A 57,671-nucleotide genomic window follows, 5' to 3' on the forward strand; every position below is an offset into this window, starting at 1 on the left:
TTTTTTACAAGTTTTCTATCTCTTTCATTAATTCTTCAATAAGATCTTCTTCTTTAACTTTTTTAATTATTTCACCTTTTTTGAAGATTAATCCCTCACCTTTTCCACCTGCAATACCAATATCCGCTTCTCTTGCTTCTCCAGGACCATTTACAACACATCCCATTACTGCAACCTTAATATTTTTATTACAGTTTTCAAGTTTCTTTTCAACCTCTTCAGCAATCTTTATAAGGTTAATTTGAGTTCTTCCACAAGTCGGACAAGATACAAAAGTCATTCCTTGATTTTTTAAACCTAGAGCAATTAACATTTCTTTTGCTACTTTAATCTCTTCTATTGGATCACTAGTTAAGGATACTCTTATAGTATCTCCTATCCCTTCTGCTAATAAAGTCCCTATTCCAAGTGTTGATTTTATAGTTCCTCTAAATACAGTACCTGATTCAGTAACACCTAAATGAAGAGGATAATTACATTTACTACTCATTAATCTGTAAGCCTCAATCATCATAGGAACATCAGAAGACTTAATTGAAATAACTATATCATAAAAATCTAGTTCTTCTAATATCTTAACATGTCTTAATGCTGATTCAACAAGACCTTTAGCTGTTGGTTTACCATCTCTCTCTAATATATCTTTTTCTAAGGAACCAGAATTAACACCTATTCTTATTGGAATATTTTTAGCCTTACAAGCTTCTGTAACAGCTTTTACTCTCTCTACATCTCCAATATTACCTGGATTAATTCTAATTGCACTAATTCCATTTTCAACACATTTTAATGCTAATCTGTAATCGAAATGTATATCTGCAACTACAGGCATTGGAGAACCTGCACAAATATCCTTTATTGCTTCAGCTGCTTCCATATCAGGAACAGCACATCTTATTATTTCACAACCTGCTACATGAAGAGCTCTTATTTGATCTAATGTAGCCTCTACATCTCTTGTATCTGTATTAGTCATAGATTGAATCGAAACTGGTGAATCTCCACCAATATAAACTGATCCAACCTTAACTTTTCTAGTAAATTTTCTTTCCATTTTTCCACTCCTATAAACTAATAGGGAATAATATATCCTTTAATGTTACTACTATCATAAATCCTATTAACACCATAAACCCTACATAATTTAATGCTCCAACTATTTTATCAGGAACTTTTCTTCTAGTTATAAGTTCAATTAATAAAATAACTGTCCATCCTCCATCTAAGGCAGGGAATGGTAATAAATTAAACACTGCTAAATTAATACTAAGGAATCCAAGGAAATATGTTAATGATATTAAACCACTTTTAGCAACTTCTGTTGACATTTTTATTATTGTAACTGGTCCACCAACATCTGTCTTAAAGTTTACCTTACCTGTAACCATCATTGCTAAACTCTTATAAGTTTGAGTTACTAATGAAATAGTCTCATTAAATGACTCTTTAATTGACTGAATTATTGTTGGCTTTTCAACAAGTGTATAATAAAGTCCTACTTGATATATTTGACTCCCATCCTCCTCAACTAATCTTGGTGTTACAGTAATATTTTCTTTATTTCCATTTCTATCTACTACTAAATCTACTGAACCACCTTTTGCCATTTGAATCCCCATTGAAACATCAGTAGTAGTAAATACCTTTGACCCATCTATACTTAATATTCTATCTCCAACCTCTAAGCCAGACTCTATAGCTGCAGAGTTTTCAACTAATTTACTTATTACTGGTTCTGAATATCCCCTATTACTTATTATAATTGCAAATGCAATAATTGCAAATATAACGTTCATTGTAACACCAGCTATTATAACACTAATTCTTCTTAATGGTGATTTGCTAGAAAAGCTTCTTTCATCATCACTAGCCTCTTCTTCACCAAGCATCTTTACATATCCTCCAATAGGGAATAACCTTAATGAATATTGAGTTTCTTTTCCCTTTTTAGAAAGAATCTCTGGTCCCATACCAATTGAAAACTCTTCTACTTTTATTCCATTAGCCTTAGCCATAATAAAGTGTCCTAATTCATGAACAATTATTAATAAACTAAAACCCAATATTGCCATTATAATATACACTTACTTCACTCCTAACTCCCATTTAGTTCTTATATACTCTCTAACCTTTTTATCTAACTCTATAATATTATCTAAAGTTAATTCATCATAATAATTTTCTTTAAATACACCCATACATTCTTCTATTATTTCTGCGATTTGTAAGAACTTTATTTTTTCTTTTAATAATAAGGCTACAGCTTCTTCATTTGCACCATTTAATATAGTAGGAGCCAACCCTCCAATTTTCCCTGCTTCATATGCAAATCTTAAACATTTAAATGTTTCTAAATCTGGTTTTTCAAATGTTAATGCACCTAACTCATAAAAGTTAACTGGCTTTGCTATCATATCTTTTCTTTCAGGATAGTTTAATGCATATTGAATAGGTAATCTCATATCTGGAGATCCTAACTGCGCAATAACACTAGCATCCTTATATTCAACCATAGAATGAATTATACTTTGTGGATGAACAATAACTTCTATATTATCATAGTCACAATCAAATAAGAAATGAGCTTCTATAACTTCTAGACCTTTATTCATTAATGTAGCCGAATCTATAGATATTTTTTGCCCCATATTCCATTTTGGATGTTTAAGTGCTTCTTTAACTGTTACATCTTTTAACTCTTCAATAGTCTTTCCTCTAAATGGTCCTCCAGATGCAGTTAATAATATCTTATTTATATCTTTATTTTTATATCCACTTAAACTTTGGAATATAGCACTATGTTCTGAATCTACAGGCAATATTTTTACGTTATTTTCCTTGGCCTTATTCATAACAAGCTCTCCAGCAACAACTAATGTTTCCTTATTAGCTAAAGCTATATCCTTTTTTGCCTCTATTGCTGCTATTGTAGGTTTTAAACCTATCATTCCCACAACAGATGTAACTACAGTATCAATTTCTTCTAAAGTTGCAATTTTAACTAATCCATCTATACCACTAAAAACTTGTATATTAGGATATTCCTTATTACAAAACTCTTCAATAATCTTTGAAGAATTTTCATCCATCATTGCTACATATTTAGGCTCAAACTCTCCTATTATTTCTTTAATCTTATCAACTGAAGAATTTGCTGTAATTCCTATAAGATTAATTTTTCCATCTGAATTTCTTATTACATCTAGAGTCTGCGTTCCTATAGAACCCGTTGCCCCTAAAATCGAAATATTTTTCATTAATACCTCCTACAATGTTCCTTCATATATTATATCTTTTGCAATTAAACAGTATATAGGGCCTATTAATAATCCTATTATTCCAAATACTTCTGCACCTATATACATTGAAAGCATTACCACTAGTGGATGAATATCTAACTTAGAGCTAAGAAACTTAAGTTCTAATATCTCTCTTATTACTTGCAGTAACAAATATAATGCTATTAATCCAACTACTAGTAAGTATTCTTTCATTATTATATTGTATATTATAATTGGAATAAATACAATTATAGTTCCTACATATGGTAATATATCTAGTATGCCACAAATAACACCTAAAAATATTGCACTAGGAACTCTTAAAATTTTGAATCCTATAATAGTAATAATCATACACATAATTACTAATTTTAATTCAATTTTTACTACTTCTCTCAAATTATTCTTTTTCACCCTTATAGTATCTACAATATCATAAGGTAATAAACAATTTAATAACCTTAAAAACAATCTTTTATCAACTAAAACAAAATATACACACATATTTGCAATTACATAGGATAAAATACTTTGTCCTGTTACCGCTAATCCACTTCTGAAAGTTAAAGAAGTTAAACTATGTGAATTATTTGATATAACCTTTTCTATATCAATATTAAATACCTCACTAATATTTTCTATGAATTCTTTTATCCTATCTATATGCTCCACATAAAAACTTTGTACTAAATCTATTATAGAGTTTCCAAAATAAAATATAAAACAAAATAATAATATATTTATTATCAAAATAGTTAGTGCTCCAGCAATTTCTTTTTTATTAATTATTTTTTTTACAATATCGTATACTGGTGTTGATATAACTATCAAAACTAAAATAGTCATAAATGGCTTAAAATAGTTTTTTATTATAAAAGTTACAATTACAAATATTAATAATAAAAATAACAAATCAACTAATGTTTTATATTGATAATGTTTTTTATATCCATTATATAACCTCATTTTCTCCTCCTATCTTAAATTAATATTTCAATATATTACATTATTAATTTATTAATACCACTTATAATTTAGACTATATTTCAATTATAAAACAAAAAAGGATACAATAGTTAAACTATCGTATCCTGCTTATTAAATTCCTACTACAAATGTTAAATAATAAAAAACAACTACTGCATTAAATAAAATTGAATCAAATCTATCTAATATACCACCATGTCCCGGAATAAGATTACTATAATCTTTTAGTCCAACAAATCTTTTAATAGATGATGCAACTAAGTCTCCAAATTGCCCCATTATTCCACATAACGCTCCTATTAAGAAGAAATGAATAATATTTACCTGTGGAACATATGCACTAACTGCTACACCAAACAATCCACATCCAAGAGTAGCACCTAAAAATCCACCAATTGACCCCTCAATTGTTTTTTTAGGACTCACCTTTGGACAAAGCTTATGTTTACCAAAGAATCTACCAAAATAGTATGCTACTGTATCAGAAAGCCATGATCCAATAAATATTAACCACACTAAAAATTGTCCACCAACTTTTTCATTAACTAATGGAATAAAACTGAATAATATTACAACATAAATAAATCCTAAAAAAGTTATAGCTACATCTACAAAAGAATATTTTAAATCAATTATAGGTATTATTAATGCTATTACCATAGCTATAACTAAAATATACATCATCTTTTCAAAATCATTATTAAATGCATAATAGACAATCAATAATATATAACTAATTATAGGAATACTTTTTATTTCCTTTGTCTTTAACGCATTATAAAACTCATATAATCCACATATAGATAATGCTATAGTAAATAACTTTAGTGGTAATCCACCTAAAAGTACAAAAATCAATAACGGAGCAAGTACAACGGCTCCTAAATATCTACTATTTAATTTCAAACTTCCAACCTCCTTTAACTATACTCCACCATATCTTCTATCTCTATTTTGATAATCATATATTGCCTGTTGTAAATCTCTTTCACTAAAATCAGGCCAATTTACATTTGAATACCAAAATTCTGAATATGCACATTGCCATAATAAGAAATTACTTATTCTTTGTTCACCTGAAGGTCTTATTATTAAATCTGGATCTGGGCAATTTTTTGTATATAAATATTCTGAAAATCTTTCTTTTGTAATATCATCCTTATTTATATTCCCGTTTTCAATATCTATAACTATATTTTTCACAGCTCTTACTATTTCATCTCTTCCCCCATAATTAAAGGCAACATTTAAGACTAATCCAGTATTATTTTTTGTTAACTCTATAGAATCTTCAATTTCTTTTCTACATTCCTCTTGAAGTTGAGTTATATCACCTAAAACTCTTAATACAACGCCATTTTTATGTAGCTCTCCAACTTCACTCTTTAAATACTGAACTAATAATTTCATTAAAGCATTAACTTCATCCTTTGGTCTTTTCCAATTTTCAGTTGAAAATGCATATAAGGTAATAAACTTTATACCTAATCTATCAGCTTCCTTTACTATTCTTCTAATAGTTTCAACTCCAGCTTTATGTCCCATACTTCTAGGCATATTTCTTTTTTTTGCCCATCTTCCATTTCCATCCATGATTATTGCCACATGCTGAGGAATATTTTTTTCATCTAATTCTATATTTAATTCTTCATTATTTTTAGTAGCTTTAAAAAAATTAAACATTATTTCCCTGCCTCCAATTTACTTTATATAAAACCCGTATCTTAATAATTTCACTTAATAAAAAAACCTGCTAAATAGCAGGTTTTAAATTGACATAATCTCTTTTTCCTTAGCTACAACAAGTGAATCTATTTCTTTAACAAATTGATCTGTTTTCTTTTGAACAGCATCTTCACCTTTTTTAACTTCATCTTCTGAAATATGTCCATCCTTCTTTAATGCCTTAATCTTTTCATTAGCATCTCTTCTTATAGATCTAATTGCTACTTTAGCATCTTCACCTAACTTTTTAACATTCTTAACAAGATTTCTTCTTGTTTCTTCTGTTAATTCAGGAACTAATAATCTAATTATAGATCCATCATTAGATGGGTTAATTCCTAAGTCAGATTTTAAAATTGCTTTTTCAATTTCTTTTAATAATGACTTATCCCAAGGAGTTATAACTAACATTCTTGGCTCTGGAGCAGAAATATTACCAACTTGCTCAATTGGGCATAATCCACCATATGCTTCTACTTGGATTCTATCAAGCATCTTTGGATTAGCTCTACCAGCTTTTAATGTTGTTAAATCTGAAGTTAAAACAGAAATAGTCTTTTGCATTTTTGACTCTGCTGTATTTAATAATTCTTTTATCATATAATCCTCCTTATTATTTAGATACTATTGTACCTATTTTTTCTCCTTCCATTACTTTTTTGATATTACCTTCTTCACTAATACCAAAAACTAATATTGGAATATTATTATCCATACATAATGTAGTTGCTGTTGTATCCATTACCTGTAAGCCTTTTTCGATTACTTCCATATATGTTAGTTTATCATATTTTTTAGCATCTGCAAACTTATTTGGATCTTTATCATATACACCATCAACATTTTTAGCAAGTAAGATTACATCTGCTTCTATTTCAGCAGCTCTTAATGCTGCAGCTGTATCAGTTGAGAAATATGGATTTCCTGAACCAGCCCCGAAAATTACAACTCTTCCCTTTTCTAAATGTCTAACAGCTCTTCTTCTTATAAAAGGTTCAGCTATTTCTTTCATTTCTATAGCAGTTTGTACTCTTGTCTTAACTCCTATACCTTCTAAAGCATCTTGAAGTGCTAATGCATTTATACAAGTAGCTAACATTCCCATATGGTCTGCTGTAGTTCTGTCCATACCTTCACCAGATCTACCTCTCCATATGTTTCCACCACCTACAACTAAACCAACTTCAACATCCATATCTACTAAAGTTTTAACTTCTCTTGCAATTCTTCCTACTATATCAAAGTCAAATCCAAATCCATTTGCCCCTGATAAAGCTTCACCTGATATCTTTAACATTACTCTCTTATATTCAATATTTGCCATTGTAATCCCTCCTGCTATATATGTACTCTTTTCCTTAAAAAAAGAGAACACCAAAGTGTTCTCTTGATATTACATACCCATAGTCTTAGCAACTTCTGCAGCGAAGTCTTCTTCAACTTTTTCGATACCTTCTCCTCTTTCGAATCTAGCGTATCTTGTAACAGTTATTGGAGAACCAACTTCTTTAGATTTTTCTTCTAAGAATTTAGATATTGACTTATCTCCATCTTTAACCCATGCTTGATCTAAAAGACAAACTTCTTTGTAGTACTTTTGAATTCTTCCCATTACCATTTTTTCAACGATATTTTCTGGCTTTCCTTCATTTAATGCTTGAACTCTGTAGATTTCTTTTTCTTTTTCTAAAGCTTCGTTATCTACTTGTTCTCTGCTTAAGAATAGAGGATTTGCAGCAGCAACTTGCATACAAACTTCCTTAGCAACTTCTTCTAAAGCAGCAACGTCTGTAGATTCACTAGCAACTTCAACCATAACTCCGATTCTTCCGCCACCGTGGATGTAGCTAGCTATAGCTCCGTTTTCTATGTTGAATTTAACAAATCTTCTTACTGTCATGTTTTCGCCTAGCTTTGCGATTAAAGCTGTTAAAGCTTCAGTTACAGTAGATTCACCATCAAATTTTTCAGCAACTAATTCTTCAACAGTTGTAGCTGAAGTGTTAGCAGCCATTTCTGCAACTTTTGTTGCGAATGAAACGAATTCTTCGTTAGCAGCAACGAAGTCAGTTTCACAGTTAACTTCTACCATAGCAGCAGTTTTCTTGTCAGCTGAAACGAAAGTCTTAACGATACCTTCAGCAGCAACTCTACCAGCTTTTTTAGCAGCAGCAGCTAATCCCTTTTCTCTTAAAAATTCAACAGCTTTTTCTATATTTCCTTCAGTTTCAACTAAAGCCTTTTTGCAGTCCATCATTCCTGCACCAGTCATTTCTCTTAATTCTTTAACTGATTTAGCAGTTATCATTATTAAATTCCTCCTTAACATTAAATGTAAACCATATTTTAGGTTAAAAGGTAAATGAAGTTTCCCTCACCTACCTCTTAAAATTATTATTCAGCTAATTGTTCGCCTTGTCTTCCTTCGATAATTCCATCAGCTAATTTAGCAGTTATTAATTTAACAGCTCTGATAGCATCGTCGTTTCCTGGAATTACGTAATCAACTTCTTCTGGGTCACAGTTAGTATCAACGATAGCTACTACTGGGATTCCTAATATTTTAGCTTCTGATATAGCATTCTTTTCTTTTCTTGGGTCAACTACAAACATAGCTCCGATGTTGTTAACATCTAAGTTAGTAATACCACCAAGGTTAGTTTGTAATTTTTCCATTTCACCTTTTAATTTGATTACTTCTTTCTTAGGTAAAACATCAAATGTTCCATCTTGTTCCATTTGTTGTAATTCTTCTAATCTCTTAATTCTAGTTTTGATAGTTTTGAAGTTAGTTAACATACCACCTAACCATCTGTTGTTTACGAAGTGCATGTTTGATCTTACAGCTTCTTCTTGGATAGCTTCTTGAGCTTGTTTCTTAGTTCCAACGAAAAGAATGTCTTTTCCTTCAGTTGATACTTCTCTAATGAAGTTATAAGCTTCTTCTACCTTCTTAACTGTCTTTTGAAGATCTATTATATATATTCCGTTTCTTTCTGTGAATATATATGGAGCCATTTTAGGGTTCCATCTTCTTGTTTGGTGTCCAAAGTGAACGCCTGCTTCTAATAATTGTTTCATTGATATTACTGACATTTTGTTACCTCCTGGTTTTTCCTCCACAACCTTCATTCTTATAAAGCTTCCCAAAATTGGGCACCAACTTTATACATTGGGCTGTGTGCGTATTTATTTACCTAGGTTAGTATATCATAAGCTTTATATCCTAGCAACATATTTTTTGCATATTTTATATTTCACGTCATAAAACTATAAATTTATTATATATTACCCAAATAAAAAACTAATTAAATACTAACTTTTACATGTTTCAAAAGATTCATTATATATTATATCCTAATTTAAAAATATAACACTAATTTAATTTTTCTTTATTTTATTCTGTCACGCTTTTTATGTTGTAAACTTTTATTATATAAAAAAATAAGCTATACCTTTGTATAGCTTATTTTTATCTTATCTTCTTTAATTCTTCTACTAATTTTTCATTTAAAATCTTAATATGAGTTCCCTTCATTCCTAAAGATCTTGACTCAATTACACCAGCACTCTCAAATTTTCTTAAAGCATTTACAATAACACTTCTTGTTATTCCAACTTTGTCTGCAATTTTAGATGCAACTAATAGACCTTCATTGCCATCTAGCTCATTGAATATATGCTCTACAGCTTCTAATTCCGAATAAGATAAAGTTCCAATAGCTAATTGTACCACAGCTTTTTTTCTTGCTTCCTCTTCTAGCTCATCCTGTTTAGCTCTTAACATTTCCATTCCAACTATAGTTGCACTATGTTCTGCTAATACTAAATCTTCTTCTTCAAATTCTTCTCCAAATCTTGCTAAAAGTAATGTTCCCATTCTTTCACGATTACCTACAATAGGTACTATAGTAGATATTTTATTAGAAACTTCACAAGCACCTTCTCCCTTAAATACACAATTCCCATTGCTCTTAGAATTTGCCAAAGTTTCTGTAATCTTTAATAAACCTTCATTATATCCTAACGGAAATCTACCTTCTTCTAAAACATACTTTTTCATTATTGCGCACTCAAAATCTGTTGAAAAAGTATGTCCTAAAACTTTTCCTTTTCTACTAATTATATATACGTTACATGCTAAAACTTCACTTAAAAGTTTGCATATATCATCAAATACTACTGGGTCTGCACCACCCTTTTGTAATATTTTATTTAATCTTCTAGTTTTATTTAATAATGATGACAATTAAATACTCCCCCCATCATAACCTTATCACTAAATTGTTAATTTTCAAAATTGTCTAAATTTTAAGATATTACTTCTTAATCTTATACTATCATATAAGACTTTTTTTTACAACAATTTTTACATTCTTTCGACAAGGCTTATGAGAACTATTTATTTACTTATCATCTTTCTTTTCATTGTCATCTTCTAAAGGCATTGTATTTCCACATTCAGTATTTGAACATATCGCATATTTACCTTTAGTTTTTGAATACTTAATTGTCATATAGTTACCACATTTTGAACATGGCTCTTTTATAGGCTCATTCCAACTTACAAAGTCGCAATTTGGATAATTAGAGCATCCAAAAAATTTCTTTCCTTTTTTGCTTCTCTTAGCTAATATCTTTCCTCCGCACTTTGGACATGGAACATCTAATTCCTCAACAATTGGTTTAGCATTATGACATTCTGGATATCCTGGGCATGCTAAGAAAGTACCATATCTTCCACGTTTTATAACCATCATTCTTCCACATTTATCACATGGAACATCACTTACTTTATCTTCAATTACAACTTTTGAAATTTCCTTCTCAGCTTTATCAATGGCTACTTTAAGGGGTGCAAAGAATTCACCAACTACCTCTTTCCATTCTTCACTGCCTTCTTCAATATAATCCAGCTTTCTTTCCATATCTGCTGTAAAATCTACATCAACTATTTGTTTAAAATAATCTGACATTATATTATTAACTATAAATCCTAACTCTGTAGGTATTAAATTTTTCTTTTCTCTTGAAACATAATCTCTACTTAATAATGTAGATATTGTTGGAACGTAAGTACTTGGTCTTCCTATTCCCTTTTCTTCAAGTAATTTTACAAATGATGCTTCTGTATATCTTGCTGGTGGTTGAGTGAAATGTTGTTTACCTTCTACAGATGCAGGTTGTAATATTTCACCTTCTTCTAGCATCGGTAATGATACATCATTATCATCATCTTCAGTTGTATAATCATACACTTTCATGAAACCATCAAATTTAATAGTTGAACCAGATGCCTTAAATGAATACTCTCCATTTACTATATCTATACTATTTGTATTTAATGAACATGATGCCATTTGACTTGCAATAAATCTCTTCCATATTAAGCTATATAATTTATATTGCTCTGCTGATAAATTTGCTTTTGCTATTTCTGGAGTTATTTCTATATGAGAAGGTCTTATAGCTTCATGAGCATCTTGTATATTTTTCTTTCCTTTATATACTCTTGGCTTCTCTGGAACATACTCATTTCCATAGCTTTCTTTTATAAAGTCAATAGCCTTTCCTTGTGCTTCTTCAGAAATTCTTACAGAGTCAGTTCTCATGTAAGTTATTAAACCTACTGTACCATATCCTTTTACATCAATCCCTTCATAAAGAGCTTGAGCTATAGACATAGTTCTCTTAGTCATAAAATTAAGCTTTTTAGAAGCTTCTTGTTGCAAAGTACTTGTTGTAAATGGTGGCAATGGATTTTTTAATCTATTACCCTTTTTAACTTTATCAATTCTATAATTATTTTCTTCTAATTCTCTTATTATTTTATTAGCTTCTTCTTCTGTTGTTATTTCTATTTTTTTATTTTTATACTTCGTTAATTTTATTGGGAATTTTTTTCTTTCCTTCTTTAAAACACAATCTACTGTCCAGTATTCTTTTGGTTCAAAAGCTTTTATTTCTTCCTCTTTATCACAAATAAGCTTTAATGCAGCTGATTGAACTCTTCCAGCACTTAATCCCCATTTAACATTTTTCCAAAGTATCGGACTTATTTCATATCCAACAAGTCTATCTAATACTCTTCTTGCTTGTTGCGCATCAACTAAATTTAAGTTTATTTTTCTTGCTCCTTTTATAGATTCTTTTACAGCACTTTTAGTTATTTCATTAAATACTATTCTACATGTTTCATCTTCTGAAATTTTTAATATATTTGCTAAGTGCCAAGATATAGCCTCTCCCTCTCTATCGGGGTCGGTTGCAAGATAAATTTTATCTGCTTTTTTAGCAGCTTTTTTTAATTTAGTTATTAATTCACCTTTTCCTCTAATAGTTATATATTTTGGATTAAAATTATCTTCTATATCAACACCTAATTTACTTTTAGGTAAATCTCTAACATGACCCATTGAGGCTTCAACTGTATAATTTTTTCCTAAATATTTACTAATTGTCTTTGCTTTTGCAGGTGACTCTACAATAACAAGATTCTGACCCATACCATCAACTCCTATTTATCTCTTAGGAGCTTTTACCCCCCTAAAATTCTAACTAATCTTTACGTAATAATTGCCTGGTAGGCAAATAATTTCATTTTCATTTTGCATTTCAAATAATAACTCAAACAAAGCTATTCTGTCAATATTTAGACTTCCAATTATTTTATCTATATGTATAGGTTCTTTACCTATTACATCCAATAAACATTTTTTAACGCTATTTTTAATATTATTTTTATTATCTTTTTTAATTATATTAAGAAATTCATATAAATCATCTTTTCCTAAAAAAGGACGTGCTCCTTGATGAATTAATAAGTTACATCCTCTACTAGATTCGTTAAAAATTGGCCCTGGAACTACCATGACTTCTTTAGATTGATTTAATGCATAATCAACAGTTATTAGTGATCCACTTCTACTAGATGCCTCTATAACAATTACACCATTGCTTAAAGCACTTATGATTCTATTTCTTTGTGGAAAATTATACGATATTGGTTTTGTTCCTGGTAAAAATTCTGATATTAACAAGCCTTTTTCAGAAATTTTATCATACAAATATTTATTAAATCTTGGATATACAATATCTATTCCACACCCTAAAACTCCTATTGTCTTTCCACCTCTACTTAAAATTTCTCTATGTGCTATTGAGTCTATTCCAGCAGCTACACCACTTACAACACCATATGAAATATTATATAATTCAGATGTTATAAACTTAGTAACCTGCTCTCCATAATTAGTGTTTTTTCTTGATCCAACAATAGCAACCATATTATAATCTAATAATGCTATATCTCCTTTATAAAATATAACATATGGTGGATTTGCAATATTTTTTAATTTTTCTGGATACAAACTAGACGAATATGTTACATACTTTATGTTGTTTTTAAATAAATATTCCTCTAATTTTTCCTCTTCTATATTATTTTTAACTTTTAATCGCATTAAAAAATTTTTGTACAACAATTTTTCTTTAACTATATTATCAATATTATTATAAATATTTTCTTCATTATTATACTTTTCTATTAACTTTATCTTAGCTGAATCAGATATCTTTAGTAATATAAACCATATTTTATACTTATCCATACATTGAATCCTTTCTATATTATTTCGCCAAAAACATTTTTTCTAAATCCTATAGCTTCGATAATATGATAGTCCATAACTTCAACACTACAATCTAAATCTGCTATGGTTCTAGCTACTTTTATTATTTTGGTATATCCTCTAAGAGTTATATCATATCTACGATAATAATCTTCTAAAACTCTTTTTGCATTTTTATTGATATTGCATAAATTTAATACATCTTTCCCAACAATATCTGAATTATATTTATATTTTGTTCCTTTAAATCTTTCTTTCTGAATTTCTCTTGCCAATATTACATTATGTCGCATATTGTCAGAATTAATTTTATCCTTTTTTCCAACGATTTCATCTACTTTTATTCTGGGAACAAAATTTAATATATCAATTCTATCCAAAAGAGCTCTAGACATTCTATTTATATACCTTCTTCTCTCTAATTCAGTACATGTGCAAGTTGATCCTGAATCATAATCAAGCATCTTTCCACAAGGACATGGATTAAAAGTTCCAACTAATATAAAATTACTGGGCAATGTATAACTTTCTTTTAATCTTGAAATATTTATTTTCTTATCTTCTAGAGGTTGCCTTAAAAGTTCTAACACCTCTTTTTTAAATTCTAATATTTCATCTAAAAATAAAACACCATTATGAGCTAAAGTTATTTCTCCAGCTTTTACATCCTTTCCACCACCAATTAATGCTGTTTTAGTTATAGTATTATGGGGTGATCTAAAAGGCCTTGATATATCATACCCATCATCCCATAACCCTGATACACTATATATTTTTGCAACCTCCTGCTGCTCCTCTATAGTCATAGGTGGTAATATAGATGGTAGGGCTTTTGCCAACATTGTTTTACCTGAACCTGGTGATCCAAATAACATTATATTATGATTACCAGCTGCTACAATTTCCATAGCTTTTTTCGATGTATATTGCCCCATTATATCTTCAAATCTATTAACGAAAACCTCTTTATTTTTTCTCTTTTTTTCTCCTTTATATGGCAGTAAATCTTCATTTTGTATATATGATATTACTTGATTTAGTGTTTTAAAAGGAAAAAAGTTTCCTAAGACAAAACTTCTCATTTCTTTCAAATTTTCAAGGGGAAAAATGAAATTTTGCTTCTTATTATTATCACCTTCAAAAATAATAGGTACTGCTCCTTTAACCCCCTTTAATTCACCATTTAAAGAAAGTTCTCCAAACACTATATAGTCATCTAATGACTTTTCTTCAATTTGTCCTGATGCCATCAATATCCCAAGTGCTATAGGTAAATCTAAAAGACTACCTATTTTTTTTACATCTGCTGGGGCTAAATTTATAGTAATTCTACCTAATGGAAATTCATACCCACTATTTACTATTGCTAATCTGACCCTTTCCTTAGATTCTTTAATTGATGTATCTGGTAATCCAACAATATTAAAGCTTGGAATTCCTCTAGTTATATCAACTTCAACACTTATTAATACACCATCTAATCCTCTATGTGTAGCACTAGTTATTTTTAAAGCCATCTCTTATATCAATCCCTTCTTTTTTCCTTATTTACTTTTTCATTATTGACATGGATTTACTTCTTTAACCTAATCTGAATAAAAAAAATCATAAAGTCTATTATTATAACTAGAGGTGAAGATATGAAGAAGTATAATAAAGCAATTGGAAATTATGGTGAGACTCTCTCTCGTGATTTTCTTATTAATAATGGATATAATATATTAGATATGAATTATAGAAATAGATATGGCGAAATAGATATAATATGTAGAAAAAATAATCTTATAATTTTCTGCGAAGTAAAAAGTAGGTATACAAACTCCTTTGGAAATCCAATAGAATCCGTTACCTACTACAAACAAAAACAAATTATAAAATTATCTCAAATTTATTTATTATATAAAAGATATTATAATTACAATATTAGATATGATATTATTGAAGTTATTTTTAATAACAAAAATGCATCTTTTAAAATAAATCACATAAAAGATGCATTTAGATTATATTAATTAAAATTTGCTATTTATAAGCTTAAATTATCATAATTACTAGTTATTTGACAATATATTAGTTAGAAATGACATTCTATGTATTTCTGTAGGACCGTACTCTTTTATTCCTTCTATATGCTTTGTAGTTCCATAACCAACATTCTCCTCAAAACCATAATAAGGATATTTTTCAGCATATTCTTTCATTAAATTATCTCTATAAACTTTTGCTACTATAGATGCAGCTGCAATACAGGCAGACTTTGTATCTCCCTTAATTACAGATTTATTAGGAATTTGTATTCCCTTTACTGTATATCCATCAGATAATACTAAATCCGGCTTCACTTTTAAGCTATTACAAGCCTCTAAAAACACTTCATTATTACAAACACCTATTCCTCTTTCATCAATTTGCTTAGAATCACGAGAGGCTATATAATATGCTAATGCTTTTTCCTTTATTATAGATGCTAATTCTTCTCTTTTTCTTTCATTTAATTTTTTGGAATCATTAATCCATAAAATTAAATCTTCATCTATAACATTTAAATCTAATACTACTGCACATGATACGATAGGCCCTGCTAAAGGTCCTCTTCCAACTTCATCTACTCCTGCAATAATATTATAATTTTCAAATGATTTATCAAAGTTATACATATTTCTAACTCTTTTAATCTCATTTTCTATTTTTTCTTTAGCTTTTTGAAGCTTATCACCTAAATTATTAATATTTTTTCTTTTATCACTTTTTAATATATTTATAATTTCAATTAACTCTTTAGAATTATAAACTTCATTTATGTTTATTTCATCTACTTTTTCTTTAACAATTTTAAAGCTTAAACTGCTAATATCTGTAGTTAATATATCCATTATCTTTTTTCCTTTTTCTTTTCGTTTCTCTTTTCTTTTCTTATTCTTCTTTTTCTTTCTTTTTCAGTTTCTTCCTTAACTATAACTTCTTCTTCCTCAAAAACATCATCTGGACGTTCTAAAGAAATTTTACCAAGTTTTCCACCTCTAAATTCATCAATAAGCATAACAGCAATTCTATTGTAATTAATTTCATTACGTGCCATTATACACCCTCTTTTTCTAGCAATAGCATCAAGGTTATCTAATGGATTCTCTTGTATTTCTTCAATTCCAAATCTTTCTATTAATCTATCTGGATAATATTCCTGAAGTCTTTCAACTAGCTTATATGCTAATTCTTCTATATCCATTATTTCATCCTTAATAGCACCTGTAAATGCTAAATTTAAAGCTGTTCTTTCATCTTCGAATTTAGGCCATAATACTCCTGGAGTATCTAACATTTCCATATCAAAGGATGTTTTTATCCATTGCTTACTTTTTGTAACACCAGCTCTATCTCCAGTCTTAGCAATATTATTTCTTGCCATCTTATTTATAAATGTAGATTTACCACAGTTTGGAACACCAACTACCATTACTCTCATCATGAACTTAACTAAGCCCTTAGCTTTAGCTCTATCATGTTTTTCTTTTAACAACTCCAAAAGTGCTGGCTTTATTTGTTGTAATCCTTGACCCTTTAAACAATTAACTTCTAAAACTTTAACAGTTTCACTAGACAATGCATTTATCCACTCTTTAGTTACCTTAGGTTCTGTTAAATCACTTTTATTTAACAAAATTAATCGTGGCTTACCTGCACAAAGTTTATCTATATCTGGATTTGCAGAACTTCTAGGAATTCTAGCATCTCTAATTTCTATTACAGCATCAACAAGTTTTAAATTATCTTGTATTTCCCTTTTTGTTTTTTTCATATGCCCCGGGAACCAATTTATAGTAGCCATAATTCATCCTCCTTTTTAAATATGTATTATTTATTCTTAACAATTATTTTTATATGAAACAACTCTCCATAAATTCCAAGTTGTAAGTTCGATTGACTAAATTAAAATTTAGAATCTCACTTATATTATTGCAAACAAAAAGGGACTTAATACTAAGTCCCTTAATATCTTTATTAACTTTAAATTATCTAGTTAATAATTCCTTAACTTTAGCAGCCTTACCTACTCTATCTCTTAAGTAGAATAACTTAGCTCTTCTTACTTTACCTCTTCTTGTAACTTCCATCTTTTCGATGATTGGTGAGTTAACTGGGAAAGTTCTTTCAACTCCAACACCGTAAGCAACTCTTCTTACTGTGAAAGTTTCTCTTAAACCACCGTTTTGTCTCTTAATAACAGTACCTTCGAACATTTGGATTCTTTCTCTGTTACCTTCTTTAACTTTAACGTGTAATTTAACGTTATCCCCAACATTGAAGTTTGGTAAGTCATTTCTCATTTGTTCTGCTTCTATAGCTCTTAATATTTCGTTCATTGTGCATTCCCTCCTAAATTGATAATTGACGCTCTTAACAAATTCTTTGACAGCGGAACGCCCGTACTAGCACAAAAGTTATTGTAACATAAGTTTTTTTATATTTCAAGTTATTATTTTTTACTATTTAATAATTTTTTATCCTCTTTTGTAAGTATTATATCTTTATATAAATCCGGCCTTCTTTCCTTTGTTATCTCTAAAGATTGTAGCCTTCTCCATTTTCTTATATTTTCATGATGTCCAGATAATAATACTGCCGGTACACTTTCCCCTTCAAAAATTTCTGGTCTTGTATATTGAGGATATTCAAGTAACCCTTCTGAAAAAGATTCATCTTCATGGCTCTCAGATTTATTTAATACTCCTGGTACTAACCTTAAAATAGAATCAATTACAGGAATAGCCGCCATTTCCCCACCAGTCAATACAAAGTCTCCTAGAGAAATTTCCATATCAACTTCTTTAAAAGCTCTTTCATCTATACCTTCATAGTGTCCACAAAGAAAAATTAGATTTTCTTCTTTAGATAACTCTTCTGCCATTTTTTGATTAAAAGTTTTACCCTTTGGCCCTAAAAAAATTACTTTCCCATTATTCTTTTCTTTGCAAGCTCTTATAGAGTCTACAACCGGCTGTGCTGCCATTACCATACCAGCTCCACCGCCATAAGGATAATCATCAACCTTTTTATGCTTATTTAACGTATAATCTCTTATGTTTAAAGTATCAATTGATATTAATCCCTTTTCTTGTGCTTTCCCTATTATACTATGATTAAAAATATTAAACATCTCAGGAAATAGAGTTAGAATACTAATCTTCATCCATCCATTCTCCTACTGGTCTTATTGTAATTCTTCTTTCATCTATATTAATATCCACTACTATACTTTTTAATACAGGTATTAATAATTCTTTTGGCTTTCTTATCCAATATACATCATTATTTTTAGTTTGTATAACATCATAGATCTTCCCAAGTTCTTTTCCTTCAGTATCAAAAACTGTGCACTCTCTTAAATCTGCTAAGAAATAACAGTCTTCTTCAAGTTCAACTGCATTTTCTCTTTCTACTTCCATAAACTTTTCTTTAAGTCTTTCTGCATCTTCTATTTTATCTATACCTTTAAGCTTAACTATAACTCTATCTTTTTGATATTTACACTTTTCTATCTCAACTTCTTTACCTTCAATTAAAACATGCTCTAAATCATCAAATCTTCTCATATCATCTGTTAATGGAATAACCTTAACTTCACCTTTTAAACCATGAGTATTTACTATCTTACCTACTTTTAAATTTTTACTCACTAAATTCACCTCTTATGTTATGTTAGTTTAATTTTTTTCCTATATTATTTATATCAAACTTTTTATGTTTTAGCAAAATAATTATTACTTATCTCCAGATCAATTCCAATATATGTATTGACCCCAGAGGTACGCCGTTTTTTGTCGAAAAAAAAGAGTTAGGAAAATCCTAACTCTTTACATCGATAATTTCAACTACTACTTTTTGATTTTCGTTTAGTGCTGCGGCTTTTACTACGGTTCTAATAGCTTTCGCTACTCTACCTTGCTTACCGATTACCTTACCCATATCTTCAGGAGCAACCCTTAATTCAAGAACTAAGTCCTGCTCTCCTTGAATTTCATTTACATGAACTTCATTTGGATTATCCACTAGGGATTTAGCAATTATTTCAACTAAATCTTTCATAAGAGTCTGCAAATACTATGTACTAATTTGTATATGTATTTTGCAGAGTTCACCTCCCAAAAATTACTTGTTAAGTCCTACTGTGTTGAATAGTCTCTTAACTACGTCTGTAGGTTGTGCACCATTGTTTATCCATTTTGTAGCTTTTTCTTCATCGATTTTGATTTCAGCTGGTTCAGTTATTGGATTGTAGTACCCGATTTCTTCGATGAATCTTCCATCTCTTGGGCTTCTAGAATCAGCAACAACAACTCTGTAGAAAGGAGCTTTTTTAGCACCCATTCTTCTTAATCTGATTTTTACTGCCATTAATTTCACCTCCTTTAAAGGGTTATATATATAAACTCTTAAAAAGGTAATTTACCAAATAGACCTTTCTTGGACTTTTTAGTCAATGATTTCATTTGCTTCATTTGCTTTCTCATCATTTCATGTCCTTTTATGAGTTTGTTAACTTCTTGTAATGATGTACCAGAACCATTAGCTATTCTCTTCTTTCTTGAAGAAGATCCAACTATAAGTTTTGGATTTTTTCTCTCCTTAGGAGTCATTGAATGAATTATTGCCTTTACTCTTGCTAATTGTTTTTCACCAGCATCAAAGTCAATTTCCTTCATCTCCTTAGGTACTCCTGGTATCATGTCTATGATTTTACTTAAAGATCCTAACTTTTTCATTTGCTCCATAGCTGTTAAGTAGTCATCATAAGTAAAGTCATTTTCCATCATCTTTTGACCTAACTCTTTAGCTTCTTTTTCATCAATTGCTTCTTGAGCTTTTTCGATTAATGAAAGTACATCACCCATACCTAGAATTCTACTAGCCATTCTATCTGGATGGAATACTTCAAAATCATTCATCTTTTCCCCAACACCAATAAATTTAATTGGTTTTTGAGTCATATGTCTAATTGATAAAGCAGCTCCACCTCTTGTATCTCCATCAAGTTTTGTTAATATAACTCCTGAGATATCAAGTGCTTCATTAAATGTTTCTGCAACATTTACAGCATCTTGTCCTGTCATTGAGTCAACAACAAGTAAGATTTCTGAAGGATTAACTTCAGCCTTTACATCTTTAAGTTCAGTCATTAGCTCTTCATCTATATGAAGTCTACCAGCTGTATCTATAATTACAACATTATTTCCGTTTTCCCTACCGTATTTTATACCTTCTTTGGCAATTTGTACAGGGCTAATTTTATCACCCATTTGGAAAACTGGAATGTCAATTTGCTTTCCTACAACCTCTAATTGTTTAATTGCTGCTGGTCTATATATATCGCAGGCAACTAATAAAGGTTTTTTATTTTTATCTTTTCTTAATTGTAGTGCAAGTTTACCAGCCATTGTGGTTTTACCAGCTCCTTGAAGTCCAACTAACATAATAACAGTTGGTCCAACACTAGAGAAGTTGATTTTACTTTCACTACCTCCCATAAGATCTGTAAGCTCATCATTAACAATCTTGATGACTTGCTGAGCAGGTGTTAAGCTTTCTAAAACTTCACTACCAACACATTTTTCACTAACATTCTTAACAAAAGTTTTTACAACTTTAAAGTTAACGTCAGCTTCTAATAACGCAAGCTTTACTTCTCTCATGGCTTCTTTAATATCTTTTTCGCCTAATTTACCTTTGCCTCTAAGTTTCTTAAACGTTTCTTGTAACTTATCGGCTAAACCTTCAAAAGCCATGTTAACCCTCCTATGCCTATAAATTTTCTAGAGTTTCTTTATAATTTATGTAGTCCTCATCCATCAAAGAATATTTCTCATTAACTTCATCCAGGAATTTTGAAATCTTCTTTTCTTTTTCTAAAGACTTTTCAAGTAAATTTAATTTACTTTCATAGGCTAGAAATTGTTTGTAGCATCTTTTTATTAGGTCATGAATCGCTTGGCGACTCGTATTGTTTAATTCAGCAATCTCAGCTAAGGATAAATCCTCATTGTAATATAGCTCCATGATACTCTTTTGTTTTTCCGTAAGTAATGGACCATAATAATCCATTAACAAGGAAATCTCAACTCTATCTTCCATGCATATCACCTTACCCACATCTGAGATTCTAACAGAATAATAATTAGGTGTCAAGTATTTTTACTTAACACTTTTAAATTATTTTTTACTCCCTAAATTTAAGGTGCTAAACTCTTACTATTCCTATTAAGTTTTAATATATCACTTGGGTATCTATAGATATTTTAATGACTAATATAAATTTTCGCAACAAATTTTTTAATTAATATTTATAAATTTTATAAGTTATTACAATTTATTTTTATTACTTAAAAGTTAATAGTTAAGAACTAAATTTAATATATACCTAATTTACAATATATATTTTTTTATAAACAACAACTCTCTCATTCCTAACTATTAACTACTAACTAAAATAACGCTTCTACAAAGCTTTCTGCATCAAACTCTTGTAAATCATCGATACCTTCTCCTACACCTATATATTTAACCGGTATCTTAAGAGTATTCTTAATAGAAATTACAACTCCACCTTTAGCTGTTCCGTCAAGTTTAGTTAATACTATACCATCAATAGGACAAACCTCCATAAATTGCTTAGCTTGAATTACTGCATTTTGTCCAGTAGTTCCATCTAATACTAATAATGTTTGCTTATTGGCATCACTAAGCTCTCTATCTATTACTCTATTAATCTTTCCTAATTCATCCATTAAATTTTTCTTGTTGTGTAATCTACCTGCTGTATCACAAATAAGTAAGTCTACACCTCTTGACTTTGAAGCATTAATTGCATCAAATACAACTGCTGCTGGATCTGACCCTTCTTCATGTTTAACTATATCAACCTTTGCCCTTTCACTCCAAACAACTAATTGATCTATAGCTCCAGCTCTAAATGTATCTGCAGCTGCTAGTAAAACTTTTTTCCCTTTTTCTTTATTCATAGCGGCTAATTTACCTATGCTTGTAGTTTTTCCAACTCCATTTACACCTATTACTAAAATAACTTCTTTTCCACTCTTTTCTTCATGGCTTTCTTCAGTATCATCTATCATCATTTCAGCAATTACACTTTTTAAAGCCGGTCTAACTAATTCAACATCATTGATTTTTTCTTTTCTAATCTTATCTTTTAATCTTTCAATTATCTCCATTGTAGTATCCATACCTATATCAGCCATAATAAGTATTTCTTCTAACTCTTCATATAAATCTTCATCAATTGTTACTGCTAAATTTAAAGCCTCATTTATTTTATCAGTTAATGCATTTCTTGTTTTTGTTAATCCACTCTTAAGATTATTAAATAATTTACCAAACATATTACTACCTCCTAATTCTCCGACAAGTCTACTGATACTACTTTAGATATCCCCTTTTCTTCCATGGTTATACCATACATTACATCACTAGCTTCCATTGTTCCTTTTCTATGTGTTATTACTATAAATTGAATGTTTTCTGAGAAAGACTTTAAAAACTCTGCATACCTATAAACATTAGCATCATCTAGAGCCGCCTCTATTTCATCAAGTATACAGAATGGAGTTGGTTTCATTTTCAATATTGCAAATAATAAGGCAATTGCAGATAAAACCTTCTCTCCCCCAGACATTAGGTTTATATTTTGAAGTTTCTTACCTGGTGGTTCAACATTTATTATTATATTAGAACTTAAAACATCATCTCCACCTAAAATAAGCTCTGCACTTCCTCCCTTAAACAACTCTTTAAAGGTTTCTCCAAAGTTTTCATTTAATATTTTAAAATTCTCTTTAAACAACTCTTGCATTTGAACAGTCATTTCATTTATAACTTCAATAAGCTCTTCTTTAGCTTTTTGTAAATCTAATTCTTGTGATGACATAAACTCATATTTTTCACATACTTCGTCATACTCTACTATTGCAGATAAATTTACAGTTCCTAAAGCTGCTATTTTTGATTTTAATATAGAAATTTCATCTTTAAGTGTATTTATATTTTCAACACTAATAGCTATCTCCTTAGCTTCAGCAAGAGTTAAATTTAATTCACTATTTAATCTATTATAAAGAGCCTCTTGCTCACTTTCTATTTTAGCATGTTGTATTGCTCTTTTGTTTAATTCATTTTCTTCAACTCTTATTATTTCTATTATCTCACTAGTTATGCTTTCCTTAGCTTTATGACTTTCTTTAAGTTCAACCTTAACAACTTCATCTTCTCTAAAGGAATTCTCTAGCTCTAAAACTCTTTTTTCTATTTCTCTTAATATACTTTCTTTATTTCCAATACTTTCTGATAAAGAATTAATATTATTATGTTTAATAGAAATTTCATTTTGTAAATGCTTTATCTTATTTTCTTTTTCTCTTATCTCTAAATTCTTAGAAGACAATTGCATTCTTTGCCCTTGAAGACTTTCCTCTAAAGTTGCACTATTAACCTTTAAGTTAACTAACTTTTCTTTTAAAGAATCTCTTTCTTTATTATTGCTAACAAGTTCTTCTTCAATTAGTTTAACTTTCTCTTTTCTCTCTGCACTTTTAACATCTAATTTATTAAGTTCTTCTTTTTTATTTTCTAATTTTTCTAGTAATAATTTAATTATATTATTATTTTCTTCTTTTTGTCTTTTAGAGTTTTCAATATTTTTGCTTAACTTATCTCCATCATTTACGAGATTTTTTATTTCACCTTCTAATACTGTTAACTCTATATTTTTACCATGAATCTCTTCTCTCTTATTTAATATCTCCTCATCTAATTGCTTTATTTTTAGCTTTATTTCATTAAATTTAGAGACTTCATTATTATACTCTTCTTTTAGTTTTAATATATTTTGAGCTAATTCTTCAATTTCTCTTTTTCTCCCTAAAAGGTTAGCATTTTTACCTTGGATACTACCTCCAGTTAAGGCCCCTCCAGGATTAATTACTTCACCAGTTAAAGTTACTATTTTATAATTATGTCTACCAATTTTTGATATATCAAGTGCGCAATCCATATTTTCTGCAATTATAGTTCTACCTAAATTATATTCTATGACACCTTTATATCTTACATCATATTTTAAAATTTCTGAAGCAATTCCAATATAACCATTAGCACTTTTAATATTATTAGGTAAATCTAATTTCTTTCCTCTAATAATATTTAAAGGTAAAAATGTAGCTCTACCTAACCCTCTACTTTTTAAGTATGAAATTAAGTTTTTAGCATCAGTATCATTAACTGTTATTACATTTGATATTGATCCTCCTAAAGCTATTTCAATAGCTACTTCATATTTCTTTTCAACTTCAAAAATTTCACCTAATACTTTTATGTCCTTTATTCCTTGAACCCTACCCTTTTCAACATGGTCCATTAAGTTCTTGACAGTTCTATTATATCCTTCATAATGCTTTTCTAAATTTTCTAAAGTATTATGAGTAGCCTCTGATTCATTAATTTTTTTTGATAACATTTTAAGCTTATTATCTTGATTATTTAAAATAGAATGTGTTTTAGATAATTCTCTTCTTACTGATACTACTTCCTCTTCTAACTTAGAAATATTATTCTTTGTATTTATCAGTTTTAGCTTAACTTCATCTATAGTTCCTATATTAATAGCTAAATTTCCTTCTAAAGTAACTATTGATTTATCTAAATTTTCTAATATCTCATTTTTATCATTTATTTCTTTTTGCAAAATTTGAATTCTATTATTAATATCAGAATTTTTCGATATAATTTCAAACTCATTATTTTTTAAAATATTAAGTTCTTTTTCTATTTTATTAATCTTTATGCTTATCTCATCAATTAATTTCTCTACACTTCTAATTTCAGAGCCTTTATCTTTACTCTCTTTACTTTTTTCATTTAACTTCTCTTCTAACTCTTTCTTTTCTAAGATAACTTTTTCTAAATTATCTCTTAAAATCTCTATTTCCTTTTCTTCTTTCTCAATTAACTCTTTAAAGTTATTAACTCTTTCTTTAAAAAGTTCAATATCTCTTATATGATTAGTAGCCTCTTCTTTTTTTGTATAATACTCTTCTTTTTCTAACTTATTTTTCTTTTCTATATTTTCTATTTTTCTTTGTAATTCATCTAGAACGTTTTTATGAGATTTAAGCTTCTCTCTTTTCTCATCTATTGACTCTTGCCTTTTTTCAATTTCATTTGATAAACCATCTATATCTCTTGAAACTCTATCAATATGATTAACTAATATAGAAACTTCCTTAACATTTAATTCTTCTGCTAAAGCTTTATACTTTACTGCCTTTTCTTTCTCTATTCTTAATGGCTCAAGTCTTTCTTCATAAGTTGCTATTATATCTCTAATTCTAACTAAATTACTATCGGTATTATCCAATCTCTTTTCAGCTTCTTCTTTTCTAGACTTATATTTAACAATTCCAGCTGCTTCTTCTAATAAAGCTCTTCTTTCTTCTGGCTTACCACTTAATATTGCATCAATTTTACCTTGTCCAATTATAGAATATCCTTCTTTACCTATACCTGTATCCATAAATAATTCAGTAATATCCTTTAATCTACATTTTTGATTATTAATTAAATACTCTGTCTCACCAGATCTAAATATCCTTCTAGTTACTGTTACTTCATTATAATCCGTTGATAATGTTCCATCTGAGTTATCTAAAGTAAGAGATACTTGTGCAAGTCCTAAAGGCTTTCTAAATTGTGTTCCTGCAAAAATAACATCTTCCATTTTACCTCCTCTAAGATTTTTGACGCTTTGTTCTCCAAGCACCCATCTTACCGAGTCAGAAACGTTACTTTTTCCGCTACCATTAGGTCCAACAACTGCAGTTACTCCTTTTTTAAACCTCAATTCAGTTTTATCTGCAAAAGATTTAAACCCACGTATCTCAAGCGACCTTAAAAACATAAATACACTCCTTATCTTTTATATAAAAGCTGGTAATAAACTTATTAAAAATACTATAAGCATAAAAATAGTAATTCCATACATCATTTTTTCTCTTGTCTTTGCTTTCATAATAACTCACACTCCATTCTTTTTTTAGTTTATAGCAAAGCTAAAGAAATATCAATAAAACAATGACAAGATTCAAAGCTCATAAACAAGAATATTATTTATCTTGATATCTACCCTTTGCCCCTTGTCACCTAATTTTATATCTTTATTCTTTTAAATACTAAAGTTTAAATTGCCACAATTATATTTTAAATTCTTCTCTCTTCTCAATAACTGTTAGCTTAATTCTTCCCTTTTTCACTTTATTATTAGTATTAACATATACCTTACCATCTCTATTGTCTAAAAACCTTTTAAAATACTGCTTTTTATTGGTATATAATTTACTAATATCTTTTTCATTAATTTCCACTATAATGTCCTTTTCTTTGGGACATTTTTTATCTAAAGTTTCACAAATCAAGTGTCCTTCCACTAACTCTCTGAAAGCTGGATGGAAAGGTCCATCTACTATATCTTTTCCCGTAGTAATAGTATCTGTTGGTTGTAACCCAATTCTAATTACTTTAATTTTGGCCTCATTATATAATTTAAGCATTTCACCACTAATATATACAGCTTCATCTAAAGAATATGGAACATACTCTCCTCTATTATACATATCCTCCATAGGTGTATCCTTAATAACTAATGATGGATATATTCTACATATATCTGGTTTCATTTCAATTGATTTTTTAGTAGTTTCTATATCAATCTCAAAGCTATCACCTGGCAATCCTGGCATTATTTGATGACCTAAAGTAAATCCAGCTTCTTTAATAAGCTTAGATGCAACTATTACATCATTAACACTATGTCCTCTACCAGCTTTTCTTAAAACTTCATCATCTAATGATTGAACTCCAAGTTCTATTATATCAACTTCATATTCTTTTAAATATCCTAAAATGTAAGGTAATATAGCATCCGGACGTGTTGATAATCTTATTTTATGTATTAACCCCTTCTGCTTATACTCTCTAGCAACTTCTAATAATTCCTTTTGCTTATTAACATCAATTGCTGTAAATGTTCCACCAAAGAATGATACTTCTATAGTAGCTCCCTTACTATTTATAGTCTGTAAATATTCATCTATAATTTTCCTAACATCATTAGCAAAAACTTCTTCATATTTTCCAGCTATTCTATCTTGATTACAAAAAACACATTGATGTGGGCAACCTTGATGAGAAATAAAAACAGGAATTATATAATAATTCTTACTCATTCTTATCCTCCAAAACCTTTAAAGCTGCTTTTGCTGCATTTTGCTCTGATTCTTTCTTACTATAACCTTCCCCGCAAGTTAACTCATTATTATCAATTATAAGTTTAGTATAGAATTTTCTTCTATGAGGAGGTCCTTCAAACTTAATAAGTTCATAAACTATAGATATCTCCCCATTCTTTTGAAGATATTCTTGCAATCTAGTTTTATAATCTAATATTATATCATTATTTATTGCACGTTTTATTATATCCTCAAATCTACCTATAATATAATCTTTTGTAAACTCTAATCCTTTATCTAAGTATATAGCAGCTATTAAAGCTTCCACAGCATCAGCTATTAAAGATACTCTTTCTCTTCCTCCAGTTAGCTCTTCACCTTTACTCATTCTTAATAAGTAACCTAAGTTTAAAGATTTTCCTATTTCATATAAAGAATTTTCACAAACAATTAAACTACGTATCTTAGTTAATTCCCCTTCGCTTTTTTCTTTATAATTTAAAAATAAATATTCAGTAATACATACTTGAAGAATAGCATCTCCTAAAAATTCAAATCTTTCATTATACTCTTCATCTCTATGTTGATTAGCATAAGATGAATGAGTTAAAGCTGTAAGTAATAATTTAGGTTCATTAAACTTAATACCTATTATATCTTCAGCTTCTTTCTGATAGAAATTATTCATTATTTACACTCCTTCAAGTTTATTCTTCAACTTGCTTATATAAACAAATTCAAGAATAAACTATTTCGATTTTTAATTAAAGTATTTTATAAATAAAATCCCGCAAATACTGCGGGATTTTATTTTATTCCTCAACATGTGACTTTACAAATTTAACTACATCACCAACAGTTACAAAGTTTTCTGCATCTTCGTCTGGAATTTCCATATCTAACTCATCTTCTAAAGCCATTATAAGTTCAACTATATCTAAAGAATCTGCATTTAAGTCTTCTAAAAATGCTGAATCCATAGTTATTTCGTCTTCATTAATGCTTAGCTTATCAGCAATGATTTCTCTAATCTTTTCAAACATTCTTTCACCTCCTAAACACACCCATTTAGATAATATTATATATTTTTGTTGCCGTCAATATACATTATTATATTTATTATGAAAACAATTAATAAAATAAAAAATTTAATTTGCCTTAATATATAATAAAAATATATTAAAACTTATAAGTAACTTAAAACACTAAGCTTTTAGCTCTAATTCTTCCTTAATTTTCTCTAAAACTTTGCTATCATAAAACTGTTTACTTTGTCTTATTGCATTTTTGAAGGCCTTTCCATCAGAGCTTCCATGGGCTTTAATGCAAATTCCATCAACACCTAAGAAAGGTGCACCACCATATTCTTTATAATCGAACTTTTTCTTTATACTTTTAAATACAGGTTTTAATAAAAGGGCTCCAACCTTTGCCTTAACACCAGTAGAAAGAATTTCATCTTTAATTATATTTAAAAGAGTAGATGCTGTTCCTTCGTACATTTTTAAAATTGTGTTACCTGCAAACCCATCGCAAACAAGAACATTAGTATCCCCTGAAGTAACATCTCTAGGTTCTACATTACCTATAAAGTTAAGTCCTTCTTCATTTTTTAGTAGTTGGTATGTATTTTTAGTTAATTCATTACCTTTCTCTTCTTCAGCGCCAATATTAACTAACCCAATACTAGGATTCTCTACTTTTAATACACCTTTATAATATTCTCTCCCCATATGGGCAAATTGAACTAAATACTCTGGCTTACAATCTACATTAGCCCCTGCATCTACAATCATAAATGGTGCATTTTTACCTGGCATGATAGGAGTTAATGCTGGTCTCTTAACACCTTTGATTCTTCCAACAATAAAATTACATCCTGCTAAAAAGGCTCCTGTACTTCCAGCAGATAAAACTGCATCACACTTTTTTTCCTTAACTAGGTTTAAAGCTTTACACAGGCTTGAATCTTTCTTTTTTCTTATAGCCATAACTGGATGCTCATTAGTTGATATAACTTCTTTAGCATCTATTATAGTTATTTTATCACCTGTATAATTTTCTTTCTTTAATTGCTCTTTTATTACATCTTCCGGGCCTGTTATATAAAATTCTATATCTTTAAATTCATTAAGAGCTTGCACTACCCCATTAACAACTGCTTGTGGTGCATTATCTCCACCCATACCATCTATAGCAATCCTCATTTCTTTCACCCCTTATTTCTTTATATATAAAGAAAAGAAAGTCATAAGACTTTCTTTTATTCTTCAGTTGAAGCAACTACTTCTTTACCTTTGTAGAATCCACAGTTCTTGCAAACTCTGTGAGCCATCTTCATTTCGTGGCATTGTGGACATTCAACTATTCCTGGTAAGCTTAACTTAAAAGTTTGAGCTCTTCTAGAATCTCTTTTTGCTCTATATGTCTTTCTAGCTGGATTTCCCATTATTACACCTCCTTATTCCCCAAACAACTCTCTAAGCTTTGCAAGCCTAACATCAACATCATAATCTAAACAACTACAATTTTCAACATTTTTATTTGCACCGCACTGAGAACATAATCCCTTACAGTCTTCCTTGCAAAGTCTTTTGATAGGTAAGGTTGAAATAATACTATTTTCAGTAATCTCGGTAATATCTAGTGTATCACCATCTACAAACATAATTTCCTCACTGTCAAGTTCCTTATTGTTTGTAAACCTTTCTTCTATATCAATATCTATTGGATAGATAAAGGTATCTAAGCATCTAGAACAATTTAGTTTTAACTTAGTTTTTATAGAAGCATTTATTACTATAACATCATTTTCTGATATTGCAACCCCTTCTACATAAACTTTTTCAACTGCTCTAATTTCTTCTCCTTCGAATTCAAATGGTTCTAACTCGAATGATAAAGATATTTGTTTTTTTCTGTTATTTTTAGATAGCAAATCTGAAAAATTAATTACCATATCTTAAGCTCTGGGCACACTTATTATACTTACATAGTATATTATACACTAAAGTATAGCTTGAGCCAAAGCAATATTTCACTCCTCGCTAAAATTTACTGAATTCAAACACAATTTATTATATAAAGGTCGACATTAAAAGTCAAGCTTTATTATACAAATTACTTTTGTATTAATTCTAAAGTATCTCTAGCAATCATTAACTCTTCGTTAGTTGGTATAACAAAAGCTTTAACTTTGCATCCTGGCTTAGATATTTCTCTTACCTTTCCTCTAACATTATTAGCTTCTCTATCTATTTCTACTCCTAAGAATTCTAATCCTTTTAAGCATTCTTCTCTAGTTTCTGGTCCATTTTCTCCTACACCAGCAGTAAATACTATAGCATCTACTCCACCCATTATAGCAGCATATGATCCGATTGTAGCTCTTACTTTGTATTCAAATACTTTAAGTGCTAATATCGCTCTTGGATCTTTATCTTTGAAAGCACCATCTTCGATATCTCTGAAATCTGAACTTATTCCTGATACTCCAAGAACACCTGACTTTTTATTCATTAAGTCATTAACTTCATCAACTGATAACCCTTCTTCTTTCATTAAGAATGTAACTATAGCAGGATCTATGTTACCACATCTTGTTCCCATTGCAACACCTTCAAGTGGAGTGAATCCCATTGAAGTATCAACAGATACACCATTTTTAACAGCACATAAACTTGCACCATTTCCTAAATGACAAGTGATTATCTTTAAATCTTTAATATCCCTTCCCATAACTTCAGCAACTTTTTGTGAAACATACTTATGTGAAGTTCCGTGGAATCCATATTTTCTTATTCCGTGTTTCTTATATAATTCATATGGTAAGGCATAGATATATGCTTCTTCTGGCATAGTTCCATGGAAAGCAGTATCAAATACAGCTACCATTGGTGTATTTGGCATTAACTCTTCACAAGCATTAATTCCTATCATGTTTGCTGGGTTGTGAAGTGGAGCTAATTTAAAGCATTCTTCTATATATGACTTAACCTCCGCATCAATTATAACAGACTTATTGTACTTTTCTCCACCGTGTACAACTCTATGTCCTACTGCTGAAATTTCATCCATTGAAGAAATAACACCGTTTTTCTCATCAACTAAAGCTTCTAAAACTAGCTTTATTGCATCTTTGTGGTCTGCCATTGGTTGCTTTACTATATATTTGTCTCTACCTTCAACTTTTTGAGTTAAAACAGAACCTTCAATTCCTATTCTTTCAACTAATCCTTGTGCTAGTGATTCTTCTGTTGTCATATCGATTAATTGATACTTAAGTGAAGAACTTCCACAGTTTATAACTAATACTTTCATTTTTGAACACCTCTTAAATTGTTTAATTTTACTATTTTGCATTTTGTGCTTGTGCTTGCACTGCAGTTAATACTACAACATTAACGATATCTTCTGAGTTACATCCTCTTGATAAATCATTAATTGGTTTTGCAAATCCTTGACACATTGGTCCTATAGCTTCTGCTCCTGCAAATCTTTGAACTAATTTGTATCCAATATTACCTGCTTGTAAGTCTGGGAATATTAATACATTTGCTTTACCAGCAACTTTACTATTTGGTGCTTTTTGAGCTGCAACACTTTCTACTATAGCTGCATCTAATTGCAATTCACCATCTATTAATAAATCTGGTCTTAATTCTTTTGCAAGTTCTGTTGCTTTTCTAACCTTATCAACCATTTCATGATCAGCACTTCCCATTGTTGAAAATGATAACATCGCAACTCTTGGCTCTATTTTGCAAAGGTTACGTGCTGTATCAGCAGTTGCAATTGCAATAGCTGCTAATTGTTCATAATTTGGATTTGGATTAACAGCACAATCTGAGAATAATAACATTCCATTTTCTCCATACTTAGATCCTGGTACCATCATGATAAAGAAACTTGATACAACAGATACTCCTGGTGCAGTTTTAATAATTTGTAAACCAGGTCTTAATAAATCTCCAGTTGTGTGAACAGCACCTGATACCATTCCATCAGCATCATCTAATTTAACCATCATTGTTCCAAAGTATAATGGATCTCTAACGATTTTGTCAGCCTTCTCTAAAGTCATACCTTTATTTTTTCTTGACTCATAAAATGCATTTATATAATCTTGAAGTCTATCTGATTTTTCTGGATTTATTATTTCAACACCAGTTAAATCAACTCCAAGTTCTTTAGCTTTCTCTAATATTTTTTCTTCGTTCCCTACTAGGATTGGAAAAGCTAATCCTAACTTTTGAATTTTTTCAGTAGCAATGATAGTTCTTTCTTCATCACCTTCAGGTAAAACTATTCTTTGCTTATTTTCCTTAGCCGCATTCCATAATTTATCCATAAGTTCCATGTTTAATTTCCCCTTTCGATTCTGTACGGTCTCATCTTCATTATTACTATACTCCTATGACTATATATTTTTCAATACCTAAATTACCAAAAAAATTAATTCTTTATATTATAAATTTTCTGAATTTTACTATATATTTAATGTTATATAATATAAATATTATATAAAGTCTTTCACATTTCCTCCTCTATGCTATAATATTTTTATATTTCCCAAAAAGGAGTTTAAATATGAATGTAACAGGAATAATTACTGAATATAATCCATTTCACAATGGACACCTTTATCATTTAAGTGAAGCAAAGAAAAATACTAATGCTGATGCTATCATTTGTGTAATGAGTGGTAACTTTGTTCAAAGAGGTGGTCCTGCAATAATTGATAAATGGAAAAGAGCTGAAATGGCTTTAAATAATGGGGTTGATTTAATTATCGAACTTCCAACATACTACGCAGTTTCATCTGCTGAATTTTTCGCAAAAGGCTCTGTATCAATACTTCATCACCTTGGTGTGGTTAACAACTTATTTTTTGGTTCAGAGTGTGGAGATGTAGCTAAATTAACTACACTTTCTAGAACTTTAGTCAATGAAGATTCAAAATTAAAATTTCTCATAAAGGAACACTTAGCTAAAGGTGATACATTTGCAAAAGCTCGTGAAAAAAGCTTAATTGAATACTTAAAAGACGAAGATATAAACAAGATAATAACTTCATCAAATAATATTTTAGGTATCGAATACATAAAGTCTATTCTTAGACTAAACAGCAATATTACTCCTTCTACACTTAAGCGAGAAGGCTCTAATTACAACGATAAAAATCTTTCTAATTCTTTTTCATCTGCTACAGCAATTAGAGAACTATTAAAAAATAAAAATCCTTTAGAAAAATTAAAAAATATAATTCCAGAAGAATCTTTTGAAATATTTAGTAAATTGCAAGATGAAGATTACCCCTTTGTCTTTGATGAAGATATGTTTAAATTTATTAGATATAAAATCCAAACAAACTGTATAAATTTTAACAATCTTTACGAAATAACTGAAGGTCTAGAAAATAAATTAATAAAAGAATTAACTTCATCAAATTCTTATGAAGATTTTATTTTAAAAGTAAAAAGCAAGAGATATACATACAGTAAAATTTCAAGAATTTTAACTCATATATATATTGGACTTGATTCTAATAATTTTCTAAATATAGATAATCCAAATAACCTTTACGCAAGAGTTTTAGGATTTAATAAAACAGGTAGAGAGGTTCTTTCATTAATAAAAGCAAACTCTTCTATTCCACTTATTACTAAAGTACCACGTTTTACCGATAATCCTTTATTAAAACTTGATATACAAGCTACAGCAGCTTACTCAAACTTAAATCATAAAATAAATCCTAATAGCGATTATCTTATAAGTCCAATAATAAAATATTAATAATACCTTATGTATACCGCATATAAATACTATAGATGGGAGGGACTGCCATGTATAGTATTATTTTTTTATTGATAATCATATTTTTTCTACTGTTGCTATTATTCAAACTTTTTAACAAAAATCAAAATTATTTTATGTGTATTTTAATAACTGGATTTATTTTTATTTTTGTATATAATCTAGAAAGTTGTATAGATGCTGCATTAATTGGAGTAAACCTAGTTGTAAAAACAATTATTCCAACAATTTTTCCATTTTCGGTAATATGTAACCTTTTAATTTCATACGACGGAGTTGGCTTATATTCAAAAATATTAGGTCCAATTCTTTGTAAGCCTCTTAAGCTTTCAAAATCCTCTTCATTCCCTATAGTTGCTAGCTTTTTAAGCGGTTATCCTCTTGGCTGTAAATATTGTTGTGATCTTTATTCCCTAGGATACATAGACAGAAAAGAATTTGAAAGACTTTTAAATATAGCTAGTAACGCTAGCCCTATGTTTATAATAGGATCAATTGGAGCTACAATGTTAGGTGATATAAAATTAGGTTTTATTTTACTTATTGGTAATTATTTGTCTTCAATTATTGTAGGTATTTTAACAATGAATCATACTAAAACTTCATCAGTTATGAAAGAATTACCTAAAAATAACAGCAATATGAACTTTGGTTCCGCTTTAAAATCAGCTTTGGATAATGGAATTAACACCACTTTACAAGTAGGTGCCTTTGTAGTTTTATTTTCTATAATTATAAGTATAATAAAAAACAATACTTATATAAGCATTGTTTTTTATAATATAGAAGAATTTTTAAACCTTCCTAAATATTCAATTTATGGACTATTCTTGGGTAGTGTTGAATTTACTAATGGTTGTAAACTTATAACCACTTTACCTCTAACACTTCCATTTAAATTAGCTATAATAAGCTTTATTTGTTCTTTTTCTGGTTTATCAGTAATAGCTCAAATAAGTTCATTCGTCTATAAATATGATATTTCCATAGCAAAATATAGCTTTATAAAGTTTATCCAAGGGGTAATAAGTTTCAGTATAACTTTTATCATAAGCAGTATTTTCTCACTACAATATACAGCTTATACATCCACTACTACTATTGATAATTACAATATTTCAATAATAATTTCATTATCTCTATCACTTTTACTAATAGGAACTTTAATAATTTCACTCTTTAAAAAATTACATCGTTCTTAATTCAGCTATATTTTCTTTAATTATTGTTCCTGTTTGCGTTAAATTATCATCTATTTCTTTTGCTACTTTTTCAAAAGATTCTTGCATAGATTTAATTAATTGCGCTTTTTGTTTTTCTATTTCAACATCTAACTGCATTAAAATCTCATTTGAGTATTCTCTAGAACCTATTCTAATGGCTTTAGCATCTCTTTGTGCTAGAGCTATTATTTCACTTGCTCTCATTTTAGCTTCTCTAACAAGATCATGAGTTTCAACATTTTGCTTCATTATTTCAACTGTTTCTTTTTTAACATTATCAAATTCCCTTTGAGCTTCTTTAAGAATTCTATCCTTTTCATTAACAACCCATTGAGCTTTTTTAAACTGATCTGGCAAATAATTAATTATTTGGTCTATCACTTCGTTAAATTCTTTCTTATCAATAATTGTCTTTCCCGTTATAGGCATTTTAGGTGAACTTTCCACCATATCTTGCAGATACTCTAACAATTCAATAACATTCAATTCTACCTTTTCCAAAATATCCCCCCTAGGTTTTATCCTTTAATCTTTTTAATAACATCATCAATTATTTCATCGGGAACTAATCCTTTAATATCTCCTCCAAATTTAGCAACTTGCTTAACTGATGAAGAACTTAAAAAAGAATTAGCTGCTGATGTAGTCATAAATAGTGTCTCAACTTCTGCGTCCAATTGTGAATTCATTAATGCCATTTGAAATTCATACTCAAAGTCTGATACAGCTCTTAATCCTTTTAATATTACTCTTGCATTATTTTTTTTAGCCAAATCTACTAAAAGCCCATTAAAACTAACAACCTCAACATTTTCTAAATGGGAAGTCACTCTTTTTATAAGCTCTACTCTCTCTTCAATAGAAAATAATCCTACCTTATCAATATTGACTAAAACACCAACTATAAGCTTATCAAAAACCTTTGACCCTCTTGTAATTATATCTAAATGTCCATTAGTTACAGGATCAAAGCTACCTGGATAAATTGCAACTCTCATAATTTTCTCCCTAAGTTATTCTCCTATATATTTATAGTAACAAACAGTTGTGTTACCATATTTTTTGCTTTTAAATAGCTTTATATCTTCATATCCCTCATAAATTTCTTCTATTGAATCTATCTTAGTTACTATTATACCATCTTCGGCTAACATATTATTTTCCTTAACAATTTTAATTGCTTCCGGAATCATTTCTTTACAATAAGGTGGATCTATAAAAATAACATCCATAACCTTACCTTTCTTAGCTAAATTTCTAAGAACTTCATATGAATCCATATTTAAAGGAAAACAAAAATCTTCAAATTTCAAGTTTTTTATATTTTCTTTTAATAAAGGAAAAGTTACAGCACTCTTATCAACTAAATATACTTCCTTAGCTCCTCTACTTGCTGCTTCTAATCCCAGACTACCTGTTCCAGCAAATACATCAATTACTACTGCATCTAATAAATAATTTTGTATTGTACTAAACATAGCTTCTTTAACTCTATCTAAAGTAGGTCTAGTTTCCATAGTTGCTGGAGGTATTAACTTACGTCCTCTTGCTTTTCCTGCTATAATCCTCATTTAATTTCCTCCTTTGTCATTAACATTATAATTCTAACATATAATTAATTTATTAACAATTTTTTTTATTATTTTTATAGTTGAAATTCGCTCTTCTCTTAATTCATATAAGCAAATTTATTTAACCAATACAAAATTTAGAAATTTACTTAATTAAAACAAATATATTTACTCCATCGTTCTAAGGAATTTTTTACTTCATTACAAAACTTAACTTTTTCTTCTTCATCTGAATCTAACAATATTTTTGCTTCACTTTTAGCACATCTTAATATGTTCATATCATCATATATATTAGCTAAAATGAATTCTTCATCTCCACTTTGCCTTCTTCCGAACATTTCTCCTGATCCTCTTAATTTTAAATCTTCTTCAGATATATAAAATCCATCAGTTGAACTAGTCATAATTTCCATTCTTTTTTTAGTATTTTCAGTTTTTGCTTTAGCAATTAATATACAGTAAGATTCATAACTTCCTCTTCCAACTCTTCCCCTTAACTGATGTAATTGTGCTAAACCAAATCTTTCTGCATTTTCGATTATCATAACAGATGCATTAGGAACATTAACCCCAACCTCTATTACAGTAGTTGAAATTATAGCCTTTGTTTCATTGTTTTTAAATCTATTTATAATTTCATCTTTTTCCTTAGGTTTCATTTTTCCATGTAAAATTTCTATAGGTATCCCTCTAAATACACCATCACTTAATTCATTATATAACTTTTCAACAGAATTTAGCTTCATATCCTCATCTTCTTCAATAAGTGGACATACTATATAAACTTGACGCCCTTTATCTATCTCCTCTAAAGCTAAATCATAAGCAGAAAATCTTTCACTTTCATTAAAAAATCTTGTATCAACGGGTTTTCTTCCTGGAGGTAATTGATCTATAGCTGATATATCTAAATCCGAATATACATACAATGCTAAAGTTCTTGGAATGGGAGTTGCTGTCATTACCATAACATCTGGACGTCTTCCTTTATTTATAAGTCTACTTCTTTGTTCTACTCCAAACCTATGCTGCTCATCAGTAATAACTAATCCTAAATTCTTAAAATCTACATCTTCTTGGATTAAAGCATGAGTTCCTATTACTATTACAGGTTCCTCTGTAGTAATAAGCTCTTTTATACGTCTCTTCTCCTTTAAAGATGTACTTCCTGTTAATAACTCAATATGTATATTAAAAGGCTCTAGCAATTTCTTAGCCTCTAAATAGTGTTGATTTGCTAATATTTCAGTAGGAACCATCAAAGTTGCTTGATATCCATTTTTAATAACATTAAACATAGCAATTAGCGCAACTACAGTTTTTCCACTTCCAACATCACCTTGAACTAATCTGTTCATTGGCCATGGACTTTTTTGATCTCTTAAGATTTCTCTTACCACTCTTGTTTGTGCATCTGTTAAACTATAGGGCAATGCAGCCTTTAAATCTTTTAATTCTTCTACTAATTTAAACTCTATTCCATTCTTAGTTCTTAGATTCTTTTTAAGCATTAATAATTTCATAGAGTATGTAAATAACTCTTGAAACTTTAATCTATTTATAGCTAATTCAAGTTCTCTTCTCCCTGTTGGAAAATGAATATTTTTTATAGCAAAATCTAAGTTAGTCATTTTATATTTTTCTAATAAATATTTCGGTAAATTATCTTTTATAGTTATTTGCTCCAAACAATTACCTATAAGTTTTATTAATATTTTATCTGTTAAATCTCCTTTTAAACTATATTTAGGAACTATTTCATTTTCCTTAGCTAGTTTAACTCCTATTATAGGATTAATAACCTCAAGCCTATTTGTAACTCTTTTAAATTTCCCCATTAAATCATAACTTTGCCCAACTTTAAATGTATTTTTTATAAAACCTTGATTAAACCATTTACCTAGTACTAAATTTCCTAAATAATTAAATCTTATAGTTGTTAATGTTTTTCCAGTCTTAGTTCTAACATCTCTATCTATACCAACACATACGCAAGTTAATACCTGCTTATCCTCTTCATCTATTTCATTAAAAGGAATATTACTTCTTAAAAATTCATAATCTCTTGGAAAATATAAAAGTAAATCTAAAACAGTAAATATTCCACATCTATTTAACTTTTCTAATAATTTTGGTCCAACACCCTTTAGATATTTTACATCTTGTGATATATCCATATTACTTCTCCTAATCTTTAAATAATAAATATAATTTTATAATATTCCCTCTAAAAAATAAAGCACAAGAAATTAACTTTCTTGTGCTCTTAAAAACAATTATTCTACAGCCATTATAAAGTAGTATAAAGGTTGATCTCCTTTGTAGAATTGAACATCACAGTCTTCATACTTTTCTTCTAATTTTTCTGTAAATTCTTCTATTTTACTTTCATCTACATCTTTACCATAGAATATAGTTATAAGTTCACTATCTTCATCGATCATAGATTCTAAAACTTCTTCTGCTACTTCGAAGTAATCTTCTCCAACCTTATTGATTTTTCCTTCAATAAGTCCAAGCATATTACCTTCCTTAATTTCTATTCCATCCATTTCAGTATCTCTAACTGCATAAGTTACAGAGCCTGTCTTAACAAGTTCTAATGCCTCCATTAAAGCAGCTTCATTTTCATCAACTTCATGCTCTGCATTAAACATAGTTATACAAGTAATACCTTGTGGAATACTCTTAGTTGGTATAACTCTAACATCTTTATCAGATATTTCAGCTGCTTGCGTAGCTGCCATAATTATATTCTTATTATTAGGTAAAATGAATATGTGATCCGCATTTAATTTAGATATACATTCCATCATATCTTGAGTTGATGGATTCATTGTTTGACCACCTTCAATTACATAGTCAACACCTAAATCTTTAAGAACATGAGTTATTCCTTCTCCCATTGCTACTGAAATAAATGCATATTTCTTCTTTTCCATAACTACTTCAGTTTCAACTTCTTCAGAATTAGTTTTAGCATACTCTTCTTTTGACATTAGAACTTCTCTATGTTCTTCTCTCATATTATCTATTTTAATTTTAGATAATTCACCTACAGCTACTGCTTTAGATAATACTAATCCTGGATCATTAGTATGAATATGTACTTTTATTACATCATCATACCCAACAACAATCATAGAGTCACCAAGAGGCTCGATTTCATCTTGGAATGCCTTAGCTTTAGATGCATCTCCTAATATTATAAATTCTGTACAGTATCCAAATTTAATATCTATATCTTCTATAGCTTGAGCACTTGCTCCTGCTGAACCTTTAGCAGATATATCTTTTATCTCTGCTTTTATTCCATCTTTTAATGCATCATACATTCCTTGTAAGATGATATATAATCCCATACCACCTGAATCTACAACCTTAGCCTTTTTAAGTGCTGGTAAAAGATCTGGAGTTTTATCTAACATTACCTTTGCTTCAACTACTATTTCACTTAATAGTTCCACTATATCAGTTTTATTACTTTTTACAGCAGCTTCTGAAGCAGCTCTAATAACTGAAAGTATAGTACCTTCTGTTGGTTTCATTACCGCTTTGTAAGCAGCTTTGCTTCCTTCTACAAAAGCATTAGCAAATTCTACACTATCAACACTTGTTTTTCCTTCTAATCCTTTAGAAATACCTCTAAGTATTTGAGATAAGATAACACCTGAGTTACCTCTTGCTCCCATTAAAGCACCTTTTGCTAATTTCTTTGAAGTTTCTCCAATTGATTCTGAGTTTAAATTTTCTATTTCTTTTACAGCAGCCTTAAAAGTCATAGACATATTAGTTCCTGTATCTCCATCTGGCACAGGAAAAACATTTAACGCGTTAACGAAATCACTTTCCTCCAATAATCTATTGCTAGCATTAACAACCATATTGTAAAAATCATGGCCGTTTATTCTGTCATATCTCATCCTGTTACCTCCTAGACTCTTACCGCTTGAACATTAACTGTAACTGAAGCAACCTTTAGCCCAGTATAATTTTCAACACTATAACGCACCTTTTGAATTATATTATTAGCTATTACAGAAATTTTAGTTCCGTATTCAACCATTATTGATAATTCTATTATTAATTTATCTTCATCATTAAATTTTAATTTAACACCCTTACTTAAATTCTCAATTCTCATTAGCTCCCATAGGCCTTCAGTAGCATTTTTAGAAACCATACCAACAACACCATAACATTCCATTGTTGATAATCCTACCATCTTTCCTAATACTTCTTCAGAGTAATGTATACTTCCAAGGTCATTTGAATATCCTACCATAGAAAATCCTCCTTTTTATCTTTCCATATAGATTATTGTATATTAGTTACTATATTAATTCAAGTAAATTTATCCTATTCATTAGCTATTTAATTAGATATTATAATTTTTTTTAATATTTTTTCGAAATAGCCTTGCATTTTTTATATGAACTATGTTAAAATCTATTTTGTCCTATTGAAGAGAAATTATCTTCAAACATAAGGAGGTGTTTTCAAGTGGCAAGAAGATGCGAAGTTTGTAATAAAGGTGTAGTATCTGGAACTCAATACTCACACTCACATCGTCAATCTAAGAGAACTTGGGCTCCTAACATAAAGAGAGTAAAGGCTTTAGTTAACGGAACGCCAAAAACTGTTCACGTTTGTACAAGATGCCTTAGATCTGGTAAGGTTGAAAGAGCAATATAAGTTCAAATAGAAAAAGCAATTGATTAATTCAATTGCTTTTTTTATTATTAAAATTTAATAATGTATAAATAAAAGGCATACTATCCTTAATAGCTTATGCTATTTTTCTCCTATGTACTTATTTTTTCCTAGTAAAAAATTTAATTATAGATGATAAGAATTTTGGTAATTTAATAGCAACAATTTTCAAAACTAATCCCCCCATTCCTTTTCTGTTCTCTAAATAATTTTAGGTCTACTGTTTTATTTAAAATAAAAACACCACTCCTTACTATACATATTATGCAAGTAACTGCTAAGTGGTGATTATTTTTTAAAAATTTTTTTATTTTTTATTTTAATCCTTTGAATATACTACTAAAATGGTTCCATTAGAAAGTTCTAATCTTATTTCATCAGTTATAAACTCATTAGATACAGTTCTAGAATCCCCAATTTCTAAAGTATATTTATCTAAATTATATTTAGCACCTTTTATACTAAATTCTTCTATCTTACTATTATATGCTAAAAAGGATACATACTTATATTCCTTATCTCTTTTAATAACAGTATTTTCATTAATTAAAAACATCTTATTTCTATCATCAACTATTTCTGATAATACACCTGATTTTAAAGCTTTTAATAATAGACCTAAATTACCTAATGTATGGTCAAATCTTTGTCCTGTAGCTCCTAAAAAAATAATTCTTTTTGCATTTTTAGAAATTCCTAATTCAAAAGCCTCTTCAGAATCAGTAAAGTTTTTCTCACATTGATACTGATATTTAACAGCACCTTGTCTAACTATTTCATCTATAACATCTAAATTAGAAGAATCAAAATCTCCTACAATATAATGTGGTTTTACTTTAGCCTCAAAAAGATAGTTACACCCTTTATCTACTCCTATTATTAATTCACATTGCTCTGAATAATAATTAATAATTTCATCTTTAGGTTTAACTCCTCCAGCTACTATTAAACAATTCATCGTTATCCTCTTAAAGCTTTTATATTTTCTGATATATTTCCATCACCAAAGACAGCAGATCCTGCTACTATAACATTAGCACCAGCTTCAATAACATCTTTAACATTATTTTTATCTACTCCACCATCAACCTGGATTAAAATATTAGGATTATTAGCCTTTATTGCCATTTCCTTAACTTCTTTAATCTTATCTAATGAATATGGAATAAATTTTTGTCCCCCAAATCCTGGATTAACAGACATTATTAAAACCATATCTAAACTTGCAATTATATCTTTTAAAACAATTGTTGGTGTAGCTGGGTTTAATGCAACTGCAGCCTTAACACCTTTTGATTTAATATATTGTATGGCTCTATCTAAATGCTTTTCTGATTCATAATGTAAAGTTATTATATCTGCTCCTGCCGCTATAAATTCATCAATATATCTTTGAGGATTATTTATCATTAAATGTACATCAAATACTTTATCTGTTTTCCCCCTTATAGCTTTTATTACCGGCATCCCAAATGTAATATTAGGTACAAATTCTCCATCCATAACATCTATATGAATAAAATCTGCCCCTGCATCATGTAATTTTACTACCTCCTCTCCTAACTTTGAAAAATCTGCTGATAATATAGACGGTGCTATTTTAACCATTAATACTTCCTCCCATTATTTATTTCTTCTAAAGTTCTTATATAAAATTCATATCTATATTTATTAATTTCCCCTGCTTCAACTGCATTTTTCACAGCACAGCTAGGCTCTTTATAATGTAAGCAACCTCTAAATTTACATTGATTATTATATTCTTCAAACTCAGGGAAACAATATTTCAAATCATCCTTTTCAATAAAAGTTACTTCTAATGTTGAAAATCCCGGAGTATCAACTATGTATCCATCTTCTACATCAATAAGTTCACTATGTCTAGTAGTATGTCTACCTCTTCCTATTTTATCAGAAACTTCCCCTGTTTCCATATGATATTTTTCTGTTAGTGTATTAATCAGTGTTGATTTTCCTGCTCCTGATGGTCCACATAAAACTGTTACATTACCATCTAATTTCTCTTTTAATGATTCTACACCTAATCCCTTTTTAGCATTAATAAATAACACTTCATATCCAATAGCATTTATTTTACTTTTAACAAATTCTTTTTCTTCATCCGACACTAAATCAACCTTGTTTAAACACACTATTGCTTTAATATTATTGTGTTCACATAATACTAAAAATCTATTTAGTAGATCATAATTAATATCTGGATTCTTTATAGCAAAAACAACAAATGCTTGTGTTACATTAGCCACTGTAGGTCTAATAAGTTCAGACGTTCTTTCATGAATCTCACAAATAACTCCTTTACCATTATCTATTAATATCTCTACATCGTCTCCAACAAGAGGTTTCATATCCTTATGTCTAAACTTCCCTCTTGCTTTACATTCAATTAATCCATCAGTAGTTTTTACATAATAAAAACCACCAATTCCTTTGATTATTTTTCCTTTCATAGTACCTCCAAACTTTTTACTCTTCATATTTATAATAAACACTATTTCAAAATAAATGCAATATTTTCTTTTAGAAACTCCAAAAAAAATAAGATTGCTTAAAATTAAGCAATCTTATTTTTTAGTTTTTGGGTTTATCAGTTCCTAAATCCCCATCTGCATTTACATTTGTAGATTCTCCATCTTCTGGATCTGCAGTTGTTGTATCATCTTCACTTGGCTCTGTTGGCTCAGTAATTTGAGTTTTTTCAACTTGAATTTTAACAGTTTCACCTTGTTTTATCTTATTTGTAAATCCTTTTACAGTATATAAGTTCATATCTTTTTCCGGAGGAGTTCCACCAGATATAGAGTATGATATTCCTGCTGTATTTAAAGAATTAATAGCATCTACTAACGACATGCCAACACTTAAATACTGACTAACATCTATACTACTAGGTGCTGTATATTTTCCATAGGTTAAAGTAATTTTTGCACCAACAGAAATTTTAGTACCACCTTCAATAGATTGACTTAATACAACTCCCTCTTCTGATTCATTATCAGTTTTTTGCTCTTGAAGTATAACTGTTAATCCCAAAGCTTCTAAATCACTCTTTGCAGCATCTACATTTTGCCCTAAATAATTAGATACTGATACAAGCTTAACTTCTGGTCCCTTGCTTATAGTAAGCTCTATTGTTGTTCCCTTTGGAACTTCTGCATCTCTTTCCGGATATTGATTTATTAAATATCCAGATTTAATATTTTCACTATATTGTTCAGTAATATTCCACTCTAAACCTTTTTGAGTTAATAAGTCCTTTATATAATTTATTTCATAATCTCTTAAATCAGGAACTTTCACTTTAGCTACACCACCAGAAACTTTAACTTCTATAGTATCTCCTTTTTCAGCTTGCATATTAGCTGTAGGATTCATTTCTAATATAGTATTTTCTTCTTCATCACTTTCAACAGTTTCTGAAACCTTAATATTTAAGCCTAACTTTTCTAATTCTTTTTTAGCATTATCAACAGTCATACCAACTATATTAGGAACTATAACACTTTTACTACTTGCTCCACCTCCAGTGAATAATCCTGAACCAAATGCTATTCCACCGAATAATGCAATTACAATAACTATAACTCCAACAATTATCATTGTTTTATTATTACGCTTACTTTTCTTTGAATTATTTTTTGATTCAAAGAAATTATCATCTTCTTCATCCTCATCATCTTCTTCATAATCATTTTCAAAATCTGATTTAGAATACACTTTTTTATTAGATGTTACACCTGCATCTTTACTTACAATATTTTCAGTTCTAATAGGCTCCATCACTATAGTTCTACCGTCATCATAATTAACTCTAGCACCAATAGGCGTATTAGGATTTTCCTTTATCTTTTGTAAATCATTTATTAATTCTCTACAATTTTGATATCTATTTATACTTTCTTTACTTATAGCCTTCATTATTAAATTATTTAGACTATCTGGTATAGAAGGATTATGCTTTTTAGGTTCAATTGGTTCTGACTGAATATGCTTTAAAGCAATTGTAACCGGAGATTCACCATCAAAAGGAAGTATTCCTGTTACCATTTCATATAGAACTATTCCTAACGAATAAATATCTGATCTTAAATCAATAAATGTACCTTTAGCTTGCTCTGGTGATAGATAATGTGCAGACCCCATTATTGTTGTTGTATTAGTTATCGTTGCTGAAGTGGAACTTTTAGCTATACCAAAATCAGTAACCTTTACTAATCCATTTTCAGTAACTAATATATTTTGTGGCTTTACATCTCTATGAATAATATTATTTCTATGAGCACATTCTAAAGCTTTTGCTATTTGAATTGCTATGCTAATAGCAACTGTATAATTTAACTTTCCATTTTCAACTATTAGCTCTTTTAATGTTTTACCATCAACATATTCCATAACAAAATAATCTATATTTCCTTCTTCCTCGTGCCCAACATCTAATACGTTAACTATATTTGCATCTGAAAAATTTGCTACAGCTGTTGCTTCTTTTTTAAATTTATCTGAAATATCTTTATTATTGGCGAATTCTCTTTTTAGAATTTTCACAGCTACTAGTCTACTTAACTTATTATCTCTAGCTTTATAGACTATAGCCATTCCACCTTCTCCTATTTTTTCTATCAGTTCATATCTATTCCCTAATACTTCACCGATCATTTCTACACCTCTCCTCCAAATAGCAAGACCGTAATATTATCTCTTCCCCCTCGATTCTTTGCTAATAAAACTAACTTGTCACAGGCAGTATTGTAGTCATTAATATCATTTATTTCCCTTAATATTTCTTCTTTTAAAACCTCATTAGATAATCCATCTGTACACAACAAATATTTATCATAAGTATTCATATCACTCTTAAATATATCGACCTTAACAACATTATTTGTTCCTAATGCTCTGGTAATAACATTTTTTTTAGGATGATTTCTTCCCTCTTCTTCAGTTATACTCCCCGAGTCTATAAGCTCCTGGACCAAAGAATGATCTTTTGTAATTTTAATAATATCATTACCAGTAATACCAAAACAACTACTATCTCCAACATTAGCAACAAGGACATTATCCTCATATACTAATGCAGCAACTAAAGTAGTTCCCATACCTTTGTACTCCAAGCCACATCTTGCTTTATCGTATATTTTTTCATTTGCAAAAAGTATGGCATTTTCAAGCACATTACTACCATCATTTTTATAATTTTCTTTAACATATGCTTTAACAGCATTTACAGCCATTTCACTAGCTACTTCTCCAGCATTATGACCTCCCATACCATCAGCTACCACATATAACTTATAATCTTCTTCTTCAATGTATCCAGCATAATCCTCATTTAAATTTCTAACTATACCTACATCACTTTTTATACCCACCATTTCTTTTCTCCCCTTTATTTTTGAGTGTCTAGATAACTTCTTCTTAATTGCCCACAAGCAGCATTAATATCTGTTCCCATTTCTCTTCTAACAGTAACTTCAATACCTTGTGATCTTAATATTTCTTCAAATGCTTCTATAGTCTTTCTAGATGGCCTTTTCAATTCATTTTCTTTGATTTCATTAACTGGAATTAAATTAACATGACAGCTCATATTTTTTAATAACTTTGCTAAAGATTTAGCATCTTCTTTTCCATCATTAACTCCAGATACTAATGAATATTCATATGTAATTCTACGCCCTGTTTTATCCATATAGTATCTACAAGCTTCTAATATTTCACTAATACTATATTTATTAGCTATAGGCATTATTGTTTTTCTTTTTTCATCACTAAATGCATGTAATGAAATTGCTAATGTAATACTTAAATTCAAATCTGCTAACTCTTTTATTTTAGGCACTATCCCACAAGTAGACAATGTTATATGTCTTTGCCCTATATTTAATCCATATTCAGCATTTGCTAAATTTAAGAATTTAACTACATTATCATAGTTATCTAACGGTTCTCCACTTCCCATTAAAACAACATTTGAAATTCTTTCTCCTAAGAACTTTTGTGCTACCATTATTTCTGAAAGTATTTCACCTGCACTTAAATCTCTTATTCTACCTCCGATTGTAGAGGCGCAAAATTTGCACCCCATCCTACAACCCACTTGAGTAGATACACAAATTGAATTTCCATGTTTATATTTCATGAGAACACATTCTATTAAATTATTATCTTTCATTGATAATAACATTTTTTTAGTATCATCTACATTAGATTCATATACTTCTACAATTTTAGGAATTTCAATATTGAAATTTTCCTTTAACTTTTCTTTTAAAGTACCAGGTATGTTTTTCATATCATCAAAATTCCATACATCTTTATAAATCCAAGAAAAAACTTGTTTTGCTCTAAAAGCACTTTCACCATTTTCCTTCATCCAACTCTGTAATTCTTCTAATGTAAAATCTAAAATATTATACATTTGTTCACCTACTACTTTTTAGAAATCTTAGCAATATAGAATCCATCCATATATTCATTTGGTAATATTGTTAAAGAACCATCATTATTATAAATGAAATTATCCATATTTCCTAAGAATATCTTTTCTACTTTTGCATCTTTGTATTTATTTAAGAACCATTCTACATTATCTTGATTTTCTTCAGTATTTAATGTACAAGTTGAATAAATCATAGTCCCACCATTCTTTAAATATGCCCAAGCATTTTCCATTATTGCTCTTTGTGTTGGTACTAAATCTTTAAGCGATTTTCTTGATTTATTCCACTTAATCTCTGGCTTCTTTCTTATTATACCAAGTCCTGAACAAGGTACGTCTATCAATACTTTGTCAGCACATGCTACATATTTAGGATTTAATTTTGTTGCATCCATAGCTTCTACTTCTACGTTATTTAATCCTAATCTTTCTAAGTTTTCATTGATTAATGATAACTTATTTTCATGTAAATCGAAAGAGTATACCTTTCCTTCATTTTCTAATAATTCAGCTATGTGAGTTGTTTTTCCTCCAGGTGCAGCACAAAGATCTAATGCAACATCTCCAGCATTTAAATCTAAAAGAGGTGATACAAGCATCGCACTTTCATCTTGAACTGTGATTAATCCTTCTCTAAATAACTCATTATTTTCTATAGAGCTTCCACCCTTTATTATTATAGCTTCAGGACAAGCATATCCTTCTTCTACATCATATCCCATTTCTTCAAGTCTTTCAAAGACTTCATCATATTCACCTTTACTTGCATTAACTCTAACAGTTACCTTAGGTGTTGCATTTAACCCTGATAAAATCTTTCTTCCATTTTCTTCACCATATTGTTTATATATCATTCTTATAAACCATGGCTCATAAGAATATTGATATACTAATCTATCAATTTTATCTTTTACATCCATATCATCAGGATTTTTAGTGTAACTTCTTAATATTCCATTAACTAATTTTGAATCTTGAACTGAAATTTGCTTTGCTAACTCAACTGCCTCATTACAAGCTGCAAACTCTGGAACCTTATCTAAAAAGTGCATTTGATATATAGCCATTCTTAATATGTTTAATACTCTTTCATCCATTAAAGATATATCTTTAATATAATTAGAGATTATCATATCTAATGTTTTCTTTCTTCTTATAGTTCCATAAACAAGTTCTGTTACTAAAGCTCTATCCTTTTCATTTAAATCAGCTTCATTTAATTCATTAGATAAAACTAAATTAGAATATGCTCCTTCAATTAAAACTCTGTTAATTATGTTTAATGCTACTTCTCTACTATTCATACGTTACCTCTTAATCATTATTTCTATTGCTAATTGCAATTAATCTTACTAATTGTGAAATTGACATTAATGCAGCTGCTACATATGTCATTGCTGCCGCACTTAATACACTTTTTGCCCCACTAACTTCATTACCATATAATATATTTCTACTTTCTAATATATTTAACGCTCTTCTTGAAGCATTGAATTCTACTGGTAATGTTATTAATTGATAAATTACTGCTACTGTAAAAAATATAATTCCGATATTTGTTAGTAGTGGAATACTAAAAAGTAAACCTATCATAAATATAATAATTGATGCTTGACTGCTAAAATTAACAGCCGTAGCTATGGATGTTCTTAATACTAAAGGTTTATATGCTTCTTTATGCTGTATTGCATGCCCAACTTCATGAGCTGCTATACCTGCCGATGCTATACTTGCTCCATGATATATATCACTAGACAATCTTACAACTCTACTTGTTGGATCATAGTGATCTGTTAGTTCTCCTCTTATTTCAACTACAGGAACATCATAAAGTCCTGCTGCATCAAGCATCATTCGTGCAACATTTTCGCCTGTGTATCCATTCATAGTCCTTACAGTCCTATATTTTTTATATGTGCCACTTACCTTTGATTGTGCCCAAAATGCAATTATTATTGCAGGTAGCAACAAAATCATAGTTCTGTCAAAATAAAATCCTGGATAAATCATAAAATTTCCCCTTTCATATTATACCAATTTACAACCAACCTCAATATCTTTACCATTTATATATTGTTCAATAGTTAATGGCTTTCCATTAGGGAATTGAACTTTTTTAACAAGCAAAATACCATCCTTACAACTAACTTTCATACCAGTTTTGTTAACACTTAATATAGTTCCAGGTTCCTTATTACTATTTTCATTTAAAACCTCAGATTCATATATCTTCATATTATCATCTTTATATGTAGTATGTGCAATTGGCCACGGGTTAAGACCTCTAATTAAATTATGTATTTCTCTAGCGCTCTTATCCCAAGATATTTTACCAGTGTTTTTAGAAAGCATTTTTGCATAACAAGTTTCACCTTCTTGCTTTATACCTTTTACAGTACCATTAGCAACACCTTCAATTGTTTCTATTAAAAGATTTCCTCCTCTAACCATTAATATATCATGTAACTCTCCAGCTGTCATGTTTTCAGTTATTTCCACCTCATCTTTTAATAACATATCACCAGTATCTAATCCAACATCCATAAGCATAGTTGTATTACCTGATTTTTTCTCTCCATTAATTACAACCCAATTAAGCGGAGCTGCTCCTCTATACATTGGAAGTAAAGATGCATGTAAATTTATGCAACCATACTTAGGAATATCTAAAACCTCTTTAGTTAATATTTGCCCAAAGGCAACTACTATTATAAAATCTGGTCTAATATCCTTTAGATATTCTATAGCCTCTCTATCATCCTTTAATTTTTCTGGCTGAAATACTTTTATATCATGTTTTACAGCTACTTCCTTCACTGCTGAAAAGGCCATTTTTTTACCTCTTCCTTTAGGTCTATCAGGCTGCGTAAAAACAGCCTCTACTCCATACTTTTCTATTAAAGCTTCTAATGATGGAACAGCAAAATCAGGAGTTCCCATAAATACAATTTTCATTTATAAATACCTCCTACTTTACAAGATCTACATATAAAACACCATCTAAGTGATCATTTTCATGTAATATAGCTCTTGCTAATAATCCTTCTCCCTCTAAAATAAACTCTTCACCCTTTTCATTTAGCGCTTTAACCTTTACGTAATTTGGTCTTTCTACTTCACTAAATTCTCCAGGTACACTTAAGCAGCCCTCTTCACCACATTGAGTTCCACTAGTTTCTAAAATTTCTGGATTAATAAATACCATTGTTCCATTTTCATCATCAATATCTATAACAAATATTCTCTTAAGTATTCCAACTTGTGGTGCAGCTAATCCAACACCATTTGCTTCAAACATAGTATCTACCATATCATTAATAAGAGTTATTTCTCTCTTAGTTATCTCAGTAACCTCTTTACACTTCTTTCTTAAAACATCGTCTCCCATAGTTCTAATAGTTCTAATTGCCATTTTATTTCCTCCTAGAATAAATTATTTGGATTTATATCCATACTTATTCGTATATCATTATATACGTTCTTGTTCTCATCATAAAGTAGTTCTTTAATTTTTTTAGCAAATTCTGATTCAAATTCACCTTTTATCACAATTTGCCATCTATAATTTTCTTTAACTTTAGCTACTAAACATGGTATTGGACCTAAAATATCAACCTCTACTTCCTTTTCAACTAATGGTTTTATCACATTAGATATTTTATGCATAAAGCTCTTCAATAAATCCTCTTTTTTTGATATACCATTTATTAATAATATCTTACCAAAAGGTGGATATTTCATTAATGCTCTAACTGTAAATTCTTTCTCATAAAACCCTTCATAATCATAATTAACAGCATATTCTAAACTATAATGTTCTGGAGTATATGTTTGTATTACTACTTTACCCTGCTTTTCTCCACGTCCTGCTCTTCCTGCAACCTGAGTAATTATCTGAAAAGTTCTTTCTGCAGCTCTATAGTCCGGTATATTTATAGACATATCCGCTGCTAATATACCTACAAGAGTAACATTTTTAAAATCAAGACCTTTCGAAATCATTTGAGTTCCTATAAGAATATCAGCTTTTCCCTCTTTGAATGTGTTATAAATCTTTTCATAAGAGTCTTTACCTCTTGTGGTATCAACATCCATTCTTAAAACTCTAGCATCCTTAAAATATTTTTTTACCTCTTCCTCAACTCTTTCAGTTCCTGCACCAAAAAACTTAACATATTTACTATCACATTTTGGACACTTTTGAGGAGCTCTTTTTGTTTTTCCACAATAATGACAAACAAGAAGTCCACTTCTATGATATGTCATAGAAATATCACATTCCTCACACTTAAATACATATCCACAACTTCTACATGATACAAAAGTAGAAAATCCTCTTCTATTTAAGAATAATATTATCTGCTCTCCTTTAGAAAGTTTTTCTTGCATATCTCTAAAAAGTTCTCTGCTAAATAAAGATATATTTCCACTTCTTAATTCATTTCTCATATCAATAACCTTCATAGGAGGCATAGCTTTACCATCAACTCTTGAATTTAATTCTAATAATTTTAAGTCACCTGTCAAAGCTCTATAATAAGTTTCTATAGTTGGTGTAGCCGATCCTAAGACCACCCTACAACCTTTTTGCTCACTTAAAAATTCTGCAACCTCTTTAGTCTGATATTTAGGATTTTGATCTGATTTATATGTGTTTTCATGTTCCTCATCAATAATGATAAGTCCTAAATTTTTTACAGGTAAAAAAATAGCACTTCTTGCTCCTACTACAAGTTTAGCCTTACCTTCTTTTACTCTAAACCACTCATCAAATCTTTCTCCATCAGATAACTTGCTATGAAACAAAGCAACATCTCTTCCAAATCTCCCTTTAAATCTTTCAATCATTTGAGGAGTTAATGATATTTCAGGAACTAAAACGATAGCTGATTGATTTTTTTCTAAGACTTCTTCAACCATTCTCATATATACTTCTGTTTTACCTGAACCAGTAACACCTTTAAGTAAAAATAAATTATTGCCAGAATTATTATATTCATCAAGAACATGTTTTTGCTCAAAGGTTAACTCTTTTTCAGAATCTATATTGTAAGTTCTATTATTATACCTAAAAACAGTCTCTTCTTCTACTACTAATAATCCTTTTTCAATTAATTTATTTAATTTGTATTGAGATATTGAGTTAACATTAATAAGTTCACTTTTTGTATATTTACCTGAATTTTCCTTCAAAAAGTTAATAATTTCTATATATCCTTCAGGTTTTTTTATACAACTTAAATCATCGCTTTTAAATACTATTACCTTTTTATTTTTACTTTTAGCACCTTTCATAATTCCAACAGGAATAAGCAATCTAAATGCATCAATATATTTACACAAGTACTTTTCTCTTAAAAAATTAATAAGCTTAATATCATCTTCATCTATAATAGGCTCATCTGTTATTATTGCAGAAATTTTTTTAACTTTAAAACTTATGTTAACTTCATTTTCTCCCTTTATAGAAAGCACAAAACCTTCTGATGTCTTATTGCCCATTCCAAATGGAACTTTTACTATTTGCCCTACCTGAACTTTTTCTTCAAGCTCTACAGGAATCTTATATGTAAAAGGTCTATCAATTTCCAATGCTTCTGAATTTAATATTATTTCAGCATATAAATTCAATTTATCACCCTCACTCTACCTTAATTGCTATACACTTAAAGTTCACAATTAAATTTAAACTCATAAGAGTTCATTGAATAATTACATTTTCTTAACAATCTTGTATATAAAGAAAAGCGCAATTAGCGCTTTTCTAAAATCATGTCAAATATATTACTTGCAACTTCTTTTTTACTCATTTTTTCTAGTTCTAACTTTTCATTATTTTTTGAAATAATAACTACTTTATTGTCTTCACTACCAAAACCAGTATCAGAAGATGTAATATCATTTGCAACTATAAAATCTAAATTCTTGTTTTTTAGTTTTTTCTCTGCATTCTTTAAGACATCATTACTTTCTGCTGCAAATCCAACTAAAACTTGGTGAGTTTTTATATCTCCTAAAGACTTTAATATATCATTATCTCTAGTTAAGCAAATATTTAAATCACCCTCACCTTTTTTGATTTTTTCTTTGCTATATTCTTTAGGCTTATAATCAGCAACAGCTGCTGATTTAATAACTATATCTGCCCATTCAAAGTTATTAAAAATTTCATTTTTCATTTCTTCATTAGTTTTTATGTTTATTATTCTTACGTTCTTTGGTGGATTTAAATTTGTAGGTCCTGAAACTAAAATAACTTCTGCACCTCTATCTCTAGCTTCTTCAGCTATAGCATAGCCCATTTTCCCTGTTGATCTATTAGTTAAATATCTTACAGGATCAATAGGGGCAATAGTTGGTCCAGCGCTTACAAGCACCTTCTTACCTTTTAAATCTTGCTCTTTATCACTTAACTCTGTTAATACTCTTTCTACAATTGTATTAACATCTGCAAGTTTTCCAATACCAATATCTCCACATGCTAACCTTCCACTAGCTGGTTCAATAAATTCATATCCATAACTTTTTAGCTTTTCTATGTTTCCTTGAACTATTCTATTTTGATACATGTTAGTGTTCATAGCTGGTGCAAATATTACTTTCGCCTTAGCTGCCGCCATTATAGTTGTAGATAACATATCATCTGCTATGCCATTTGCAACTTTTCCTATTATATTTGCTGTTGCTGGAGCTATTAACATTAAGTCAGCTTTTTGAGCTAATGATATATGTTGAATTTCCCAAGCCTTTGGTTCTGCAAACATATCAGTAACAACCATATTTTGACTAATAGATTGGAATGTTAATGGGTTTACAAACTTAGATGCACTTTCAGTCATGATAACATGAACTTCTATATCCTTTTTTCTTAAAGCACTGATAACATCTAAAGCCTTATAGACTGCAATCCCTCCAGTAACGCCAATAACAACACATTTACTCATGATTACTTTATTCCTTCATTATTTTTATGATAACTAATTAATCCTTCATTAACCTCATTAATTGCTATTGTTAATGGTTTCTTTGAAGGATTTGATGTTAATGGTTCATTCCCATCTATTATTTGTCTTGCCCTTCTTGATGTTACTATAACTAGTGAATATCTATCTTCTACCTTTTTTAATAAGTCCACCACTGATGGATTAATCATAGAGTTGTTCATGAATTAAGCCCTCCTTAGAATCTAATATTGTATCTTTTATTCTATCTACTCTACATTTTTCTGCGGCAATTATTCCTTCTATTTTATTAACTGCCGTCTCAACTTCATCATTAACTACTGCATAATTATATTTAGAAACATAATTTATTTCTTGATATGCATTTTTAAATCTTGTCATTAATGATTCTTCTGTTTCGCTGCCTCTTTTAATTATTCTTTGTTTTAATTCTTCCATTGATGGAGGTAATATAAATATAAATACCCCTTCACTGAAGTTTTCTTTAACTTTTAAGGCACCTTGAATGTCTATTTCTAAAATAACATTCTTTCCTTCAGCTAACATTTCTTCTACTTTGAACTTTGGAGTTCCATACATATTTCCATGTACTTCAGCATACTCTAAGAAATCATTGCTTTCTACTCTAGAAATAAAATCTTCTTTAGTTAAGAAGTGATAATTTACACCATCTACTTCTCCAGCTCTTGGACTTCTTGTTGTTGCAGAAACAGAAATAAATAAGTCATCACGCTTTTCTAAAAGCGCTTTACATATTGTTCCCTTTCCTGCACCTGAAGGACCGGAAATTACAATTAATAGTCCTCTATTATTTTTCATTATTCATCAACCTCATCTACAGTTTCATCTTTAGCTACTAATCTATGTGCAACAGTTTCTGGTTGAACTGCTGATAATATAACATGATCACTATCAGTTATTATAACAGCTCTTGTTCTTCTTCCATAAGTTGCATCAATAAGCATACCTCTATCTCTGGCTTCTTGGATTATTCTTTTAATCGGTGCTGATTCTGGGCTAACTATTGCAACAAGTCTATTAGCTGAAACTATATTACCAAAACCAATGTTTATCAATTTTATTCCCATTACTATCCTCCTATTATTCTATATTTTGTACTTGCTCTCTTATCTTCTCAAGTATATTTTTTATATCAATAACTATATTAGTCATTTGGATATCACTAGATTTTGAACCAATAGTATTAGTTTCTCTATTCATTTCTTGAACTATAAAATCAAGTTTTCTACCAATTGGATCATTTAAATTTAAGGTTTCTCTAACTTGGTTGATGTGACTTCTAAGTCTTATTATTTCCTCATCTACAGTTGCTTTATCTGCTAACATGCAAACTTCCATAGCAATTCTACTTTCATCTATCTCAACATTTCCTAATAGCTCTTTTACTCTTTCTTCAAGCTTCATTTTAAAGGCTTTTGGGATAGTATCTGCAAATTCTTCAACTTTTGAAACTAATTCTTCTATAACAGAAATTTTAGATAAAATATCTTCTTTTAACTTATTACCTTCAACTTCTCTCATTCCAATCATCATTTCTAGAGAGTCATTTATAAGTGGTTTAAGTTCTTTCCAAACTTCTTCAATTTTATCTTCTTCTTCAACTACAGTAATAACTTCTGGAAATCTTGCAATTTGCATTACTGAAATATCATTCTTTACACCTAATTTTGTTTCTATTTCCTTAAGGCACTCTAAATATCCTTGAGCTAAGTCAATATCAACCTTTGGAATTCCACTACCATCATTGTAATTCTTTAAATTAATAAATACATCAACTTTTCCTCTATTAAGTGAATTACTTATCATTTTTCTAATTTCTTCTTCTAAAGAAATTAAAGTTTTAGGCATTCTAATATTTATATCTAAATATCTGCTATTTACGCTTTTCATTTCAACAGTAAAAACTCTTTTTTCGCCTTCTTCACTGCTGCTTCTTCCAAAGCTAGTCATGCTCCTTATCATATTTATTCTCCTTACCTTCTATGGA

Annotated in this window: 59 protein-coding genes; 4 read left to right on the forward strand and 55 right to left on the reverse strand. The window is 29.4% G+C overall.

What is annotated here, in order from left to right; genetic code table 11:
• Positions 1 to 4: 4 nt before the first annotated feature.
• The 14 genes from ispG to EJJ37_RS03410 form a co-directional block, all read right to left on the reverse strand.
• A complete protein-coding gene (gene ispG / locus EJJ37_RS03345; protein WP_133014176.1) occupies positions 5 to 1,054 on the reverse strand; it encodes a flavodoxin-dependent (E)-4-hydroxy-3-methylbut-2-enyl-diphosphate synthase in 1,050 nt (349 codons plus the stop codon).
• Between the two features lie 10 nt (positions 1,055 to 1,064).
• Positions 1,065 to 2,084 (reverse strand): RIP metalloprotease RseP, encoded by a 1,020-nt coding sequence (rseP, locus tag EJJ37_RS03350; RefSeq protein WP_193553909.1) that lies wholly within the window; start codon positions 2,082 to 2,084, stop codon positions 1,065 to 1,067.
• Positions 2,085 to 3,257, reverse strand: a complete 1,173-nt coding sequence (gene dxr, locus EJJ37_RS03355; RefSeq protein ID WP_133014177.1) for a 1-deoxy-D-xylulose-5-phosphate reductoisomerase — start codon at positions 3,255 to 3,257, stop codon at positions 2,085 to 2,087.
• Between the two features lie 9 nt (positions 3,258 to 3,266).
• Entirely contained in the window at positions 3,267 to 4,247 is a 981-nt protein-coding gene (locus tag EJJ37_RS03360; RefSeq protein WP_133014178.1) for an AI-2E family transporter, read from the reverse strand.
• 132 nt (positions 4,248 to 4,379) lie between these two features.
• Positions 4,380 to 5,174: a phosphatidate cytidylyltransferase gene (locus EJJ37_RS03365; RefSeq protein ID WP_133014179.1), complete on the reverse strand. Its 795-nt coding sequence runs from the start codon at positions 5,172 to 5,174 to the stop codon at positions 4,380 to 4,382.
• A gap of 18 nt (positions 5,175 to 5,192) precedes the next feature.
• Entirely contained in the window at positions 5,193 to 5,951 is a 759-nt protein-coding gene (locus EJJ37_RS03370) for an isoprenyl transferase (protein WP_133014180.1), read from the reverse strand.
• Positions 5,952 to 6,035: 84 nt separating this feature from the next.
• Positions 6,036 to 6,593: a ribosome recycling factor gene (frr, locus tag EJJ37_RS03375; RefSeq protein ID WP_133014181.1), complete on the reverse strand. Its 558-nt coding sequence runs from the start codon at positions 6,591 to 6,593 to the stop codon at positions 6,036 to 6,038.
• A gap of 13 nt (positions 6,594 to 6,606) precedes the next feature.
• Positions 6,607 to 7,317 (reverse strand): UMP kinase, encoded by a 711-nt coding sequence (pyrH, locus tag EJJ37_RS03380; RefSeq protein WP_133014182.1) that lies wholly within the window; start codon positions 7,315 to 7,317, stop codon positions 6,607 to 6,609.
• Between the two features lie 69 nt (positions 7,318 to 7,386).
• A complete protein-coding gene (tsf, locus tag EJJ37_RS03385) occupies positions 7,387 to 8,301 on the reverse strand; it encodes a translation elongation factor Ts (protein ID WP_133014183.1) in 915 nt (304 codons plus the stop codon).
• Positions 8,302 to 8,387: 86 nt separating this feature from the next.
• Positions 8,388 to 9,089 carry a 30S ribosomal protein S2 gene (gene rpsB, locus EJJ37_RS03390; protein ID WP_133014184.1) on the reverse strand — a complete coding sequence of 234 codons (702 nt, stop codon included), beginning with the start codon at positions 9,087 to 9,089 and terminating at the stop codon, positions 8,388 to 8,390.
• A gap of 376 nt (positions 9,090 to 9,465) precedes the next feature.
• Complete coding sequence (gene codY, locus EJJ37_RS03395) at positions 9,466 to 10,242, reverse strand: GTP-sensing pleiotropic transcriptional regulator CodY (RefSeq protein WP_133014185.1); 777 nt, start codon at positions 10,240 to 10,242, stop codon at positions 9,466 to 9,468.
• A 157-nt stretch (positions 10,243 to 10,399) separates the two neighbouring features.
• Positions 10,400 to 12,499, reverse strand: coding sequence for a type I DNA topoisomerase (gene topA, locus EJJ37_RS03400; RefSeq protein ID WP_133014186.1), 2,100 nt, complete (start codon positions 12,497 to 12,499; stop codon positions 10,400 to 10,402).
• 48 nt (positions 12,500 to 12,547) lie between these two features.
• Positions 12,548 to 13,603: a DNA-processing protein DprA gene (gene dprA / locus EJJ37_RS03405; RefSeq protein ID WP_133014187.1), complete on the reverse strand. Its 1,056-nt coding sequence runs from the start codon at positions 13,601 to 13,603 to the stop codon at positions 12,548 to 12,550.
• 14 nt (positions 13,604 to 13,617) lie between these two features.
• Positions 13,618 to 15,141: a YifB family Mg chelatase-like AAA ATPase gene (locus EJJ37_RS03410; RefSeq protein ID WP_133014188.1), complete on the reverse strand. Its 1,524-nt coding sequence runs from the start codon at positions 15,139 to 15,141 to the stop codon at positions 13,618 to 13,620.
• 123 nt (positions 15,142 to 15,264) lie between these two features.
• Between EJJ37_RS03410 and EJJ37_RS03415 the strand changes: the two genes are divergently transcribed.
• Complete coding sequence (locus EJJ37_RS03415) at positions 15,265 to 15,636, forward strand: YraN family protein (RefSeq protein ID WP_133014189.1); 372 nt, start codon at positions 15,265 to 15,267, stop codon at positions 15,634 to 15,636.
• Positions 15,637 to 15,675: 39 nt separating this feature from the next.
• Here EJJ37_RS03415 and EJJ37_RS03420 read toward each other — a convergent pair whose 3' ends face one another.
• From EJJ37_RS03420 to pta, 19 genes are all read right to left on the reverse strand, one after another.
• Complete coding sequence (locus EJJ37_RS03420; RefSeq protein WP_133014190.1) at positions 15,676 to 16,497, reverse strand: ribonuclease HII; 822 nt, start codon at positions 16,495 to 16,497, stop codon at positions 15,676 to 15,678.
• Positions 16,497 to 17,450, reverse strand: coding sequence for a ribosome biogenesis GTPase YlqF (gene ylqF / locus EJJ37_RS03425; RefSeq protein WP_133014191.1), 954 nt, complete (start codon positions 17,448 to 17,450; stop codon positions 16,497 to 16,499). The genes EJJ37_RS03420 and ylqF overlap by 1 nt, the downstream gene beginning before the upstream one ends.
• Before the next feature lie 184 nt (positions 17,451 to 17,634).
• Positions 17,635 to 17,985 (reverse strand): 50S ribosomal protein L19, encoded by a 351-nt coding sequence (rplS, locus tag EJJ37_RS03430; RefSeq protein ID WP_133014192.1) that lies wholly within the window; start codon positions 17,983 to 17,985, stop codon positions 17,635 to 17,637.
• 113 nt (positions 17,986 to 18,098) lie between these two features.
• Positions 18,099 to 18,812 (reverse strand): tRNA (guanosine(37)-N1)-methyltransferase TrmD, encoded by a 714-nt coding sequence (gene trmD / locus EJJ37_RS03435; RefSeq protein WP_133014193.1) that lies wholly within the window; start codon positions 18,810 to 18,812, stop codon positions 18,099 to 18,101.
• The gene (gene rimM / locus EJJ37_RS03440; RefSeq protein ID WP_133014194.1) at positions 18,802 to 19,299 is read right to left on the reverse strand and encodes a ribosome maturation factor RimM; all 498 of its coding nucleotides are present in this window, start codon (positions 19,297 to 19,299) and stop codon (positions 18,802 to 18,804) included. The genes trmD and rimM overlap by 11 nt, the downstream gene beginning before the upstream one ends.
• A 169-nt stretch (positions 19,300 to 19,468) precedes the next feature.
• On the reverse strand, positions 19,469 to 19,708 hold the full coding sequence (locus EJJ37_RS03445; RefSeq protein ID WP_133014195.1) for a KH domain-containing protein: 240 nt from the start codon (positions 19,706 to 19,708) through the stop codon (positions 19,469 to 19,471).
• A gap of 63 nt (positions 19,709 to 19,771) precedes the next feature.
• Positions 19,772 to 20,017 carry a 30S ribosomal protein S16 gene (gene rpsP, locus EJJ37_RS03450; RefSeq protein ID WP_042396852.1) on the reverse strand — a complete coding sequence of 82 codons (246 nt, stop codon included), beginning with the start codon at positions 20,015 to 20,017 and terminating at the stop codon, positions 19,772 to 19,774.
• Between the two features lie 38 nt (positions 20,018 to 20,055).
• Positions 20,056 to 21,405 (reverse strand): signal recognition particle protein, encoded by a 1,350-nt coding sequence (ffh, locus tag EJJ37_RS03455; protein ID WP_133014196.1) that lies wholly within the window; start codon positions 21,403 to 21,405, stop codon positions 20,056 to 20,058.
• Positions 21,406 to 21,421: 16 nt separating this feature from the next.
• Positions 21,422 to 21,751: a putative DNA-binding protein gene (locus EJJ37_RS03460; protein ID WP_133014197.1), complete on the reverse strand. Its 330-nt coding sequence runs from the start codon at positions 21,749 to 21,751 to the stop codon at positions 21,422 to 21,424.
• A gap of 350 nt (positions 21,752 to 22,101) precedes the next feature.
• Positions 22,102 to 23,016 (reverse strand): signal recognition particle-docking protein FtsY, encoded by a 915-nt coding sequence (ftsY, locus tag EJJ37_RS03465; RefSeq protein ID WP_133014198.1) that lies wholly within the window; start codon positions 23,014 to 23,016, stop codon positions 22,102 to 22,104.
• A gap of 11 nt (positions 23,017 to 23,027) precedes the next feature.
• Complete coding sequence (gene smc / locus EJJ37_RS03470) at positions 23,028 to 26,585, reverse strand: chromosome segregation protein SMC (protein ID WP_133014199.1); 3,558 nt, start codon at positions 26,583 to 26,585, stop codon at positions 23,028 to 23,030.
• Between the two features lie 292 nt (positions 26,586 to 26,877).
• Positions 26,878 to 27,909 carry an elongator complex protein 3 gene (locus tag EJJ37_RS03475; protein WP_133014200.1) on the reverse strand — a complete coding sequence of 344 codons (1,032 nt, stop codon included), beginning with the start codon at positions 27,907 to 27,909 and terminating at the stop codon, positions 26,878 to 26,880.
• Positions 27,902 to 28,600, reverse strand: coding sequence for a ribonuclease III (gene rnc, locus EJJ37_RS03480; RefSeq protein WP_133014201.1), 699 nt, complete (start codon positions 28,598 to 28,600; stop codon positions 27,902 to 27,904). The genes EJJ37_RS03475 and rnc overlap by 8 nt, the downstream gene beginning before the upstream one ends.
• A 124-nt stretch (positions 28,601 to 28,724) precedes the next feature.
• The gene (gene acpP / locus EJJ37_RS03485) at positions 28,725 to 28,955 is read right to left on the reverse strand and encodes an acyl carrier protein (RefSeq protein WP_133014202.1); all 231 of its coding nucleotides are present in this window, start codon (positions 28,953 to 28,955) and stop codon (positions 28,725 to 28,727) included.
• A 162-nt stretch (positions 28,956 to 29,117) separates the two neighbouring features.
• Positions 29,118 to 30,119, reverse strand: a complete 1,002-nt coding sequence (gene plsX / locus EJJ37_RS03490) for a phosphate acyltransferase PlsX (protein WP_133014203.1) — start codon at positions 30,117 to 30,119, stop codon at positions 29,118 to 29,120.
• 56 nt (positions 30,120 to 30,175) lie between these two features.
• Positions 30,176 to 30,361 carry a 50S ribosomal protein L32 gene (gene rpmF, locus EJJ37_RS03495; RefSeq protein WP_005213472.1) on the reverse strand — a complete coding sequence of 62 codons (186 nt, stop codon included), beginning with the start codon at positions 30,359 to 30,361 and terminating at the stop codon, positions 30,176 to 30,178.
• Between the two features lie 12 nt (positions 30,362 to 30,373).
• Complete coding sequence (locus EJJ37_RS03500) at positions 30,374 to 30,871, reverse strand: YceD family protein (protein ID WP_133014204.1); 498 nt, start codon at positions 30,869 to 30,871, stop codon at positions 30,374 to 30,376.
• Between the two features lie 161 nt (positions 30,872 to 31,032).
• Positions 31,033 to 32,232 (reverse strand): acetate kinase, encoded by a 1,200-nt coding sequence (locus EJJ37_RS03505; RefSeq protein WP_133014205.1) that lies wholly within the window; start codon positions 32,230 to 32,232, stop codon positions 31,033 to 31,035.
• A gap of 31 nt (positions 32,233 to 32,263) precedes the next feature.
• Positions 32,264 to 33,271 (reverse strand): phosphate acetyltransferase, encoded by a 1,008-nt coding sequence (gene pta, locus EJJ37_RS03510; protein WP_133014206.1) that lies wholly within the window; start codon positions 33,269 to 33,271, stop codon positions 32,264 to 32,266.
• Between the two features lie 230 nt (positions 33,272 to 33,501).
• On the opposite strand from pta, the gene EJJ37_RS03515 reads away from it, so the two are divergent.
• Both EJJ37_RS03515 and ylbJ read left to right on the forward strand, forming a co-directional pair.
• Positions 33,502 to 34,707 (forward strand): nucleotidyltransferase, encoded by a 1,206-nt coding sequence (locus EJJ37_RS03515; protein WP_133014207.1) that lies wholly within the window; start codon positions 33,502 to 33,504, stop codon positions 34,705 to 34,707.
• A gap of 50 nt (positions 34,708 to 34,757) precedes the next feature.
• The gene (gene ylbJ, locus EJJ37_RS03520; protein ID WP_133014208.1) at positions 34,758 to 35,930 is read left to right on the forward strand and encodes a sporulation integral membrane protein YlbJ; all 1,173 of its coding nucleotides are present in this window, start codon (positions 34,758 to 34,760) and stop codon (positions 35,928 to 35,930) included.
• Here ylbJ and EJJ37_RS03525 read toward each other — a convergent pair.
• The 6 genes from EJJ37_RS03525 to EJJ37_RS03550 all read right to left on the reverse strand — a co-directional run bounded on the left by EJJ37_RS03525 (position 35,916) and on the right by EJJ37_RS03550 (position 41,810).
• On the reverse strand, positions 35,916 to 36,452 hold the full coding sequence (locus tag EJJ37_RS03525; RefSeq protein WP_133014209.1) for an ATPase: 537 nt from the start codon (positions 36,450 to 36,452) through the stop codon (positions 35,916 to 35,918). The two genes, ylbJ and EJJ37_RS03525, sit on opposite strands and share 15 nt — an antisense overlap.
• 17 nt (positions 36,453 to 36,469) lie before the next feature.
• A complete protein-coding gene (gene coaD / locus EJJ37_RS03530) occupies positions 36,470 to 36,949 on the reverse strand; it encodes a pantetheine-phosphate adenylyltransferase (RefSeq protein WP_133014210.1) in 480 nt (159 codons plus the stop codon).
• 15 nt (positions 36,950 to 36,964) lie between these two features.
• Entirely contained in the window at positions 36,965 to 37,522 is a 558-nt protein-coding gene (gene rsmD, locus EJJ37_RS03535) for a 16S rRNA (guanine(966)-N(2))-methyltransferase RsmD (RefSeq protein WP_133014211.1), read from the reverse strand.
• Between the two features lie 149 nt (positions 37,523 to 37,671).
• Positions 37,672 to 39,702 carry an ATP-dependent DNA helicase RecG gene (recG, locus tag EJJ37_RS03540; RefSeq protein ID WP_133014212.1) on the reverse strand — a complete coding sequence of 677 codons (2,031 nt, stop codon included), beginning with the start codon at positions 39,700 to 39,702 and terminating at the stop codon, positions 37,672 to 37,674.
• A gap of 99 nt (positions 39,703 to 39,801) precedes the next feature.
• On the reverse strand, positions 39,802 to 41,448 hold the full coding sequence (locus EJJ37_RS03545; protein ID WP_133014213.1) for a DAK2 domain-containing protein: 1,647 nt from the start codon (positions 41,446 to 41,448) through the stop codon (positions 39,802 to 39,804).
• A gap of 11 nt (positions 41,449 to 41,459) precedes the next feature.
• Positions 41,460 to 41,810, reverse strand: coding sequence for an Asp23/Gls24 family envelope stress response protein (locus tag EJJ37_RS03550; protein WP_133014214.1), 351 nt, complete (start codon positions 41,808 to 41,810; stop codon positions 41,460 to 41,462).
• A gap of 218 nt (positions 41,811 to 42,028) precedes the next feature.
• Here EJJ37_RS03550 and rpmB point away from each other — a divergent pair, with 218 nt between their 5' ends.
• The gene (gene rpmB / locus EJJ37_RS03555) at positions 42,029 to 42,220 is read left to right on the forward strand and encodes a 50S ribosomal protein L28 (RefSeq protein WP_005213497.1); all 192 of its coding nucleotides are present in this window, start codon (positions 42,029 to 42,031) and stop codon (positions 42,218 to 42,220) included.
• Between the two features lie 337 nt (positions 42,221 to 42,557).
• Here the strand turns inward: rpmB and EJJ37_RS03560 are convergent, their stop codons facing one another.
• The 16 genes from EJJ37_RS03560 to EJJ37_RS03635 all read right to left on the reverse strand — a co-directional run bounded on the left by EJJ37_RS03560 (position 42,558) and on the right by EJJ37_RS03635 (position 57,646).
• Positions 42,558 to 43,196, reverse strand: a complete 639-nt coding sequence (locus EJJ37_RS03560; RefSeq protein ID WP_133014215.1) for a thiamine diphosphokinase — start codon at positions 43,194 to 43,196, stop codon at positions 42,558 to 42,560.
• Between the two features lie 2 nt (positions 43,197 to 43,198).
• Entirely contained in the window at positions 43,199 to 43,846 is a 648-nt protein-coding gene (rpe, locus tag EJJ37_RS03565; RefSeq protein ID WP_133014216.1) for a ribulose-phosphate 3-epimerase, read from the reverse strand.
• Positions 43,846 to 44,709, reverse strand: coding sequence for a ribosome small subunit-dependent GTPase A (gene rsgA, locus EJJ37_RS03570; protein ID WP_133014217.1), 864 nt, complete (start codon positions 44,707 to 44,709; stop codon positions 43,846 to 43,848). The genes rpe and rsgA overlap by 1 nt, the downstream gene beginning before the upstream one ends.
• Positions 44,710 to 44,830: 121 nt before the next feature.
• On the reverse strand, positions 44,831 to 46,915 hold the full coding sequence (pknB, locus tag EJJ37_RS03575) for a Stk1 family PASTA domain-containing Ser/Thr kinase (protein ID WP_133014218.1): 2,085 nt from the start codon (positions 46,913 to 46,915) through the stop codon (positions 44,831 to 44,833).
• A gap of 2 nt (positions 46,916 to 46,917) precedes the next feature.
• Positions 46,918 to 47,634 (reverse strand): Stp1/IreP family PP2C-type Ser/Thr phosphatase, encoded by a 717-nt coding sequence (locus tag EJJ37_RS03580; RefSeq protein ID WP_133014219.1) that lies wholly within the window; start codon positions 47,632 to 47,634, stop codon positions 46,918 to 46,920.
• A 14-nt stretch (positions 47,635 to 47,648) separates the two neighbouring features.
• On the reverse strand, positions 47,649 to 48,680 hold the full coding sequence (gene rlmN / locus EJJ37_RS03585; protein WP_133014220.1) for a dual-specificity RNA methyltransferase RlmN: 1,032 nt from the start codon (positions 48,678 to 48,680) through the stop codon (positions 47,649 to 47,651).
• Between the two features lie 11 nt (positions 48,681 to 48,691).
• On the reverse strand, positions 48,692 to 50,005 hold the full coding sequence (gene rsmB, locus EJJ37_RS03590) for a 16S rRNA (cytosine(967)-C(5))-methyltransferase RsmB (protein ID WP_133014221.1): 1,314 nt from the start codon (positions 50,003 to 50,005) through the stop codon (positions 48,692 to 48,694).
• Positions 50,006 to 50,015: 10 nt separating this feature from the next.
• Positions 50,016 to 50,711: a zinc metallopeptidase gene (locus EJJ37_RS03595; RefSeq protein ID WP_133014222.1), complete on the reverse strand. Its 696-nt coding sequence runs from the start codon at positions 50,709 to 50,711 to the stop codon at positions 50,016 to 50,018.
• 18 nt (positions 50,712 to 50,729) lie between these two features.
• Positions 50,730 to 51,656 carry a methionyl-tRNA formyltransferase gene (fmt, locus tag EJJ37_RS03600; protein WP_133014223.1) on the reverse strand — a complete coding sequence of 309 codons (927 nt, stop codon included), beginning with the start codon at positions 51,654 to 51,656 and terminating at the stop codon, positions 50,730 to 50,732.
• Between the two features lie 13 nt (positions 51,657 to 51,669).
• Complete coding sequence (def, locus tag EJJ37_RS03605; protein ID WP_133014224.1) at positions 51,670 to 52,113, reverse strand: peptide deformylase; 444 nt, start codon at positions 52,111 to 52,113, stop codon at positions 51,670 to 51,672.
• Positions 52,114 to 52,124: 11 nt separating this feature from the next.
• Entirely contained in the window at positions 52,125 to 54,332 is a 2,208-nt protein-coding gene (priA, locus tag EJJ37_RS03610) for a primosomal protein N' (RefSeq protein ID WP_133014225.1), read from the reverse strand.
• Between the two features lie 122 nt (positions 54,333 to 54,454).
• Positions 54,455 to 55,645, reverse strand: a complete 1,191-nt coding sequence (gene coaBC, locus EJJ37_RS03615; RefSeq protein ID WP_133014226.1) for a bifunctional phosphopantothenoylcysteine decarboxylase/phosphopantothenate--cysteine ligase CoaBC — start codon at positions 55,643 to 55,645, stop codon at positions 54,455 to 54,457.
• A 2-nt stretch (positions 55,646 to 55,647) separates the two neighbouring features.
• Positions 55,648 to 55,866, reverse strand: a complete 219-nt coding sequence (gene rpoZ, locus EJJ37_RS03620; protein ID WP_133014227.1) for a DNA-directed RNA polymerase subunit omega — start codon at positions 55,864 to 55,866, stop codon at positions 55,648 to 55,650.
• The gene (gene gmk, locus EJJ37_RS03625) at positions 55,847 to 56,482 is read right to left on the reverse strand and encodes a guanylate kinase (RefSeq protein WP_193553910.1); all 636 of its coding nucleotides are present in this window, start codon (positions 56,480 to 56,482) and stop codon (positions 55,847 to 55,849) included. Before gmk ends, rpoZ begins: the two co-directional genes overlap by 20 nt.
• Positions 56,482 to 56,751: an extracellular matrix/biofilm regulator RemA gene (remA, locus tag EJJ37_RS03630; RefSeq protein ID WP_005213529.1), complete on the reverse strand. Its 270-nt coding sequence runs from the start codon at positions 56,749 to 56,751 to the stop codon at positions 56,482 to 56,484. The genes gmk and remA overlap by 1 nt, the downstream gene beginning before the upstream one ends.
• A 13-nt stretch (positions 56,752 to 56,764) precedes the next feature.
• Positions 56,765 to 57,646, reverse strand: coding sequence for a YicC/YloC family endoribonuclease (locus EJJ37_RS03635; RefSeq protein ID WP_133014229.1), 882 nt, complete (start codon positions 57,644 to 57,646; stop codon positions 56,765 to 56,767).
• Positions 57,647 to 57,671: the final 25 nt, after the last annotated feature.

Origin of the sequence: Clostridium cuniculi (assembly GCF_004353185.1) — a bacterium.
GTDB lineage: Bacteria > Bacillota > Clostridia > Clostridiales > Clostridiaceae > Clostridium > Clostridium cuniculi.

Bases quoted from the DNA above. Each gene is read 5' to 3' on its own strand.
- ispG (WP_133014176.1), bottom strand. From the start codon at position 1,054: ATGGAAAGAAAATTTACTAGAAAAGTTAAGGTTGGATCAGTTTATATT.
- dxr (WP_133014177.1), bottom strand. From the start codon at position 3,257: ATGAAAAATATTTCGATTTTAGGGGCAACGGGTTCTATAGGAACGCAG.
- EJJ37_RS03360 (WP_133014178.1), bottom strand. From the start codon at position 4,247: ATGAGGTTATATAATGGATATAAAAAACATTATCAATATAAAACATTA.
- EJJ37_RS03370 (WP_133014180.1), bottom strand. From the start codon at position 5,951: ATGTTTAATTTTTTTAAAGCTACTAAAAATAATGAAGAATTAAATATA.
- frr (WP_133014181.1), bottom strand. From the start codon at position 6,593: ATGATAAAAGAATTATTAAATACAGCAGAGTCAAAAATGCAAAAGACT.
- pyrH (WP_133014182.1), bottom strand. From the start codon at position 7,317: ATGGCAAATATTGAATATAAGAGAGTAATGTTAAAGATATCAGGTGAA.
- tsf (WP_133014183.1), bottom strand. From the start codon at position 8,301: ATGATAACTGCTAAATCAGTTAAAGAATTAAGAGAAATGACTGGTGCA.
- rpsB (WP_133014184.1), bottom strand. From the start codon at position 9,089: ATGTCAGTAATATCAATGAAACAATTATTAGAAGCAGGCGTTCACTTT.
- topA (WP_133014186.1), bottom strand. From the start codon at position 12,499: ATGGGTCAGAATCTTGTTATTGTAGAGTCACCTGCAAAAGCAAAGACA.
- dprA (WP_133014187.1), bottom strand. From the start codon at position 13,603: ATGGATAAGTATAAAATATGGTTTATATTACTAAAGATATCTGATTCA.
- EJJ37_RS03410 (WP_133014188.1), bottom strand. From the start codon at position 15,141: ATGGCTTTAAAAATAACTAGTGCTACACATAGAGGATTAGATGGTGTA.
- EJJ37_RS03415 (WP_133014189.1), top strand. From the start codon at position 15,265: ATGAAGAAGTATAATAAAGCAATTGGAAATTATGGTGAGACTCTCTCT.
- EJJ37_RS03420 (WP_133014190.1), bottom strand. From the start codon at position 16,497: ATGGATATATTAACTACAGATATTAGCAGTTTAAGCTTTAAAATTGTT.
- ylqF (WP_133014191.1), bottom strand. From the start codon at position 17,450: ATGGCTACTATAAATTGGTTCCCGGGGCATATGAAAAAAACAAAAAGG.
- rplS (WP_133014192.1), bottom strand. From the start codon at position 17,985: ATGAACGAAATATTAAGAGCTATAGAAGCAGAACAAATGAGAAATGAC.
- trmD (WP_133014193.1), bottom strand. From the start codon at position 18,812: ATGAAGATTAGTATTCTAACTCTATTTCCTGAGATGTTTAATATTTTT.
- EJJ37_RS03445 (WP_133014195.1), bottom strand. From the start codon at position 19,708: ATGAAAGATTTAGTTGAAATAATTGCTAAATCCCTAGTGGATAATCCA.
- rpsP (WP_042396852.1), bottom strand. From the start codon at position 20,017: ATGGCAGTAAAAATCAGATTAAGAAGAATGGGTGCTAAAAAAGCTCCT.
- ffh (WP_133014196.1), bottom strand. From the start codon at position 21,405: ATGGCTTTTGAAGGTTTAGCCGATAAGTTACAAGAAACGTTTAAGAAA.
- EJJ37_RS03460 (WP_133014197.1), bottom strand. From the start codon at position 21,751: ATGGAAGATAGAGTTGAGATTTCCTTGTTAATGGATTATTATGGTCCA.
- ftsY (WP_133014198.1), bottom strand. From the start codon at position 23,016: ATGTTTGGTAAATTATTTAATAATCTTAAGAGTGGATTAACAAAAACA.
- smc (WP_133014199.1), bottom strand. From the start codon at position 26,585: ATGTTTTTAAGGTCGCTTGAGATACGTGGGTTTAAATCTTTTGCAGAT.
- EJJ37_RS03475 (WP_133014200.1), bottom strand. From the start codon at position 27,909: ATGAGTAAGAATTATTATATAATTCCTGTTTTTATTTCTCATCAAGGT.
- rnc (WP_133014201.1), bottom strand. From the start codon at position 28,600: ATGAATAATTTCTATCAGAAAGAAGCTGAAGATATAATAGGTATTAAG.
- acpP (WP_133014202.1), bottom strand. From the start codon at position 28,955: ATGTTTGAAAAGATTAGAGAAATCATTGCTGATAAGCTAAGCATTAAT.
- plsX (WP_133014203.1), bottom strand. From the start codon at position 30,119: ATGAGGATTGCTATAGATGGTATGGGTGGAGATAATGCACCACAAGCA.
- rpmF (WP_005213472.1), bottom strand. From the start codon at position 30,361: ATGGGAAATCCAGCTAGAAAGACATATAGAGCAAAAAGAGATTCTAGA.
- EJJ37_RS03500 (WP_133014204.1), bottom strand. From the start codon at position 30,871: ATGGTAATTAATTTTTCAGATTTGCTATCTAAAAATAACAGAAAAAAA.
- EJJ37_RS03505 (WP_133014205.1), bottom strand. From the start codon at position 32,232: ATGAAAGTATTAGTTATAAACTGTGGAAGTTCTTCACTTAAGTATCAA.
- pta (WP_133014206.1), bottom strand. From the start codon at position 33,271: ATGGAACTTATGGATAAATTATGGAATGCGGCTAAGGAAAATAAGCAA.
- EJJ37_RS03515 (WP_133014207.1), top strand. From the start codon at position 33,502: ATGAATGTAACAGGAATAATTACTGAATATAATCCATTTCACAATGGA.
- ylbJ (WP_133014208.1), top strand. From the start codon at position 34,758: ATGTATAGTATTATTTTTTTATTGATAATCATATTTTTTCTACTGTTG.
- coaD (WP_133014210.1), bottom strand. From the start codon at position 36,949: ATGAGAGTTGCAATTTATCCAGGTAGCTTTGATCCTGTAACTAATGGA.
- rsmD (WP_133014211.1), bottom strand. From the start codon at position 37,522: ATGAGGATTATAGCAGGAAAAGCAAGAGGACGTAAGTTAATACCTCCA.
- recG (WP_133014212.1), bottom strand. From the start codon at position 39,702: ATGGATATATCACAAGATGTAAAATATCTAAAGGGTGTTGGACCAAAA.
- EJJ37_RS03545 (WP_133014213.1), bottom strand. From the start codon at position 41,448: ATGAGATATGACAGAATAAACGGCCATGATTTTTACAATATGGTTGTT.
- EJJ37_RS03550 (WP_133014214.1), bottom strand. From the start codon at position 41,810: ATGGTAGGATATTCAAATGACCTTGGAAGTATACATTACTCTGAAGAA.
- EJJ37_RS03560 (WP_133014215.1), bottom strand. From the start codon at position 43,196: ATGAATTGTTTAATAGTAGCTGGAGGAGTTAAACCTAAAGATGAAATT.
- rpe (WP_133014216.1), bottom strand. From the start codon at position 43,846: ATGGTTAAAATAGCACCGTCTATATTATCAGCAGATTTTTCAAAGTTA.
- rsgA (WP_133014217.1), bottom strand. From the start codon at position 44,709: ATGAAAGGAAAAATAATCAAAGGAATTGGTGGTTTTTATTATGTAAAA.
- pknB (WP_133014218.1), bottom strand. From the start codon at position 46,915: ATGATCGGTGAAGTATTAGGGAATAGATATGAACTGATAGAAAAAATA.
- EJJ37_RS03580 (WP_133014219.1), bottom strand. From the start codon at position 47,634: ATGGTGGGTATAAAAAGTGATGTAGGTATAGTTAGAAATTTAAATGAG.
- rlmN (WP_133014220.1), bottom strand. From the start codon at position 48,680: ATGTATAATATTTTAGATTTTACATTAGAAGAATTACAGAGTTGGATG.
- rsmB (WP_133014221.1), bottom strand. From the start codon at position 50,005: ATGAATAGTAGAGAAGTAGCATTAAACATAATTAACAGAGTTTTAATT.
- EJJ37_RS03595 (WP_133014222.1), bottom strand. From the start codon at position 50,711: ATGATTTATCCAGGATTTTATTTTGACAGAACTATGATTTTGTTGCTA.
- fmt (WP_133014223.1), bottom strand. From the start codon at position 51,656: ATGAAAATTGTATTTATGGGAACTCCTGATTTTGCTGTTCCATCATTA.
- def (WP_133014224.1), bottom strand. From the start codon at position 52,113: ATGGCAATTAGAACTATTAGAACTATGGGAGACGATGTTTTAAGAAAG.
- coaBC (WP_133014226.1), bottom strand. From the start codon at position 55,645: ATGAGTAAATGTGTTGTTATTGGCGTTACTGGAGGGATTGCAGTCTAT.
- rpoZ (WP_133014227.1), bottom strand. From the start codon at position 55,866: ATGAACAACTCTATGATTAATCCATCAGTGGTGGACTTATTAAAAAAG.
- gmk (WP_193553910.1), bottom strand. From the start codon at position 56,482: ATGAAAAATAATAGAGGACTATTAATTGTAATTTCCGGTCCTTCAGGT.
- remA (WP_005213529.1), bottom strand. From the start codon at position 56,751: ATGGGAATAAAATTGATAAACATTGGTTTTGGTAATATAGTTTCAGCT.
- EJJ37_RS03635 (WP_133014229.1), bottom strand. From the start codon at position 57,646: ATGATAAGGAGCATGACTAGCTTTGGAAGAAGCAGCAGTGAAGAAGGC.